This is a genomic window from Nocardioides sp. F233 (genome assembly GCF_057813895.1).
On the sequence record NZ_JBVASH010000006.1, the window covers coordinates 167824 to 224281 of the forward strand.

53 protein-coding genes (2 of these 53 running past the window's edge) are annotated in these 56458 nt (G+C 71.4%); 14 read left to right on the plus strand and 39 right to left on the minus strand.

Annotated features, from left to right (window positions below):
- Window positions 1-734, plus strand: the 3' portion of a protein-coding gene (locus ACZYRU_RS21675; protein WP_179728670.1) for an SIS domain-containing protein. It extends 103 nt beyond the left edge of the window; only the last 734 of its 837 coding nucleotides appear in the window; its start codon lies beyond the left edge, outside the window; it ends in the stop codon at window positions 732-734.
- Between the two features lie 16 nt (window positions 735-750).
- Here the strand turns inward: ACZYRU_RS21675 and ACZYRU_RS21680 are convergent, their stop codons facing one another.
- The 7 genes from ACZYRU_RS21680 to ACZYRU_RS21710 all read right to left on the minus strand — a co-directional run bounded on the left by ACZYRU_RS21680 (window position 751) and on the right by ACZYRU_RS21710 (window position 8226).
- Entirely contained in the window at window positions 751-2196 is a 1446-nt protein-coding gene (locus tag ACZYRU_RS21680) for an APC family permease (protein ID WP_488959172.1), read from the minus strand.
- Window positions 2197-2309: 113 nt separating this feature from the next.
- Window positions 2310-3665, minus strand: coding sequence for an ArgE/DapE family deacylase (locus ACZYRU_RS21685; RefSeq protein WP_488959173.1), 1356 nt, complete (start codon window positions 3663-3665; stop codon window positions 2310-2312).
- Window positions 3658-4686, minus strand: a complete 1029-nt coding sequence (locus ACZYRU_RS21690; RefSeq protein ID WP_488959174.1) for a branched-chain amino acid ABC transporter permease — start codon at window positions 4684-4686, stop codon at window positions 3658-3660. Before ACZYRU_RS21690 ends, ACZYRU_RS21685 begins: the two co-directional genes overlap by 8 nt.
- Window positions 4683-5552 (minus strand): branched-chain amino acid ABC transporter permease, encoded by an 870-nt coding sequence (locus tag ACZYRU_RS21695; RefSeq protein ID WP_488959175.1) that lies wholly within the window; start codon window positions 5550-5552, stop codon window positions 4683-4685. The genes ACZYRU_RS21690 and ACZYRU_RS21695 overlap by 4 nt, the downstream gene beginning before the upstream one ends.
- Window positions 5545-6318: an ABC transporter ATP-binding protein gene (locus tag ACZYRU_RS21700; protein WP_488959176.1), complete on the minus strand. Its 774-nt coding sequence runs from the start codon at window positions 6316-6318 to the stop codon at window positions 5545-5547. The genes ACZYRU_RS21695 and ACZYRU_RS21700 overlap by 8 nt, the downstream gene beginning before the upstream one ends.
- Entirely contained in the window at window positions 6315-7049 is a 735-nt protein-coding gene (locus tag ACZYRU_RS21705; protein WP_488959373.1) for an ABC transporter ATP-binding protein, read from the minus strand. Before ACZYRU_RS21705 ends, ACZYRU_RS21700 begins: the two co-directional genes overlap by 4 nt.
- Before the next feature lie 16 nt (window positions 7050-7065).
- A complete protein-coding gene (locus ACZYRU_RS21710; protein WP_179728663.1) occupies window positions 7066-8226 on the minus strand; it encodes an ABC transporter substrate-binding protein in 1161 nt (386 codons plus the stop codon).
- Window positions 8227-8470: 244 nt separating this feature from the next.
- Between ACZYRU_RS21710 and ACZYRU_RS21715 the strand changes: the two genes are divergently transcribed.
- A complete protein-coding gene (locus tag ACZYRU_RS21715; RefSeq protein ID WP_179728662.1) occupies window positions 8471-8962 on the plus strand; it encodes a CGNR zinc finger domain-containing protein in 492 nt (163 codons plus the stop codon).
- 12 nt (window positions 8963-8974) lie between these two features.
- Here the strand turns inward: ACZYRU_RS21715 and ACZYRU_RS21720 are convergent, their stop codons facing one another.
- The 5 genes from ACZYRU_RS21720 to ACZYRU_RS21740 all read right to left on the minus strand — a co-directional run bounded on the left by ACZYRU_RS21720 (window position 8975) and on the right by ACZYRU_RS21740 (window position 12477).
- A complete protein-coding gene (locus ACZYRU_RS21720) occupies window positions 8975-10408 on the minus strand; it encodes a hypothetical protein (protein ID WP_488959177.1) in 1434 nt (477 codons plus the stop codon).
- Window positions 10383-11114 (minus strand): ABC transporter ATP-binding protein, encoded by a 732-nt coding sequence (locus tag ACZYRU_RS21725; RefSeq protein WP_488959178.1) that lies wholly within the window; start codon window positions 11112-11114, stop codon window positions 10383-10385. Before ACZYRU_RS21725 ends, ACZYRU_RS21720 begins: the two co-directional genes overlap by 26 nt.
- 81 nt (window positions 11115-11195) lie before the next feature.
- Window positions 11196-11732, minus strand: a complete 537-nt coding sequence (locus ACZYRU_RS21730) for a hypothetical protein (protein ID WP_488959179.1) — start codon at window positions 11730-11732, stop codon at window positions 11196-11198.
- Complete coding sequence (locus ACZYRU_RS21735) at window positions 11729-12130, minus strand: GlcG/HbpS family heme-binding protein (RefSeq protein WP_488959180.1); 402 nt, start codon at window positions 12128-12130, stop codon at window positions 11729-11731. Before ACZYRU_RS21735 ends, ACZYRU_RS21730 begins: the two co-directional genes overlap by 4 nt.
- Before the next feature lie 23 nt (window positions 12131-12153).
- Window positions 12154-12477 carry a hypothetical protein gene (locus ACZYRU_RS21740; RefSeq protein WP_488959181.1) on the minus strand — a complete coding sequence of 108 codons (324 nt, stop codon included), beginning with the start codon at window positions 12475-12477 and terminating at the stop codon, window positions 12154-12156.
- Between the two features lie 184 nt (window positions 12478-12661).
- Between ACZYRU_RS21740 and ACZYRU_RS21745 the strand changes: the two genes are divergently transcribed.
- Window positions 12662-13282 carry a cysteine hydrolase family protein gene (locus ACZYRU_RS21745; RefSeq protein WP_488959182.1) on the plus strand — a complete coding sequence of 207 codons (621 nt, stop codon included), beginning with the start codon at window positions 12662-12664 and terminating at the stop codon, window positions 13280-13282.
- A gap of 73 nt (window positions 13283-13355) precedes the next feature.
- Window positions 13356-14360: a quinone oxidoreductase family protein gene (locus tag ACZYRU_RS21750; protein WP_488959183.1), complete on the plus strand. Its 1005-nt coding sequence runs from the start codon at window positions 13356-13358 to the stop codon at window positions 14358-14360.
- Between the two features lie 12 nt (window positions 14361-14372).
- On the opposite strand, the gene ACZYRU_RS21755 is transcribed toward ACZYRU_RS21750, so the two are convergent.
- The 3 genes from ACZYRU_RS21755 to ACZYRU_RS21765 all read right to left on the minus strand — a co-directional run bounded on the left by ACZYRU_RS21755 (window position 14373) and on the right by ACZYRU_RS21765 (window position 19102).
- On the minus strand, window positions 14373-15590 hold the full coding sequence (locus ACZYRU_RS21755; protein WP_488959184.1) for an LCP family protein: 1218 nt from the start codon (window positions 15588-15590) through the stop codon (window positions 14373-14375).
- An 84-nt stretch (window positions 15591-15674) separates the two neighbouring features.
- Window positions 15675-17852 (minus strand): 3-hydroxyacyl-CoA dehydrogenase NAD-binding domain-containing protein, encoded by a 2178-nt coding sequence (locus ACZYRU_RS21760; protein WP_488959185.1) that lies wholly within the window; start codon window positions 17850-17852, stop codon window positions 15675-15677.
- A 38-nt stretch (window positions 17853-17890) separates the two neighbouring features.
- Complete coding sequence (locus ACZYRU_RS21765; protein WP_488959186.1) at window positions 17891-19102, minus strand: acetyl-CoA C-acetyltransferase; 1212 nt, start codon at window positions 19100-19102, stop codon at window positions 17891-17893.
- Between the two features lie 62 nt (window positions 19103-19164).
- Here ACZYRU_RS21765 and ACZYRU_RS21770 point away from each other — a divergent pair, with 62 nt between their 5' ends.
- On the plus strand, window positions 19165-19914 hold the full coding sequence (locus ACZYRU_RS21770; protein ID WP_488959187.1) for a MerR family transcriptional regulator: 750 nt from the start codon (window positions 19165-19167) through the stop codon (window positions 19912-19914).
- Window positions 19915-20032: 118 nt separating this feature from the next.
- On the opposite strand, the gene ACZYRU_RS21775 is transcribed toward ACZYRU_RS21770, so the two are convergent.
- The 6 genes from ACZYRU_RS21775 to ACZYRU_RS21800 form a co-directional block, all read right to left on the minus strand.
- Window positions 20033-21517, minus strand: a complete 1485-nt coding sequence (locus ACZYRU_RS21775) for a DEAD/DEAH box helicase (RefSeq protein WP_488959188.1) — start codon at window positions 21515-21517, stop codon at window positions 20033-20035.
- 211 nt (window positions 21518-21728) lie between these two features.
- On the minus strand, window positions 21729-22892 hold the full coding sequence (locus ACZYRU_RS21780) for a CaiB/BaiF CoA transferase family protein (RefSeq protein WP_488959189.1): 1164 nt from the start codon (window positions 22890-22892) through the stop codon (window positions 21729-21731).
- Window positions 22893-23071: 179 nt separating this feature from the next.
- On the minus strand, window positions 23072-24322 hold the full coding sequence (locus tag ACZYRU_RS21785) for a M15 family metallopeptidase (protein ID WP_488959190.1): 1251 nt from the start codon (window positions 24320-24322) through the stop codon (window positions 23072-23074).
- A gap of 62 nt (window positions 24323-24384) precedes the next feature.
- Window positions 24385-24948, minus strand: a complete 564-nt coding sequence (locus ACZYRU_RS21790) for a TetR/AcrR family transcriptional regulator (protein WP_488959191.1) — start codon at window positions 24946-24948, stop codon at window positions 24385-24387.
- Between the two features lie 68 nt (window positions 24949-25016).
- Window positions 25017-25211 (minus strand): ferredoxin, encoded by a 195-nt coding sequence (locus ACZYRU_RS21795; protein ID WP_488959192.1) that lies wholly within the window; start codon window positions 25209-25211, stop codon window positions 25017-25019.
- Window position 25212: 1 nt separating this feature from the next.
- Window positions 25213-26718, minus strand: a complete 1506-nt coding sequence (locus tag ACZYRU_RS21800) for a fatty acid desaturase (RefSeq protein ID WP_488959193.1) — start codon at window positions 26716-26718, stop codon at window positions 25213-25215.
- 156 nt (window positions 26719-26874) lie between these two features.
- On the opposite strand from ACZYRU_RS21800, the gene ACZYRU_RS21805 reads away from it, so the two are divergent.
- Window positions 26875-28368: a serine/threonine-protein kinase gene (locus ACZYRU_RS21805; protein ID WP_488959194.1), complete on the plus strand. Its 1494-nt coding sequence runs from the start codon at window positions 26875-26877 to the stop codon at window positions 28366-28368.
- Complete coding sequence (locus tag ACZYRU_RS21810) at window positions 28362-29072, plus strand: M15 family metallopeptidase (RefSeq protein ID WP_488959195.1); 711 nt, start codon at window positions 28362-28364, stop codon at window positions 29070-29072. Before ACZYRU_RS21805 ends, ACZYRU_RS21810 begins: the two co-directional genes overlap by 7 nt.
- 6 nt (window positions 29073-29078) lie before the next feature.
- Here ACZYRU_RS21810 and ACZYRU_RS21815 read toward each other — a convergent pair whose 3' ends face one another.
- A complete protein-coding gene (locus ACZYRU_RS21815; RefSeq protein ID WP_488959196.1) occupies window positions 29079-30410 on the minus strand; it encodes a cytochrome P450 in 1332 nt (443 codons plus the stop codon).
- Entirely contained in the window at window positions 30397-30705 is a 309-nt protein-coding gene (locus ACZYRU_RS21820; protein ID WP_488959197.1) for a hypothetical protein, read from the minus strand. The genes ACZYRU_RS21815 and ACZYRU_RS21820 overlap by 14 nt, the downstream gene beginning before the upstream one ends.
- 178 nt (window positions 30706-30883) lie before the next feature.
- Here ACZYRU_RS21820 and ACZYRU_RS21825 point away from each other — a divergent pair, with 178 nt between their 5' ends.
- Together ACZYRU_RS21825 and ACZYRU_RS21830 are read left to right on the plus strand one after the other, a co-directional pair.
- Window positions 30884-32131: a sensor histidine kinase gene (locus ACZYRU_RS21825; RefSeq protein ID WP_488959198.1), complete on the plus strand. Its 1248-nt coding sequence runs from the start codon at window positions 30884-30886 to the stop codon at window positions 32129-32131.
- A complete protein-coding gene (locus ACZYRU_RS21830; RefSeq protein ID WP_488959199.1) occupies window positions 32128-32805 on the plus strand; it encodes a response regulator transcription factor in 678 nt (225 codons plus the stop codon). Before ACZYRU_RS21825 ends, ACZYRU_RS21830 begins: the two co-directional genes overlap by 4 nt.
- A 73-nt stretch (window positions 32806-32878) precedes the next feature.
- Here the strand turns inward: ACZYRU_RS21830 and ACZYRU_RS21835 are convergent, their stop codons facing one another.
- Together ACZYRU_RS21835 and ACZYRU_RS21840 are read right to left on the minus strand one after the other, a co-directional pair.
- Window positions 32879-34405 carry a flotillin family protein gene (locus ACZYRU_RS21835; RefSeq protein ID WP_488959200.1) on the minus strand — a complete coding sequence of 509 codons (1527 nt, stop codon included), beginning with the start codon at window positions 34403-34405 and terminating at the stop codon, window positions 32879-32881.
- 64 nt (window positions 34406-34469) lie between these two features.
- A complete protein-coding gene (locus tag ACZYRU_RS21840; protein ID WP_488959201.1) occupies window positions 34470-34967 on the minus strand; it encodes a hypothetical protein in 498 nt (165 codons plus the stop codon).
- Between the two features lie 129 nt (window positions 34968-35096).
- Between ACZYRU_RS21840 and ACZYRU_RS21845 the strand changes: the two genes are divergently transcribed.
- Both ACZYRU_RS21845 and ACZYRU_RS21850 read left to right on the plus strand, forming a co-directional pair.
- Window positions 35097-35684 (plus strand): TetR/AcrR family transcriptional regulator, encoded by a 588-nt coding sequence (locus ACZYRU_RS21845; protein ID WP_488959202.1) that lies wholly within the window; start codon window positions 35097-35099, stop codon window positions 35682-35684.
- Window positions 35685-35729: 45 nt separating this feature from the next.
- The gene (locus tag ACZYRU_RS21850) at window positions 35730-38009 is read left to right on the plus strand and encodes an MMPL family transporter (protein ID WP_488959203.1); all 2280 of its coding nucleotides are present in this window, start codon (window positions 35730-35732) and stop codon (window positions 38007-38009) included.
- A 162-nt stretch (window positions 38010-38171) separates the two neighbouring features.
- On the opposite strand, the gene ACZYRU_RS21855 is transcribed toward ACZYRU_RS21850, so the two are convergent.
- The 6 genes from ACZYRU_RS21855 to ACZYRU_RS21880 are packed head-to-tail and all read right to left on the minus strand — an operon-like array spanning window position 38172 to window position 43070.
- Window positions 38172-38651 carry a glutathione peroxidase gene (locus tag ACZYRU_RS21855; protein ID WP_488959204.1) on the minus strand — a complete coding sequence of 160 codons (480 nt, stop codon included), beginning with the start codon at window positions 38649-38651 and terminating at the stop codon, window positions 38172-38174.
- A complete protein-coding gene (locus ACZYRU_RS21860; protein WP_488959205.1) occupies window positions 38648-39091 on the minus strand; it encodes a hypothetical protein in 444 nt (147 codons plus the stop codon). Before ACZYRU_RS21860 ends, ACZYRU_RS21855 begins: the two co-directional genes overlap by 4 nt.
- 1 nt (window position 39092) lies before the next feature.
- Window positions 39093-39710 (minus strand): nitroreductase family protein, encoded by a 618-nt coding sequence (locus ACZYRU_RS21865; RefSeq protein WP_488959206.1) that lies wholly within the window; start codon window positions 39708-39710, stop codon window positions 39093-39095.
- Between the two features lie 11 nt (window positions 39711-39721).
- A complete protein-coding gene (locus ACZYRU_RS21870; RefSeq protein WP_488959207.1) occupies window positions 39722-40087 on the minus strand; it encodes a cupin domain-containing protein in 366 nt (121 codons plus the stop codon).
- Window positions 40084-41679, minus strand: a complete 1596-nt coding sequence (locus ACZYRU_RS21875; protein WP_488959208.1) for a N,N-dimethylformamidase beta subunit family domain-containing protein — start codon at window positions 41677-41679, stop codon at window positions 40084-40086. The genes ACZYRU_RS21870 and ACZYRU_RS21875 overlap by 4 nt, the downstream gene beginning before the upstream one ends.
- On the minus strand, window positions 41676-43070 hold the full coding sequence (locus tag ACZYRU_RS21880; RefSeq protein ID WP_488959209.1) for an APC family permease: 1395 nt from the start codon (window positions 43068-43070) through the stop codon (window positions 41676-41678). The genes ACZYRU_RS21875 and ACZYRU_RS21880 overlap by 4 nt, the downstream gene beginning before the upstream one ends.
- Before the next feature lie 97 nt (window positions 43071-43167).
- On the opposite strand from ACZYRU_RS21880, the gene ACZYRU_RS21885 reads away from it, so the two are divergent.
- Window positions 43168-43827 carry a TetR/AcrR family transcriptional regulator gene (locus ACZYRU_RS21885; protein ID WP_488959210.1) on the plus strand — a complete coding sequence of 220 codons (660 nt, stop codon included), beginning with the start codon at window positions 43168-43170 and terminating at the stop codon, window positions 43825-43827.
- Here the strand turns inward: ACZYRU_RS21885 and ACZYRU_RS21890 are convergent.
- From ACZYRU_RS21890 to ACZYRU_RS21915, 6 genes are all read right to left on the minus strand, one after another.
- Window positions 43815-44516, minus strand: coding sequence for a hypothetical protein (locus tag ACZYRU_RS21890; protein WP_488959211.1), 702 nt, complete (start codon window positions 44514-44516; stop codon window positions 43815-43817). The genes ACZYRU_RS21885 and ACZYRU_RS21890 overlap by 13 nt on opposite strands.
- A gap of 59 nt (window positions 44517-44575) precedes the next feature.
- The gene (locus ACZYRU_RS21895; protein WP_488959212.1) at window positions 44576-45418 is read right to left on the minus strand and encodes a class C sortase; all 843 of its coding nucleotides are present in this window, start codon (window positions 45416-45418) and stop codon (window positions 44576-44578) included.
- A 210-nt stretch (window positions 45419-45628) separates the two neighbouring features.
- On the minus strand, window positions 45629-47119 hold the full coding sequence (locus ACZYRU_RS21900) for a SpaH/EbpB family LPXTG-anchored major pilin (protein ID WP_488959213.1): 1491 nt from the start codon (window positions 47117-47119) through the stop codon (window positions 45629-45631).
- A 56-nt stretch (window positions 47120-47175) separates the two neighbouring features.
- Window positions 47176-49872 (minus strand): DUF7933 domain-containing protein, encoded by a 2697-nt coding sequence (locus ACZYRU_RS21905; protein WP_488959214.1) that lies wholly within the window; start codon window positions 49870-49872, stop codon window positions 47176-47178.
- Between the two features lie 287 nt (window positions 49873-50159).
- Entirely contained in the window at window positions 50160-50549 is a 390-nt protein-coding gene (locus ACZYRU_RS21910; protein ID WP_488959215.1) for a hypothetical protein, read from the minus strand.
- Window positions 50546-52225, minus strand: coding sequence for a sigma-70 family RNA polymerase sigma factor (locus tag ACZYRU_RS21915; protein WP_488959216.1), 1680 nt, complete (start codon window positions 52223-52225; stop codon window positions 50546-50548). Before ACZYRU_RS21915 ends, ACZYRU_RS21910 begins: the two co-directional genes overlap by 4 nt.
- A 442-nt stretch (window positions 52226-52667) precedes the next feature.
- Here ACZYRU_RS21915 and ACZYRU_RS21920 point away from each other — a divergent pair, with 442 nt between their 5' ends.
- Window positions 52668-53411, plus strand: coding sequence for a hypothetical protein (locus tag ACZYRU_RS21920; protein WP_488959217.1), 744 nt, complete (start codon window positions 52668-52670; stop codon window positions 53409-53411).
- Window positions 53412-53424: 13 nt separating this feature from the next.
- Here ACZYRU_RS21920 and ACZYRU_RS21925 read toward each other — a convergent pair whose 3' ends face one another.
- Together ACZYRU_RS21925 and ACZYRU_RS21930 are read right to left on the minus strand one after the other, a co-directional pair.
- The gene (locus ACZYRU_RS21925) at window positions 53425-54066 is read right to left on the minus strand and encodes a response regulator (protein ID WP_488959218.1); all 642 of its coding nucleotides are present in this window, start codon (window positions 54064-54066) and stop codon (window positions 53425-53427) included.
- A complete protein-coding gene (locus ACZYRU_RS21930) occupies window positions 54030-55175 on the minus strand; it encodes a sensor histidine kinase (RefSeq protein ID WP_488959219.1) in 1146 nt (381 codons plus the stop codon). Before ACZYRU_RS21930 ends, ACZYRU_RS21925 begins: the two co-directional genes overlap by 37 nt.
- A gap of 136 nt (window positions 55176-55311) precedes the next feature.
- Here ACZYRU_RS21930 and ACZYRU_RS21935 point away from each other — a divergent pair, with 136 nt between their 5' ends.
- Window positions 55312-56458, plus strand: the 5' portion of a protein-coding gene (locus ACZYRU_RS21935; RefSeq protein WP_488959220.1) for an MMPL family transporter. 1010 nt of this gene lie beyond the right edge of the window; 1147 of the gene's 2157 nt are visible here — the first part of the coding sequence; it begins with the start codon at window positions 55312-55314; its stop codon lies beyond the right edge, outside the window.

The window sequence follows — 56458 nt, forward strand, 5'->3', positions numbered from 1 at the left end:
CCGCCGGACTGAACACGGTGGCCTCCCTGGCCGAAGCGGCCGGCGTCAGCGCTCCCACCGTCGTCCGGTTCGTCGCGAAGCTGGGCTATGCCGGCTACCCGGCGTTCCAACGGGCGCTCATCCACGAGGTGAATGCCGAGATGGGCTCGCCCGTGCGCCAGTTCTCGACCAAGGCGATGGAGCCGACGTCGGGCGCACTGACGCGCACCCAGCACGCTTTCGCCGACATGATCGAGCTGACGTACGACGAGGTCCCCCAGTCCGAGTTCGACCGCGTGGTCGAGCTGTTGAGCAAGAGCGCCGCCGAGGTCTGGGTCGTCGGCGGTCGCTTCAGCCGGCTCCTGGCCGAGTACCTGGTCCTGCACCTCCGGCTCCTGCGGCCACGGGTCAACATGACCCTCCCCGACGCCATGGGGCACAGGACCACCCTTGCGGACCTCACGAGCTCGAGCGTGGTGGTGATCTTCGACTACCGGCGCTACGACGAGAGTCTCGCCGCCTTCGCCGAGGCCGCGGCCGAGCGCGGCGCGACCGTCTGCCTGATGACCGACAACTGGCTGTCCCCGGCCGCGCAGTCGGCGAAGGTCGTCCTCCCGTGCCGAGTCGAGTCCGCCTCGCCCTTCGACTCCCTCGTCGCGGCGATGGCCCTCACCGAGAGCGTCATCACCGGCGTGACCGAGAGACTCGGCGAGACCGGCCTCAAGCGTCTCCAGGACCTGGAGGGCGACCACTAGGGTGCGGCTCCTTGCATCAGTGGTCCTCGAGCACGAGACGTTCTCCGATTCGACGGGCAAGGCCCGGAGTGGCGGACGCGACCATGAGGCCGACGAACGCCCAGACCGCGACGATGTAGGGGAAGAGGTCGTAGGGGCGGGCCGGGATCGGCCAGACGTTCCGGTACAGCACGTAGCCGATCATCGCGATGCCCCCGAAGGGAAGGAGACCTTCGATCGCGGGGATGGTGTGCGCTCGACTGGTGACGATGAAGCGCGCGGCACCGACCAGGGACAACAGGTACGCGACCAGGAGGAACAGCGAGCCGACGGTCGCGGTCCAGAAGAAGATGTCGACCACGTCGTCGGTGGCGAACGTGCGCATCAGGACGGCCAGCACCAGGAGCACAGCGACGGTGGCCAGCACGGAACGTCGGGGTACCCCGTTGCTGTCCGTGTCACCGAGCTTGGTGCTGATGAAGCCGTCACGGCCCATCGCGAGGAGCAGCCGTGATGCGCCGACCGTGCAGGCGAGGCACGAGCCGAAGGCGCTGAGACCCGCGCCGAGCGTGACCAGGTCTCCGATGGGGCCACCGATGTAGTCGCGCGCCAGGTCGCCGACCAGTGACGACGACGAGACGAGCGCCTCGGTGCCGGCTGCGCTGGTTCCGAAGCCGAGCACCTCCGCGCTGGTGACGATCACGAAGAAGGCTCCCGCAAGGAGCACCGACCCGACCAACGCGATCGGAATCGAGCGGCGCGGGTCCTCGGTCTCCTCGCCGAGCGTCGAGGCCGCTTCGAAACCCGCGAACGAGAGGAACCCGAACGTCATCGCGGCGAAGAGCGCAGAGCCCCCGACGCCGTCGGGAAGCGTGAGGAGCTGAGAGAAGCTGGACCCGCCGACCGGCCCGCCTCCGCCGCTGACCCTGACCAGGACGACGACTGCGACGACGAGCATCAGGGCGATGGTGACGAACTCGACGACCAGAAGGACCGTGGTCGCTGCCTTCGCCGGACGAGTCGCGAGGAAGCCCACCGCGGTCACGACGACCCCGCCGACGACCTCCCACGGAAGGACCGGATCGATGAGCGAGTCGACGAGGCCTCCGAGGAACAGCGCGGCTCCGGCGGCCGTGCATGCCGCGAAGGCGATGTAGGTTCCGAGCAGGAGCCAACCTCCCACGAACCCGGTTCGCGGGCCGACCGTGGCGCCGATGAACCCGTAGACGGAGCCGGCGCTCGAGATGTACTGGGAGAGCCGCGCGAAGGAGTGCGCGACGACGAGGACCCCGACCATCGCGAACACGAAGACGAGCGGGACTGCCGATCCGACGAGGCCGGCGGGCGCTTGGGGGTTGATGTTCACGGCCATGCTTGGTCCGAGGAGCGCCACGGAGAGCCCCAGCGCGGCCCACACGGACAGGTTGCGGTGGAGCCCGGATCGCACGGTGTTGTCGTTCCCGGCGGCAGACGGCTTCGTCATGGCGATGCTCCTGTTTCGGGCGCCCCCGTTCCGTCCGCGACGAGTCGTCGCGGACGGAACGCTGGAGCGGTGGAGGGACTGGCGGACCGGGGCGTGTCGCTGCCCGGCTCCGGCTACTGCGGAGCGTCGGCGGATTCGGCGGAGTCGGCGACCCCGCAGTAGTCGAGTGCGGTGAGCGCATAGGTCTTCACCGCGGTGACGAGCTGGTGGATCGGCACGTACTCGTCCTCGGCGTGAGCGGTCTTCCCCACGCCGGGTCCGTAGATCACGCCATCGATTCCCTGGGCCGCGGTCCAGGTGATGTCGCAGACCCCGAACATTCCTGACTTCGTCGGTCCCGCTCCGACTTCCACGCCCCCGAGGATCTCGGCGTGCGCGGAGGAGACGGATGCCTCGAGGCCGTGGCCCGATGGTGTCGTGTACGCCGGCCAGTCGAGCTTCCAGTCGAACTCCGGTTCGTTCTCGCGCAGCCACACGTCGCGGCGACATGCCTGACGAACCGTTTCCTCGATCTCCGCGCGTACCTCGCCATTGCTGCGATCCGGGTGATGCAGGACGCAGTAGTCGACCGTCAGCGTGTCGGCCAGGAAGAAGGGGACGTCGATTCCCTTCGGGTTCGCGTTCAGGACCCCCGGCATGATGCAGAAGTGTCCCGGGGCGAACAGGGGATGGCGATCCCGCTCCGCCCACATGTTCTCCAGATCGCGCAGGGCCTGATAGATGACCCAGTACTTGTCGATGGTGTTGACGCCGAGCGCTGCTCCGTCGAGGGTCGGATGAATGGTCCGCCCCCGCCACCCGACGTGAGCGGTCCTGCCCTTGAGGGTCAGGGAGAACCAGAGCAGACCCGGAGCGCTGGTGCTCAGATGGGGTGGTCCGTCGGTCGCGTTGGTGGGCTCGCACACGAGGACGGCGTCCCCGCCGTAGCCGGCATCCAGCACGGCGCTGGTCCCCGCCTCGTGGTCACCGACCTCCTCGCCGACGACGGCCTGCAGGATCAGGTCACCCCGGAGCCTGACGTCTGCCTTGGCCAGGGCCAAGGCAGCGTAGGCAGCCGCGACGGTGCCCCCCTTCATGTCCGTCGCTCCACGCCCGAGAACGGCGTCGTCGGTGATCTGTCCCGAGAACGTGGGCCCCGTCCACAGGTCGGGCTGGAGAGCGGGGACGACGTCGACGTGCCCGTTGAGGACGAGAGTCCGTCCACCACCCGTACCCCGGATCCGGCCGCAGGCATTGTCGCGCCGCCGTTCGGCGGTCACCATCTCGGTCTCGGCGCCGGCCTCACGGTAGAGATCGGCGACCAACGCGCTGACGTCGGACTCGGCGCCGACCAGCCGGTCGTAGTCCTGGCCGGGGTACTTGGGGTTCACCGACGGGATCCTCACCGCGTCCGAAACCGACTGGACGAGCCTGGGCGTAAGCGCGTCGACGGCGTCGAGCACCGCCTTCTTGAGCTGGTCGTCAGACATTCTCGATACTCCTTCGCGACGTGCTGGTCTCGTTGGTGGACTGCCGCCGACCGGGTGCGACGGCGGTCTTGCTCAGGCGACGAGCAGCCTCGGTGACGCGCACCAGGGTCGCGCTGATCCCGCCGGGCGCGAACACGAGGACGGCTATCGTGGCCAGGGCGAAGATGACCGGCCGCCATGCGTCGAGGGCCGCGAGCTGGTTGTCGACCAGGGTCACGACGATCGCCCCGACGACCGGGCCCCAGGTCTGCTTGGTCCCGCCGAGGAAGATCATGCTCAGGCCGAGGGTGACGAAGGTGAAGCTGAACAGGCTCACGTCGGCGACCCGGTAGTAGCTGACGTACATCGCACCCGTGAAGCCTGCCATCGCGCCGGAGATGACGAACGCGATGAGCTGCTGCCGGATGCGGTTGACGCCGCGGCTGCAGGCCAGCTGCTCGTTGTCGCGCAGTGCGACGAGGCTCTGCCCGAACGGGCTCGACATGATCAGCTCGAGGATGATCAGCATCACTGCGACGGAGAGCCCGAGCAACCACAGGTAGCCCAGACCGTCGTTCATCGCCAGGTTGTGGCCGACCAGCGTCATCGCCGGCACTCCGGGCAGCCCGTTCGATCCTCCGGTGAGGTCGGGCAGGGCGAGAACCAGGTGGTAGCAGATCTGGACGAGCACGAAGGTGATCAGCGCGATGTAGATCCCTCGCATCCTGACCACGGGCAGATAGGCCAGGGCACCGATGGCCGCCCCGCACAGGACGGCGAACCCGACGGCCGGCACGGTGGTCCACTCCCACTTGAGGGACGCGATGGCCATCGCGTAGCCCCCGACCCCGAACATGCCGACGTGGGCGAAGTTGAAGATCCCGCCGAACCCCAGGGTGAGGTTCCAGCTCGCGGCGAGCAGTGCGTAGATGAGGGCGGTGGAGACGACCAGCCGGCTGGTCGGCGCGAGGACGACGTACGGCACGGCGAGGGCGAGAGCGACATAGCCGCCCCACCTCAGGAGGAGTCGGAGGTTGGTCATGACGCGCGCCTCCTCACGAGTCCCTCGGGACGTACCAGCATGACGACCACGAGCAGGGCGAACACGGCGACCGGGCTCCACTGCAGGCCGATCCAGTAGCTGGTCGACGCCTCGAGGAGGCCGATCACGTAGGCGCCGACCAGGGTTCCGACCAAGGACGCGGTGCCTCCGAAGACCAGCACGACGAACGCGGTCAGCAGGGGGCCGCTTCCCTTCGTCGGGGTGAGTGTCGTGGTGGTCGCGAAGACGAGGGCACCGGCCGTCGCGAGCCCGGCTGCCACGGCGAAGACCGACATGTAGATGCGACCGGGCCTGATCCCGAGGAGCATCGCCATGTCGCGGTTCTGGGCGACCGCCCGAATGCTCGCCCCCCATCCGGTCCGGTTGACGACGGCGATCAGCGTGCCGACCAGGCCGACGGCCATGAGGAGGGCCACGACCGTGGTCCACCGGACGGCGACACCGGCGACGTCGAAGGTCGCGGTCGTGAGGGCGGGCAGCTGCTTGTTCTGAGGGCCCCACACGATCTGCGCGATCCCTTCGGACGCACTCGCCAGCGCGAGCGTGGCCACCATGACCATCAGGGTCCCGTCCGGGCGGGATGCGAGCGGCCGTACGGCGACCAGCTCCACGAGCGCACCCGCCCCGGCCATGGCGATCGTTGCGAGGACCGTCGCGAGCAGGACCGGAACGCCATGCTCGGTGAGGCTCCAGATCAGGTACCCACCGATGACCAGGGTCGCGCCGTGGGCGTAGTTGAAGACCTGGAGCGTGGACCAGATGAGCGACATTCCCGCGGTGAGGAGTGCGTACATCGAGCCGAGAAGCAAAGCCGACGCCAGGATCGAGACGAGACCCTCAGACATGCGACACCTCCGTCGTCGTATCGGGGCCGCCGGACGGAGTGCTCGACGCTCCGACGTACATGGCCATCATCTGTTCGTGTGTCGGCCTGTTCTCCGTCGTCCCGCTCCCGACGATGCGCCCGAGCTCGATCACGTGCCACTCGTCTGCGAGCCCGAACAGGAAGTCGACGTCGCCGTCGGCGACGAGCAGGGAGAGTCCGGCCTGCCGGACGTCGAGCAGTCTGGTGAGGATCTCGTGGCGGACCTTCGGGGCGAGACCGAGCGTCGGCTCGTCGAGGATGAGGACGCTGGGGTTCGCCATGATGCCCATGCCGATGGCGAGCATCTGTCGCTCCCCGCCCGACATCGTTCCTACGAGCTGGTGACGTCGCTCCGCGACGCGGGGGAAGAGATCCAGCACGAGGCTGAGATTGGTCGCACGCTGCCCGCGTGCCCGGCGGAGCCGGCCGGCCAGGGTGAGGCTCTCGTTCACCGTCAGCTGGGGGAAGAGCATGTCCCCCTGCGGCACGTGCATCAGGCCGCGTTCGACGATCTCGGGAGTCGTGAGCTTCTCGATGCGCTCCCCGTCGAGCTCGACCGTGCCCGACGTGATCGGCCCGAGGCCCGTGATCGCGCGCAGGAGCGTGGTCTTCCCGTGACCGTTGGGCCCGAGGAGAGCGAGCGCCCGGCCGGCGCCGAGCTCGAGCGAGATGCCCTTGACGACCTGGAGCCTCCCGTAGCCGGCGGCGAGCCGGTCGATCGTGAGAGTGCCTGCACCGGCTCTCATGGGCTTGCCTCTCCGAGATAGGCCTCGACGACGCGGGAATCAGCCAGGACGTCCTCGGGGCGCCCGGTGACGAGAACCTCACCGGCGACCATGACGATCATCCGGTCAGCGACACGTCGCAGCAGGCTCAGGACGTGCTCGATGACGACGATGGTCAGGCCGGTCGAGCTGAGGGTCTCGATCAAGGACGCGAGTTCGTCCTGGTCGTGGGCATCGAGGCCGCCGGCCGGTTCGTCCAGCAACAGCACCTGGACGTCGCCCACCAGCGCGCCCGCGATCATCAGCTTCTTCTTCGCGAGAACGCTGATGTCGCCGGCACGGACATCGGCGAGCGCCAGCAGGCCGGTGCGTTCGAGGACCTTCATGGCCTCCCGGCGAACCCCGCGACCGCCCTGGAGGTACGCGGCCGCGAGGCGCGCGTTCTCGTAGACGGTGAGCTCGGGGAAGACCTGATCCGCCTGGAAGGTGCGACGGAGGCCGAGACGGCAGATCCGGTGGCCGGCCAAGCGTTCGATGCGCCGGCCGTCAAGCTCGATCTGCCCTCCGCTGGCGCTGAACGGGACTCCGCTCAGCAGATTGAACAACGTGCTCTTGCCGGCGCCGTTCGGGCCGGCGATCCCCAGCACCTCGGCCTCGTGGACGTCGAAGGTGACCTGGCGGACTGCCTGGTAGCTGTCGAACGAGCGGCTCACCTCGCGAACGCTCAGGAGCACCCGGTCATGCATGGTCATGGTCACGGCGAGTGCCTCACTTGAACCAGGTGGGCTGCTGGAACTCGCCGTCGGCCCACTGCGCAGGGCCGAGGAGCGTGTCACGGCCGTCCTGGATCTCGAAGAACTGCAGCGGCATGCCGTCCTCGTCGTCGGCGACGGCGAGGTGGGTCTGCTGGTCGAACCTAATCGTCCCCATCGCGGTTCCGGACATCACCGTGGTGCCGATCGCCTCGCCGACCGCCTCCTTGTCGAGCGGATCGCCACCGCTGCTCTCGACAGCCTTGGCCCAGAGCATGACCTGCTCGTAGCTCATGACTCCGTAGAGGCCAGGGTCGGTGCCATAGGCGTCCCGGAACTCCTTCAAGAAGTCCTGCGCCGGGGCGTACTTGCTGGACAGGATCGCGCCTGCCGGGAGGTTGTACATGACCCCGTCGGCCGCGTCCCCCGCAAGCTTCTTGTACTCCGGCACGCTGGGCGCGTACTGTGAGAACAGGAGGGCGTTGGTGGGGTTGTCCCGGAACTGGGTCAAGAACTTGACCGCGTTCGCCGTCAGGTAGTCGAGGTTGACGATCACCGACGGATCAGCAGCATGGATCTTGGAGATCTGCGGGGTCCAGTCGTTGACCTCTCCGAAGGGCACGACATCGGGCCCCTCGACCTGCCAGCCCCCGGCCTCGAAGTTCGTGGCAAGGCCGCCGGCGATGTCGTTGGAGTAGGGGTTGTCACTCGACACGATGTAGACGGTCCTGTTGCGCAGCGGGAAGGTGCCATCGGCGTCCCACTGCTCGAGCCGGTTCGGCAGGTCGGTCTTGTAGGCGTCGTAGCTCGGTGCGGTCGACCAGATGCCCGGGTACTTCTCGGGGTCCTTCTCGATGATCTCGGCGGTCTGCGCACTGCCGCCTCCGATCAGGTACGGCATGGTGGCTTCGGCGAGCTGGTCGATCTCGAAGTTCGTCGTGCTGGCGTAGCCCGTGATGACCGCAGCGACCTCGGGGTCAGCGGTCAGCCGCGAGACTGCGGAAGCGACGGCGTCGGCCTTGAGATCCTTGACGTCGGCGGACTCCAGGCTGATCTCATGGCCATTGACCCCACCGCCGGCGTTGAGCTCCTTCACCGCGAGCTCGGCGCCCTGCCGCATCGCCTTGCCGTCGGCAGCGGAAGCGCCGGTGAGCGGCGCCAGGAGACCCAGCTTCACCGAGCCATCGCTCGTCGATCCCCCGTTGCTCGAGGACGGGAGCGAACAGGCCGCGAGTGAGAGGGCGGCCACTGCGGCGGTGACGGTCGCGACTACGCGGGCCGACGGGGACTTGATGGACATCACATCTCCAAAGTGGTCGGTGTTGGAGACAAGTAAGATGCGTTTCAGGTTCCATGTCAAGAGATCATTCTGTAATGTTTCGTTCATGAGGTGCTTCGCCCGAGACCAGGAGTGCTGACCGATGAGGGAGGCACGCTGCTCTGTCGGGACCCTGCAGACGGCACTCGCGCTCGCCTATCCCCGGACGGACCGTCGTCGGATCCTCGCCGGCGGGCCGGCGGGCCTCACGGCGGAGGATGCGCCGGCCCTTCGGACAGCAGTGCAGGATGCGCTGGCGAGCCTCTCCGAGGTGGATCTGACCCGGAGGGCCAATGCCCTCCTCGCGGAGCACGACGCCCAGGTCGCCTTGGTCCGGCACGACATGCTCTCCTGGCACCTGCACGCGACCAGTCGGCGAAGGGGCCGCACCTCGGACGCGATCAGCCAGTTCGCGCTGTCCCTGCTGCTGATCGTCGCGGCCGGTGACCAGGACCGACTCACCAACTGCGCGGACACGACCTGCGACAGCATCGTGTTCGACGCCAGCCGCAACCGCTCACGGCGGTTCTGTTCAACGGCGTGCGGAAACCGGCATGCCGTCGCCGCCTTCCGTGAGCGGCGACGCCAGGAATGAACGCTCGAGCGGCTACGCCGCGACGACGGCGACGACCGCCGCCCGCCGGACCGGGTCCGACCAGCGGCGGGCGGCGCGCCGGATCCGGACAGCCGCGACTGCGAGCAGGACGACCGCAGAGAGGGCAAGCAGGTCGGTTCGGCCGACGCCCGCGAACCCCGCGAGCAGCAGGCCCGACAGCGTCGTGGTGACGGCGAGCCGCAACGAGTAGCCGACCATCGCCAGCGGCGGTGCGGGGGTGGCGCGGGCAGAGCGGAGGTCGACGGCGTGCGGGTGGGCCAGCGACCAGCGCAGCGCGGCCGAGAGGGACTGGGCGACGACCACGAGCAGGGCCAGGACGACGGCCAGCAGCTCGGCGGTCGTGGGCCGGCCGGCCCGGAGCGCACCGAGCAGCAGCGTCGTCGTCCCGGCGCCGGCGAGCACCTCGGTCAGCACGAGCGCCCGGGCGAGCAGCACCGTGTGCGGCGCGACCGGCAACGACTCGCGCCACAGCATCCCGCGACCGTCGAGGCACCACAGGTTCACGCCGAACAGCAGCACGCAGCCGGAGGCCACCAGCCCCGGGAGCAGCACCAGGTTCGACCACGCGAGACCGCCCGCGAGGGCCACCGCACCCGGGGCGAGGGCGAGCAGGTAGGTGCCCCGGCGCAACGGGACGCTGCGCCACACCGACGCCCGGTCGGTACGCCGCAGCAGGGCGAGGTCGGAGCGCGGCAGCGACCGCGGAGCGTGGTCGGCTGTCTCGCGGCGCGCCTCGTCGCGCGGCACCAGGCGGGCGGTCACCACGGCGAGGACCGCACCCGCGGCGACCAGCGGCACGGTGGCCGCGAGCAGGGCCAAGGCGGCCAGCGACTGCGCGGCCGGGCCGTCACCGATCGCCTCCGCGACGAACGGCGCCGGAAGGACACCGAGACCGGCGAGCGGCGCCGCGAACCAGGCGAGAACCCCGCGCCGGCGGAGGTACTCCCCGGCCCAGCCGACAGCCTGCGCCAGCGCGGTCGCCGCGACCAGCCAGGCGACGGCGACCGGGGGCCCGCCGGGTCCCGCGACCGCGGAGGCCAGCCCCAGTAGGCCCCACGCCTGGATCAGCCAGCCCGCGCTGAGCGGGGCGAGCAGCAGCGCGCCGAGGTGGTCGCTCACCGGGCTGATCGGGTGCACGGCGGCCGGGTCCCGGGCGAGCAGCTCGCGACCGCCCCCGCCGGCGATCGCACCGGTCACGGCGACCAGCACGACCGCGACCAGGGCCGGCCTCACGAACCGGTCGAGCTCGTCGGTCGCGACGAGGAGCGGCGGCAGCACCGCGGCGGCCACGGTGACCAGGCCGAGCGCGGCGAGGGCGAGCGCGGCGGCCCGCCGGCGTCGTACCGTCGCGCGGCGGAACCAGAGCAGGTGCCGGACGTCGGCCAGCGCCCGGGAGGTCTCAGGCCAGGAGCGCGCGGTAGGCACGGGCTCCCTCGTCCCCGGCCATGTGGTCGGCGCTGACGGTGGCGACCCGGACCCCGCCGCGCAGCACGGCCACCTCGCTGCAGACCTGGACCGCGAGGTCGCGCAGGTGGGTGGAGACGAGGACCGCGGCACCGCGGGCACGGGCGTCCTCGACGACCGCGAAGGTGGCCTCGACCCCGAGCGGGTCGACACCGTCGAACGGCTCGTCGAGCAGCAGCACCTCCGGCTCGTGCAGCGCGGCGAGCACGACGCTGAGCCGGCGGCCCATGCCGTGGCTGAACCCGGCGGTCACCCGGTGCGCGACGTCGCCGAGGTCGAACTGCTCCAGCAGCCCCCGCGCCCGTGGCTCCCAGCCCTCGAGCCGGCGCAGCCGGGCGCTCAGCTGGAGGTGCTCCCAGGGAGTTGCGCGCGGCACCAGGCCGCCGACGTCGGGGCAGTACCCGACGGACCGCTTCGCCAAGAGCGGCTCGGTGCGCACGTCGTGCCCGGCGACCACGGCCCGCCCCTCCGTCGGCGGTACGACGCCCGCGAGCACCCGCATCGTCGTCGACTTGCCCGCGCCGTTGCGGCCGAGCAGCGCCATCGCCTGCCCCGCCTCGACGCGCAGGTCCACGCCGGCCACCGCCTCGACCGTCCCGAACCGCACCTGCAGCCCGGACACGTCGACAGCAGCGTCCCGCGTGGACAGAGGCTCCCTCCCCGTCACGGTGCTCACTCTGGCGCCGGGCCGGGCCCGGCGCCAGAGCAGTGGGCACAGTCTGGCCGATCGGTCAGCCCGCACCCCCCGTCAGGAGGGGGTCTCCTCCCTCGCGAACACCATGGTCACGTTGCTCGCGAACCAGTCCTGGGCGGCCCACCCCATCCGCGCGGGCGTCTCGCGCGCGGCGGCCAGGGCGGTCGAGGAGAAGGCGCTCGCGTCGGCCAGGTCGTGGAGCACCAGGTGCGTCGCGGGCCGGCTGGACGCGTCGAGCCGCAGCTGGCGGATGCGCAGCCAGGCGGGCTCCTCGAGCAGCATCGGGCCGTGCTCGTCGCGGAACCAGTCGACGAACGCGTCCCGGCGGTCCTCCGGCGCCTCGAACCACAGTGCGGTCAGCAGCGAGCCCGTGACCGCCCCGTCCTGCTGGCGGCCGCCGTAGGCGAGCTGCCCCCGGGCGTGGTCGACGGCCGCCGCGGCGGCCGCGTCGTCGGCGGGGTGGGCACACGCCCAGAGGTCGTCCCCCTCCCCGGTACGGCGGTAGAGCGGCACGTCGTACCTCTGCGCCACCGTGCGGGCGGCGGAGCGGTCGTCGAACAGGCTGAGCTGGACGGCCTGGTCCGCGGTCACGGCTGCACCGCCTCGACTCCGGCACGGGCGCAGTCCTCGTCCTGCTGGGCCGTGCCGCCACCGACGCCGCACGCACCGATGACGACGCCGTCGACGAGGATCGGGAGCGCCCCCTGGCAGTAGATGATGTGCCCGCCCTCGGCCTCCGCGATGCTGGGGAAGATCGGGTGGTGGGCGAGCTCGGCGACGACGCCGCTGGGGCGGGCGAAGGCCGCCGAGGCGACCGCCTTGCCCTGCGCGCCGTAGCCGCCGGCCCAGTGCGCGCCATTCATGCGCTGGAAGGCGACGAGCCGCCCCCCGGCGTCGCAGACCGACACGCTGATCCGGATGCCGAGCTCCTCGGCCTTGGCCTGGGCGGCCACGATGGCCGCGTTCGCGTTCTCGATGGTGAGGGTCATTTCGCTTCTTCTTTCCACACTGGTCACGAAAGGGCGCGGAAGAGCGAGAGCTCCGCGTTGGTCACGTACGGGCGGATCACCGACTTCCAGTCGCCCTCCGCCGAGGCGCGGGCCCAGGCGTCGCTGGTCGGGAGGTCGGGCGAGCTCACGCGGTAGAGCGTCAGGTACTTCTGGATGCCCGGAGCGTCGCGTTCGATCACGTAGCGCTGGACGTCGAGAACGCCGTCGACCTTCGCGATCGCAGGCACGTGCTCGTCGTCGTAGATGCGGTTGAACTCCGCATCCAGGTGCTCGGGAATGTCGATCCTGACGAGCCACAGGTAGTGGTCCGCAGATGTCGCTGTCATGCGCGGAGATCCCTTCTGGAGCCTGTCGGCGCGAGGTCGCGCCGTTGGGCGCAGGCCCGCCAAGAGATAGCGGTCACGGCCGGGGACCGGTCAACTATCACCCCGATAGCGCATCGACGGCTGACCCGCTCCCGGCCGGCAGACCAAGATCGCCGCTGACCCCCGACTCCAAGGACGTGGTGACGTGCAGCTCGCCGAGAAGGTCGACCCCTCCCGGACCGCCCTGCTGATCGTGGACATGCAGAACGACTTCTGCAGTCCCGGCGGCTTCATCGACAGGTCGACCAGCTTCACCCCGGCGATGACCGCCGGCGCGACCGAGCGGATCGCGGCCCTGCGGGAGCGGGCGAGCGAGCTCGGCACGCTCGTGGTCCACGTCGTGTCGCACTTCGACGAGGAGTACCTCAACGCTCCGATGAAGGAGCGGCTGGTCCGGATCGGCGCGGAGCCGTACTGCGTGTCCGGGACCTGGGGTGCGGCGGTGGTCGACGAGCTGACGCCCCGCGTGGACGAGCCCCAGGTCGCCAAGCACACCTACGACGGGTTCCACGCGACCGGCCTGCAGGACCTCCTCGAGGAGCGTGGGATCCGGACCGTCGTCGCCACCGGCCTGGCCACCGACAACTGCGTCGCGGCCACGGCCAAGGGCGCCTACTTCCGCGGGTTCTACGTCGTGATGCCCAGCGATGCCTGCGCCGCCGGCAGCCCGGCCCAGCACGAGGCGGGCCTGCGCACCGCGGGCCACGCGTTCGCCGAGCTGTGCACGACCGACGAGCTGCTTGCGACCTGGGGGTCGCGTCCGTGACCGTCACCGGGGCGGACGATCGACGCCGAGGTGTGTTCCCCGCGCTCGGGTGCGTGACGGACTCGGTCCGGGCATGAGAGCCGTCCACGTCGGCGCGTTCGGCGGCCCGGACACCCTGGAGGCGTGCGAGCTCCCGGTGCCCGCCCCCGGCGCCGGCGAGGTCCTGGTCCGGGTGGCGGCGGCCGGCGTCAACTTCGCCGACCTGCGGATGCGCTCCGGCGCGTACCCGGTCCCTCCCCCGATCCCCTTCGTCCCGGGCTTCGAGCTCAGCGGACACGTCGAGTCGGTCGGACCGGGAGCAGCCGCGCTCGCGCTGGATCCGTGCGTGCTCGAGCCCGGCACCCGTGTCGTCGCCGTCCATGCGGTGGCCGCCTACGCGGAGTACGTCGTCGTCCCGGCCGACATGCTGGTGCCGCTGCCCGAGGGCCTGGACCTGGTCGATGCCGCGGCGATGCCGGTCGCGTACGGCGTCGCATGGATGGCCCTGCACACCCAGGGCGGGCTCCGGCCGCACGAGACGGTCCTGGTGCATGCCGCGGGCAGCGGAGTCGGCCTGGCCGCCGTCCAGCTCGCGGCGGCCGCCGGTGCACGCACCGTCGGGCTGGCCAGCACGCCCCGGAAGGTCGCGATCGCGCGGGACGCGGGCGCGAGCCTCGCCCTCGGGTACGGCGAGCTCTACCCCGGGCAGGAGATCCGGGACGCCGTCGGGTCCGTCGACCTCCTCCTCGACTCCCTGGGTGGCGAGAGCCTCCTCGCCGGGCTGGGCCTGCTCGGGTTCGGCGGGCGGGCCGTCTGCTTCGGACAGGCGAGCGGGTCGCCGGCCGCGCTCGACCTCTACCGGGACCTGATCCCCCGCCAGCTCGAGGTCCTCGGTCTCGCCCGAGGGGCGCTCGTGGACGCGCCCGATCCGGCGATGCGGCGCATCGTCTCGACTGCGGTCGCGCGGGTGCTCGATCTCTGGGGGTCGGGTCGCCTCCCGGGGCCTCTGGTCACCCGGCTCCCCCTCGCCGAGGCGGCCCGGGCACACGTCGCCCTCGCCGACCGCGGCCACTCCGGCAAGATCGTCCTGGTCCCGTAGCCGGGCCGGTCCCTACGAGCAGAGGCCGGCGGCTGCGCGATCGTCGTCGGACAGCCCGCCCGAGGAGTCGGGGGTGGCGGGGCCGCTCGGCGAGCCGGATGCGGACCCCGACGGCGACCCCGAGGACGATCCCGAGGGCGACTCCGACGCGGAGCCGGAGGGCGCTCCGGACGCGGACCCTGACGCCGAACCCGAGCCGGACGGGGACTCCCCGGCACTCAGCGCCTGGTCGAGGAACTCCTTGGTGAGCGGCTGGTCGTCGATGACCAGCTGCCACAGCCGCTCCACCGAGGGCAGCCACTCGACGCCACCGCTGATCTTGTCGGTGTCGAGGGTCCACGGTGTGGTGATGAACCTGATGTCGCCGGCGTCGATGCCCTGGGCGCTGGCCGCGACCTTGGCCATCGCGGCGACGGACTTGAAGTCGGTCTGCAGCTCGGTGGTCGCGGCGCTGATGAAGCTCGCCACCTTGTCCGGTCGGGCGAGCATCCCGCCGGTCAGCGCCTTGTCGATCATCGCGCCGATCAGGGCCTGCTGGCGCCGGGTCCGGTACGGGTCGATGCCGCCGCTGATGCCGTAGCGCACCCGGGCGTACGCGAGCGCCTCGGTGCCGTCGACCTCGCGGGTGCCGGCGTCGAGGTGGATGTTGCCGGTGGTGTCGTCGATCTCCTCGGGGACGCAGATCTCGACGCCGTCGAGCGCATCGACCATGTCCTTGAACTGGTTGAAGTCGACGACGACGAACTTGTCGACGTGGATCCCGGTGAGCTGCTCGAGCTGTTGGCGGGTGCAGCCGGGACCGCCGACGGCGTACGCCGCGTTCCACTTCTCGTAGGCCGTCGCGGCCGGGATCTCGCTGCCGTCGGCCTCGTAGCAGGCCGGTCGCATCACCGCGGTGTCGCGCGGGATCGAGATGCCGTAGGCGAACTCGCGGTCGGCCGAGAGGTGGAACAGGATCGTGGTGTCCGACAGCCCGCCACCGGCCTCGCCGTCGATCTTGCACCCGTCGCAGCTGCGGCTGTCGGTGCCCATCACCAGGATGTTGAGGGCCCTGGTCTTCTTCTTCGGGCGGTTCTTGCCGACGACGTCCGGGTGCTGGAGGTTGCCGTTCCAGTTCTCGTAGGCGAGCACCACGCCCAGCCCGGTCAGCAGCCCCAGCGCCAGCAGGCTCGCCACGATGACCCGGAGCACCGTACGCCCGGGCCGCGCCTCCCTACGCCGGCCTCCCATGTGCGGAAACGTACCGGGCCGGGCCGAACGGAGTGCTCCGTTCGGCCCGGCCCGGCGTGCCGTTCTCGGTGAGTCAGGCTGCGATCAGGCGGGGAAGCCCTGGCCCGACGCGGCCAGCTCCCGCAGCCACGGGGTGGCCTGGAAGCGGTCGCCGTACTTCGCGGCGAGCTCGTCGGCCCGCGCCAGGAAGGCGGTGAGACCGATCGTCCCGTCCGGGCCCTCGTAGCCGGTCATGAACTGGGCGGCACCACCGGTGTTGGGCGGGAAGCCGATGCCCATGATCGAGCCGATGTTCGCGGCAGCCGCCGAGGTGATCACGCCCTCCTCGAAGGTCTTCGCGGTCTCGAGCGCCTCGGCGAAGAGCATCCGGTCGCGGATGTCCTCGATCGGCGGCTGCTCCGTCGCGACCGGGAAGAGGTCGGCGAGGCCGGCCCAGATGGAGCCGCGCTTGCCGTCCTCGTAGTCGTAGAAGCCGGCGCCGCGCAGGCGACCGGCACGACCGGCCTCCAGCATCTTGGTGACCACGACCTGACCCGGGTGCAGCGGCACGTCGGGGTTGGCCTCGGCGGTCGCCTTGGCGATCTTGGCCATCAGCTCGAGGTTGAGCTCGTCGGAGAGCTGGAGCACCGGAGCCGGGTAGCCGGCGGAGGTGGTGGCCCGCTCGATGGAGTACGGCGCCACGCCCTCGGCGAGCATCGCCATGCCCTCGTTGACCATGTAGCCGATGACGCGCGAGGTGTAGAAGCCCCGGCTGTCGTTGACGACGATCGGGGTCTTCTTGATGAACTGGGTCAGGTCGAACGCCTTGGCCAGCGCGGCCTCGTCTGTCTTCTCACCGGTGATGATCTCGACCAGCGGCATCTTGTCGACCGGCGAGAAGAAGTGCAGGCCGATGAAGTCGGCCGGACGCTCGACACCCTCGGCGAGCACCGTGATCGGCAGCGTCGAGGTGTTGGAGCACAGCACCGCGTCGGCGTTGATGTGCGGCATGATCTCGGCGAAGACCTTGGCCTTGAGCGCCGGGTCCTCGAAGACCGCCTCGATCACCGTGTCGCAGCCGGCAAGGTCCTCGGGCTTGTCGGTGGCCGTGATCCGGTTGAGGATCGCGTCCGCCTTCTCCTGCGTGAGCTTGCCGCGGGAGACCGCCTTCTCGTTGAGCTGGGCGGTGTAGGCCTTGCCCTTCTCGGCGTTCTCGACCGAGACGTCCTTGAGCACGACCTCGGCGCCGTTGCGCGCGTAGACGTAGGCGATGCCGGCGCCCATCATGCCGGCGCCGAGCACTGCGACCTTCTTGGGCACGAACCGCTCGTGGCCCGCGGGACGCTGCGAGCCGGAGTTGATCGCCTGCAGGTCGAAGAAGAACGCCTGGATCATGTTCTTGGCGCCCTGGTTGACGACCAGGTTGGTGAAGTAGCGGGTCTCGATCCGCGAGGCGGTGTCGAAGTCGACCGAAGCGCCCTCGACCGCGGCCGAGAGGATCGCGCGCGGTGCCGGGTAGTCGGCACCCTTGAGCTGCTTGCGCAGCAGGGCCGGGAAGGCGGGCAGGAAGCCGGCCAGGGCCGGGGACTTCGGGTTGCCGCCGGGCATCTTGTAGCCGGGGGCGTCCCACGGGTTCTGGGCAGCCTCGGGGTTGGCCTTCAGCCACGCCTTGGCGGCCGGGAGCAGCTCCTCCTGGGTGGCGACGAGCTCGTCGACGAGGCCCTTCTTCAGCGCGGTCTGCGGGTTGAACTGGGTGCCCTGGAGCAGCACGTCCATCAGCGCGGACTGCAGGCCGAACTTGCGCACGGCACGGGTCACGCCGCCGCCGCCCGGAAGCAGGCCGAGGGTGACCTCGGGCAGGCCGATCTTGATCCGGGAGTCGTCGACGACGATCCGGTGCTGCGTGGCGAGGGTGATCTCGTAGCCACCGCCGAGCGCGGCGCCGTTGATCGCGGCCACGACCGGCTTCGGGAACAGCTCGAGGCGGCGCAGGCTGCTCTTGACCCGCTCGGCCATGGCGAACAGCGTCGGGGCGTCGGCCGGGGTGGCGGTCGCCATGTTCTTCAGGTTGCCGCCGGCGAAGAAGGTCTTCTTGGCCGAGGCGATCACCACGCCGGTGATGTCGTCCTGCTCGGCGTACAGGCGCTCGACGGCGCCCTCCATCGAGGACAGGTACAGCTCGTTCATGGTGTTGGCGCTGGCGGTCGGGTCGTCCAGCGTGAGGGTGACGATGCCGTCGGCGTCACGGTCGTAGCGCACGGCTGTCTGGGTGTCGGTGCTCAATGTCGTTCCTGTTCTGGGTCTCTGGGTGCGGTACGGCGTCAGACGCGCTCGACGATCGTGGCGATGCCCATGCCGCCGCCGACGCAGAGCGTGGCGAGGCCGCGGCGCAGGTCGCGCCGCTCGAGCTCGTCGATCAGGGTGCCGAGGATCATCGCGCCGGTGGCACCGAGCGGGTGGCCCATGGCGATCGCACCGCCGTTGACGTTGGTGATGTCGTGGCTGATGCCCATGTCGCGCATGAACCGCATCGCGACGGCGGCGAACGCCTCGTTGATCTCGAACAGGTCGATGTCGCCGACCTCGAGCCCGGCCTTGGCCAGCGCCTTGCGGGCGGCCGGGGCCGGTCCGGTCAGCATGATGATCGGGTCCGCACCGGAGACCGCGGTGGCGATGATGCGGGCGCGCGGGGTCAGGCCGAGGTCCTTGCCGACCTGCTCGTTGCCGATCAGGGTGAGCGCGGAGCCGTCGACGATGCCCGAGCTGTTGCCGGCGTGGTGGACGTGGTTGATCTTCTCGAGCCAGTGGTACTTCTCGAGCGCGACGTCGTCGAAGCCGGCGTCGGCACCGAGCTGGGCGAAGGACGGCTTGAGGCCGGCGAGGCCCTCGACGGAGGTGTCGGGGCGGACGGTCTCGTCGCGGTCGAGGACGGTCAGGCCGTTGATGTCCTTGACCGGCACGATCGCGCCGTCGAAGTAGCCGTTGGCCTGGGCCTTGGCGGCGCGGTGGTGGGACTCGGCGGCGAACGCGTCGACGTCCTCGCGGCTCCAGCCCTCGATGGTGGCGATCAGGTCGGCACCGATGCCCTGCGGCACGAAGCCCGCCTTGAACGCGGTGGCCGGGTCGGACGCCCAGGCGCCACCGTCGGAGCCCATGGGCACGCGGCTCATGGACTCGACGCCGCCCGCGATGATCAGGTCCTCGAACCCGCCGCGGACGCGGCCGGCGGCCTGGTTGACGGCCTCGAGGCCCGAGGCGCAGAAGCGGTTGAGCTGGACACCGGCGACGGTGTCCGGGAGACCGGCCGCGATGGCCACGGTCTTCGCGATGTCGCCACCCTGGTCGCCGATCGGGGAGACGACGCCGAGCACGATGTCGTCGATCCGGTTCGGGTCGAGGCCCGGGTTGCGCTCCTGCACGGCGTCGACGAGGCCGACCGCGAGGTCGACCGGCTTCACCTCGTGGAGGGAGCCGTTGGCCTTGCCCCGGCCGCGCGGCGTGCGGAGGTGGTCGTACACGAATGCTTCTGCCATGACCGTCCTTGTTTCTGTACGGGAGAGGTGTCTCTGTGGTCGATTGTGACACTATTACTGTCATGGTCAAGAGCGAGGGGCCCGCGGACGGTGTGACGCACGACGCATCCGGGGGCGACCCGCAGGAGGAGCTGCTCACCCTCGAGGAGCTCACCGCGCGGGTCGGGCTGACCGTGCGCACGGTGCGCTTCTACACGTCCCGGGGCCTGGTCCCGCCGCCGATCCGCCGCGGCCGGTCGGGCTACTACTCCGCCGCCCACCTGGCCCGGATCGAGCTGGTGCTGGAGCTGCAGAGCCACGGGTTCACGCTGTCCGCGATCGAGCGGTACGTCGCCGGCATCCCCGAGGACGCCACCCCCGAGGACATCACCCTGGCCCGCACCATGCTCGCGCCCTGGCAGTCCGACCTGCCCGTCGAGATGGATCGCGAGCAGCTGGAGAAGAAGGCCGGGCGCGCGCTCTCGACCGACGACATCGCCACACTGCAGGCGCTCGGCGTGCTGCGGATCCGCGGGACGTCGTACCTCGTCGCGAGCAACCAGCTCTCCATCGGCATGCGCCTGCTCGAGCTCGGCTTCCCGCGCGAGGTCGCCGCCGCGGCCGCCGCGGTCTACCAGGAGCACGGCGAGCAGATGGCCAAGGAGCTCTACGAGGTCATCAACGACAAGCTCGCCCCGCTGTACGGCGACGCCACGACCTCCGAGCACTTCCGCGAGATCATGGAGCGCCTCAAGCCGCTCTCGGTCGGCGGCCTGGTGTCGGCGTACGAGTCGGCGGTCGCCCGCGCGGCCCGCACCCCCCGCCGCCGCTGACCCGGCTCGAACTGGCCCCGGAATTGCGTCGACCCGGCAGAAACTGGCACTGGAATTGCGTCGACCCGGCAGAAGTTTCTGCCGGGTCGACGCGGATTCGAAGCCAGTTTGTGCCGGGTCAGCGGCGACCGGAGCTGAAGCCGGCGGCACTGTGGTTGCCGCCCGAGCCGGAGCCCGCGCCGGCGCCACGCGAGCGCGACCGGCCACGGTTGCCGCCGGAGCGCTGACCGGCGGGCTTCGCAGCACCCTGGCCCGAGCGGGCCTGGCCGCCCTGGCCGCCGGAGCGCTGGCCATTGGCCCCGCCCTGACCGCCGGGCTTCTTCGCCGCGGGCTTCTTGGCGCCGGAGCGACGACGACCGCCACCACCGTTGCCACCACCGTTGCCGCCGCCCTGCGGGCTGGCCGGGGTGAGGTCGATGCCGCCCGGGCGGGAGCGCTCGCCGGGGGCGAGGTCCTGGAGCACCGGGTGGTCGGGGCCCTGGATCCGGGTGGTGGTCGGCGTGATGCCGGCCGCCTTGGTCAGCGCCCGGACGTCGCCGCGCTGCTCGCTGGTCATCAGGGTGATCACGGTGCCCGCGGCGCCGGCGCGCGCCGTACGGCCCGAGCGGTGCAGGTAGGCCTTGTGCTCGGCCGGCGGGTCGGCGTGGACGACCAGGGAGACGTCGTCGACGTGGATGCCGCGGGCGGCGATGTCGGTGGCGACGAGGGTGGTCGCCGTACCGCTGTGGAAGGCGTCCATGTTGCGGGTGCGCGCACCCTGGCTGAGGTTGCCGTGGAGGTCGACGGCGGGCACGCCGTTCTTGTTGAGCTGGCGGGCCAGCGCCTTGGCGCCGTGCTTGGTGCGCGTGAAGACGACCGTGCGGCCGGGCGCGCTGACCAGGTCGAGCAGGACGGGCAGCCGCTGCTCGCGCTCGACGTGGAGCACGTGGTGGTCCATCTTCGTGACCGGCGACTGGGCCGAGTCGGCCTGGTGCACGGCCGGGTCGACGAGGAAGCGCTTGACCAGGACGTCGATCGCGTTGTCGAGCGTCGCGGAGAACAGCATCCGCTGGCCGCCCTTGGGCGTCTGGTCGAGCAGGCGGCGTACGGCGGGCAGGAAACCGAGGTCGGCCATGTGGTCGGCCTCGTCCAGCACGGTGACGCGGACGTCGGCGAGGCTGACGTGGCCCTGGCCGATCAGGTCCTCGAGCCGGCCGGGGCAGGCGATGAGGATGTCGACGCCGTCGCGCAGCGCGTTGACCTGCGGGCCCTGGCCGACGCCGCCGAAGACGGTGGTGGTGCGCAGGCCGACGGCCTTGGCGAGCGGGGCGACGGTGGCCGCGATCTGGCTCGCGAGCTCACGGGTGGGCGCCAGGACGAGGGCGCGCGGGCGCTTCGGCGCCGGGCGACGGCGCTCGCCCTCGGAGGCGAGGCGCGCCACGAGCGGGATGCCGAAGGCGTAGGTCTTGCCCGAGCCGGTGCGTCCGCGGCCGAGCACGTCGCGGCCCTTCAGCGAGTCGGGCAGGGTCGCGGCCTGGATCGGCGTGGGGATGGTGATCCCGTCGGCCGTCAGGACCTCGAGCAGGGCAGAGGGCACGCCGAGATCGGCGAAGGTGGTGGTCACTTGTTTCTCTCCGGGGACCGCAGCACGCGTCGGCGCGTTCCCCTCATGGGCGTCTCGCCGTGCTGCCCCGTCCGGTGACGGGGCGGTGAAGCGGTGCCTCAGGTGAGGGGCGCGTCCGCGGGCGGTGCGCCGGGATCCGGGGCAAGACTGGCCGGATCGGTGACTCCACCTTAGGGGTCACCGGTCCGGCGTGCTCAATCCCCAGCCGCGGTCACGACGTGATCTGCACCGCAGCGCCGCGCTCGATCAGCCCGTCGACGTCCTTGACGCCCCAGGCCTCGAGCGCCTCACGGGTGTGCGCACCGGCGCCGGGGGCCGGCGGGTGCGACAGCGTCGCCCTCGTGCGGGAGAACCGCGGCGCGGGCTGCGGCTGCACGAGGCCCTCGTGCTCGACGAAGATCTCGCGACCCTTGATGTGCGGGTGGTCCTTCGCCTCGCTCATCCGCAGGATCGGCGCCACGCAGGCGTCGGTGCCGTCGAAGATCGCGCACCACTCGTCGCGGGTCTTCTGCTTGAACGTCGAGGTGATCAGGTCGCGCAGCTCGTCGGTCTTGGCGACGTCCCAGCGGTCCGGCGCGGTGTCCTTGATGCCGAGCAGCTCGACGAACAGGTCGTAGAACTGCGGCTCCAGCGCGCCCACGGACATGTGCTCGCCGTCGGCGGTCTCGTAGATGTCGTAGTACGGCGCGCCGCCGTCGAGCAGGTTGGCCGCCCGCTCCTCCTTGAACCCGCCACCGGCGAGGAAGGCGGAGGTCATCGCGTTGAGGTTCGCCGTACCGTCGACGATCGCGGCGTCGACGACCTGGCCCTGGCCGGACGCCTTCGCCTCGAAGACCGCGGCGAGGATCCCGATGACGAGGTACGTCGACCCGCCACCGAAGTCGCCGACGAGGTTGGTCGGGAACTGGGGCTTGTCCTTGACCTGGCCCAGGCCGTGGAGCGTGCCGGTGATGGCGATGTAGTTCATGTCGTGGCCGGCCGCCTGCGACCAGGGGCCGTCCTGGCCCCAGCCGGTCATCCGGCCGTAGACCAGCCGCGGGTTGCGGGCGTGGCAGTCCTCGGGGCCGAAGCCGAGCCGCTCGGCGACGCCGGGGCGCATGCCCTCGACGAGGACGTCGGCCTGCTCGACCAGGTCCAGCACGGTCGCGACCGCCTCGGGGTCCTTGAGGTTGAGCGCGACGCTGGGGCGGCCGCGGTTGAGCAGGTCGTGCGAGCCGCCGGTCAGCATCTGCCCGCCCGGGCGCTCCACCCGGATCACGTCGGCGCCCAGGTCGGCCAGGATCATGCAGGCGTGCGGGCTGGGCCCGATACCGGCGATCTCGACGACCTTGAGGCCCTTGAGCGGACCGGTTCCCTGACCCAGCGCGAACGTCATGCGCGCATCATGGCACGGAAAGTGACAGTGATGCTGTCACGATTACCTACTGTCCAGTAGGCCTGCCCGCTTCACCACGGGATGTAGGCGAATGGCCACTTCCCCGGCCGAGTTCCACTACAGATGCTCCGGCTCAGCTACATACCGTGATGAATCCGCGGCCAACGACGAGCTAGGGGTCAGCCGGGGTTGACGATCCTCGCCAGCTCGAAATGCATCGGGTCGGTGTAGGCCCAGTCGCCGCCCCAGGCGAAGCCCCACTTCTTGAAGATCGCGACGATGACCCGGTCCATCTGGCCGACCGTGCCGCGCTGGTTGCCCGGCACGTTGAGGTCGAGCGCCAGGCCGAAGGAGTGGTTGGACAGCTGCGTGGAGCCGGCGATGAAGCGCGGGTAGTAGCAGCCGGCGTACTCGCCGGGGTGGATCTTGTCGGCCAGCTTGCTGGTGACGATCTCGGCGAGCGCTGCCTTGAGCTGGGGCATCAGGTACTTGTTGCAGGTGACCGAGCCGAGGATCGGCACCACCTCGGTCACGATGTGGGCCTTCACCCACGCCGGGTCGGGGGCAATCCGGCCGCCGCCGATCGGCGTGTAGCGGAAGACGCCGACTGCGTCGCTGAACGCACCGACCGGGATCGCCTGCTGGTAGGTGCCGGGGTCGATGCCGCTCTGGGCGACGATGTCGAGCGCGCTGATCGAGAACCGGTCCTTGCCGAACGCGTTCTCGATCTTCTTGCGCACCACCTGCGGGGAGGAGAGGCCGGTGTTGATCAGCACCGCGTTGCCCTCGGGCAGGCCGAGCGCGTCGCCCCACTTGGCATTGACGACAGCGTCGACGCCGTCGACCCCGCCCGGGAAGAGCGCGCCGATGTGGATCTTCTCCTCGTCGACCGCGAGGTAGCCCTTGCTGTCGGGGACCAGGTCCTTCTCGAGGGTCTTGGGGATCGCGACCTCGCCGCCGGCGATCCGGTCCCACTGCTCCTGGAAGGTCGCCGAGCCGTTCCCCGTGAAACGTCGGTAGTCGCCCGGGTCGACGGCCGCGATGTTGAACAGCTTGTTCTCGACCGAGAACTGGCCGTAGGAGAGCTGGGTGTACGCCGCGACGCCCTTCTTGCCCCGCACCGTCACGCCGGTGATGGTGGCCAGGTCGTCCTTGGAGAGCGTGTCCTGCGAGACGAGGAGCAGGTCGTCGCCGTACTGCTTGCCGTCGAAGGGTCCGGGCGGCGCCACCGCGTGCGCCGGGTCGGCCACCGGGGTGGTCGGGTCGGAGCTCGCCGTGGCGGTGGTGCTGGCCGCAGCCTCGCTCGGGTCGGCCTTGGGGTCCTTCTCCGCACCCTGCGGCGTGCCGCAGGCGGCCAGGGCGAGGAGGGCAGCACCCGCTGCGAGCCCGGCCGTCGGCCGGGCCCTCAGGGCGCGTCGCACCAACCCCATGGACCACTTCCCTCCGCCGGGACCTCCCGGCATCTCCCGAGGCGAAGGGTAGTACGTCGTGCTCAGCGCAGGACGCGTTCGGCGATCCACGCGATGTCGTCGGCCGTGCGGGTGGGGTCCGCCGAGGGCTGCATGACGTGGCTGAGGACCAGGCGCACGACCATGTCGATGCTGGCGGCGAGACGGTCCGGCGGGAGGTCGACGTCGTACGCCGCCACCCGGTCGGCGACCACGAGCTTGGCCCCCTCGAGGAGGTACTCCGAGTGCGTGGTCAGCAGCGGCAGCAGCTCGGTGTCGGCGCCGTGGGTCGCGGAGACCACGGCGTGCAGGAGCGCGTTGTCCTGGGCGTACTTGAGCACCCGGCGCGCGGAGTCGCGGATCGCGGCGACCAGGTCGTCGGGGTTCTCGTCGAAGGAGCGGGTCACCCCGGCGAGGAAGCGGTCGAGCTCGCGCAGCACCATCGCCGCGGCGAGGTCGTTCTTGGTGCCGATCTCGTTGTAGACGGTCTGCCGGCTGACGCCGACCTCGTCGGCCAGCCGGGCCATCGTCACCTTCGCCCAGCCCGCGCTGGTGGTGAGCTCGACGGCCGCCTCGAGCAGGCGGTCCCGGAGCGTCAGGGTGGCCACCCCCGTGAGGGTAGCCACCCGTTCGACCAGCGCGCGGGTCCGGTCGGCGAGGAGGGACACCTGCTCGCTCAGCCTTCGAGGGTCAGGGCGAGCACCGGGCACGCCTGCACGGCGGCGTACACGTGGGCCCGGTCGCCCTCCGGCGGGACGTCGTCGAGGACGTTGACCTTGTCCTCGTCCTCGTCCACCTCGAAGTAGTCGTTGGCCATGGCCTCGCACATGCCGAGGCCCTCACACTTGTCGAGGTCAGCAACGATCTTCATGTCAGGCCTGCACCTTCTCGGGGTCGAACGGGATGAAGTCGATCTTCTCGCGGACGCCGCAGTCGGGGCAGCACCAGTCGTCCGGGATGTCGGACCAGGCGGTGCCGGCGGCGAAGCCCTCGTGCTCGTCGCCCGCCGCGACCTCGTAGACGTAGGAGCAGCCGGGGCACTTCGCAGCGAGCACCTCGCCGACGAACTCCTGCGCGAACAGGTCCTCGGTCTTCAGGGCGTGCGCGGGCGGCGGCGGGAACTTGGCGAGGTACTTCGCCTCCTTGCCCGGCACGATGTTGGCCAGGGTGACGTCGCCGTCGAGGTGCTCGACCACCCGGTGGTCCATGACCTTGCGCCACAGCGGCGGGATCAGCGCGAGGTTGATCATGCCGGCGTAGCCGGTCGGCAGGGCCGGGGACTCCTTGAAGTCACGCAGGGCCTGGTAGCGCCGGGTGGGGTTGGCGTGGTGGTCGCTGTGGCGCTGCAGGTGGTACAGGAAGATGTTGGTGACGATGTTGTTGCTGTTCCAGCTGTGCATCGGCAGCACGCGCTCGTAGCGCTGCTTCTCGCCGACCCGCTGGCGCTTGAGGCCGTAGTGCTCGAGGTAGTTGACGACCTCGAGGAGCGAGAAGCCGAAGACGACGGTGATCGGGATGTAGATCGCGACCTCCCAGCCGTTGAGCGCGATCACGGCGGCCCAGAGCGCGACGGACATGGCCCACGCGTTGAGCACGTCGTTGCCGACGTGGAACGGGTGCGTGCCCTTGCGGCGGTAGCGCTTGGCCTCGACCTCCCACGAGCTCTTCAGCGAGCCCCAGACGGTGCGCGGCCAGAAGCGGTACAGGCTCTCGCCGAGGCGGGACGACGCCGGGTCCTCGGGCGTCGCCACGCGGACGTGGTGGCCGCGGTTGTGCTCGATGTAGAAGTGGCCGTAGAAGGTCGGCGCGAGGGTGATCTTGGCGAGCCAGCGCTCGTGCGACTCCTTCTTGTGGCCGAGCTCGTGGGCCGTGTTGATGCCGATGCCGACGACGCCGGCGATCGACAGCGCCCACAGTGCCTTCTCCCACCACGGCAGCTCGAGGTGGTCGGCCATCAGGTTGGCGCTCAGGTGCGCGTCGCCCCAGTCACCGAGACCCACGTGGTTGAGCAGCCAGGCGACCGGGTTGCCCTCGCCGATGATGTAGTAGCCGGCGAAGACGAGCGCGAACATCATCGGCACGTAGGCGAAGACGACCCAGCGGTAGTAGCGGTCGTTCTCGAGCTCCTCGATGACCTCGTCCGGCGGGTTGCTCTGGTCGGTGCCCATCAGCAGGTCCATCAGCGGGATCAGGAAGTTGACCAGGAACGGCGCGACCAAGGTGAAGCCCCACCAGCCGCCCGTCGCGATGTAGGCCAGCGCGAACAGCACGCCGAAGCCGGGGACCATCAGTCCCCACAGCCACAGGTAGCGCTTCTTGTCCTTCCACTGCTCCGTGGATCCCACGGGAACGGTCGCACCGATGGTCGGTCCGGTCATCGTCTGGCCTCCTCGCACTGCGGCAGCACTGCCGTTTGACAGAACGGTAGAACTTGTAAAGTGCTTTGACAAGAGGGTCGTATCTGTAAAGTGGCCGCCGTCACACGGCGCAGGCGCGAGAATGGGGGCCGGACCAGCGGGCAGAAGGGGGTCGTGATGACGGGCTACCCGCGCGAGGGCGAGACCTTCGGTGACTACCAGGTCGACGGCGTCCTCGGCCGGGGCGGCATGGGGGTCGTGTACGCCGCCACGCACACCCGGATCGGGCGCCGGGTCGCACTCAAGGTGATCGCGCCCGAGCTGGCCGGCAACGACGAGTACCGCACCCGCTTCCTCCACGAGACCGCCACCCTGGTCCGCCTCGACAGCCCGCACATCATCCAGGTCCTCGACCACGGCGAGGTCGACGGCTCGCTGTTCATCGCGACCCAGCTGGTCACCGGCGCCGACCTCGCCCACCGGCTCGAGGACGGGCCGCTCCCGGTCGGCACCGCGCTGACGCTCGCCGTACAGATCACCTCCGGGGTCGCCGACGCCCACCGCGCGGGCGTCCTGCACCGCGACATCAAGCCGAGCAACGTGCTCGTCACCGGCACCGCGGACGCACCGTTCGCGTACCTGTGCGACTTCGGCATCGCCCGCGACACCGAGCCCGACCAGGGCCTGACCGCGACCGGCGCGGTGATCGGCACCTTCCCCTACCTCGCCCCCGAGCGGTTCGGCGGTGCCCCGGCGACCCGGACCACCGACGTCTACGCCCTCGGCTGCCTGCTCTGGACGATGCTGACCGGCGCGACGCCGTACGTCGGCACCCAGTTCGTGCTCGCCCGCGAGCACCTCGAGGCACCCGTGCGCCAGCTGGCCGCCGACGCTCCGTGGGTCGAGGACCTCAACGGGGTGCTGCTCCAGGCGATGGCCAAGGACCCGGCCGAGCGGTTCGCCTCGGTCGACGCGATGCGGGTGGCGCTCGACCACGTGCTGGCCGAGGTGCCGATGCAGGTACGACGGCTCGCGGTCCGGCCCGCCGGGGAGACCGTGGTCCCGCCGCCTCCTCCGCCGCCCTCGTTCCCGACGCGCCTCCCGACGCCCACGCCGCCCCTGCCGGTGCGCGTCGACACGCCACCACCCGCGCCCCCGGCCCGTCAGGCCGGGTTGATCACCCTCGCCGCGGGCGTCGCGGCGCTCGTGGTCGTCGGCGTGGCCGCGGCGGTGCTCCGGCCGTGGGCGAGCGGCGACGAGCCGCGGGCCGACCCCCCGAGCACGCCCTCCTCGCACGCGACCACCGCCGACACCGGCGAGGTAGCCGGGGTGTCGACGACCCGGTCCGACCCCACCCGGTCCAACGACCCGGCGCCGGTCGCGGTGCGGGTGCACGACACCTGCGGCGACGGCAGCTGCTACCTGCAGGTCCGCACCGGCCCGTCGACCGACGACGCCGAGGCCCGCGACGACCGGGGGAACAGCGAGCGCTGGAAGAACGGCACGGTGCACGAGGTGGTCTGCTGGGTGCACGGTGGGACGGTGTCGTCGCAGAGCCTGGCGAGCAGCTCGGACCGGTGGGCGCGGACCGTCGACGACGACTGGGTCGCGATGCTGCACCTGTCGGGCTCCGGCGCCGGCTCGAACGACCCGGCAGTCCCCGAGTGCTGAGGCGCGCAGCGCTCGCCCTCGCGGTGCTCGCGCTCGCGGCGTGCACGGCCGACCCCGTCGCCACGACACCTGCGCCGACAGCTCCGCCGACCGTGACAACGAGCCCGACGCAGACGCCGGCACCGGTCGGGTACACCTCGAGCAGCCGCCGGCTCACCGACGCCGAGCAGACGGCGATGCGCGGGGTCACCTGGCACCCCGGCTGCCCGGTCCCGCTCACCGACCTGCGGGTGGTGCGGCTGGCGTTCCACGACTTCGCCGGGCGGCGTCGTACCGGACGGCTCGTGGTGCACCGCGACGTCGTCGCCGACGTACGACGGGTGTTCGGGCAGCTGTGGGACCTCGGGTTCCCGATCCGGCGGATGCGGCCGATCGAGGCGTACGGCGGCGACGACTTCGCCTCGATCGAGGCCGACAACACCTCGGCGTTCAACTGCCGGCCGAAGACCGGGTCGAGCACGACCTGGTCGCACCACGCGTACGGCCGGGCGATCGACCTCGACCCGCTGGAGAACCCCTACGTGCTGCACGGGCGAACCACCCATGACCGGTCGGTGCCCTACCTGGACCGGACCGCCGCACGCCCCGGAGTGGTGCGCGAGGGCGACCCGGTGGTGGCGGCGTTCGACGCGATCGGCTGGTACTGGGGCGGGCGGTGGCACGACCCGGTCGACCACCAGCACTTCTCGGCGATGCCGGACTGAGCCTTCCTAGGAGGGCACCCGTGCGGTCGTGCGCACCGGCAGCCGCTCGAAGCCGCGCAGCACCCGGGTGCCGCGCCGCTCGGGACGCCCGGCGACGTGCAGGTCGGGGTGGCGCTCGTACAGCGCCTGCAGCGCGACCGCGGTCTCCAGCCGGGCCAGGCTGGCGCCGAGGCAGAAGTGCACGCCGGCCGAGAAGGCGAGGTGCTGGTCGGCGTTGGCGCGGGTGACGTCGAAGGCGCCGGGGTCGGTGAACACCGCGGGGTCGCGGTCGGCGCCGCCGAGGTAGAGCAGGATCCCGTGGCCCGGCTCGAAGACCTTGCCGGCCACCTCGGTACGCCGCAGCGCGATCCGCAGGGTCAGCTGAACCGGTGACTGGTGGCGGAGCACCTCGTCGACCGCGTTGCCCCAGCCGTCGGGATTCTCCTGCAGCCACCGCAACTGGTCGGGGTGCCCGTCGAGCATGGCGACGGCACTGCCGATCAGGTTGACGGTGGTCTCGAAGCCGGCGGCCAGCACGAGCAGGCCGACCTGGTGCAGCTCGACCGGTTCGAGCCGGTCCGGGCCGTCGAGCAGGATCAGCTGACTGATCAGATCGTCGCCGGGGTTCTCCCGGAGGCGCTCGACGTGGCCGCGGAACCAGGTGTGCATCTCGCGCAGCGCCACCTCCGCGCGCCGGAACTGGCGCCAGGACAGGCCGGGGTCGAGGGTCACTGCAGCCTCGTTGCCGAGCGCGAGGAGCCGGCCGCGGTCGTGCTCCGGAACGCCCAGGAGGTCGGCGATCACGGTGACCGGCAGCTGGGAGGCGTAGCGCTCGATGAGGTCGAAGTCCTCGACCCCGGCCAGGTCGTCGAGCAGGTCGCCGGCGACGTCGCTCACCCGGTCGCCCATCCGGCCGACCTTGCGGGCGGTGAAGGCGCGGGCGACCTGCTTGCGGTAGCGGGTGTGCAGCGGCGGGTCCACCGCCAGCATGGACGGCGGGTCGACCGGGCCGAGGGTGTCGGGGTCGATCACCTTGTGGTGCAGCCACTGCAGCGGCCTGGGCAGCTCACCCTGGCCGCCCGCGGTGCCGAACGCGTCGCTGCGCAGCACCTCGTTGCACACCGCGTGGTCGACGCTCGCCGAGATCAGGTCGTTGGCGCTGATCACGCCGCGACCGCGAAGCTCCTCGTACGCCGGGAACGGGTCGACCCGCAGCGCGGGGTCCATCACCATCCGGCTGATCAGGTCGCCCTTGCGGGCACCGCGCTGGATGAGGGAGCGCTGCAGGCCGTGGGCCAGCGTCCACGCGGTGAAGGAGCGTGGGAGGTCGACGGCACGGGCCAGGTCAGGCGACCGCATGCGTCGTACCCAACTCCTCGTCGGTGCCGTTGTCCAGCACGGCCAGCACGCCGCGGGCCCGCTCGGCGAGGACCCGGCGCTGCTCCTCGAGGACCCGCTCGGGCAGGTGGGTGTCGAGCTGGGTGCTCACCGCGAGCCGCCAGCGGTACCGCAGCGCGGCCCGCAGGCCGTCGCGGTCGCCGAAGATCAGCGCGAGCTCGTCGTTCCAGGGCAGCTCGGGACGCTCGGCGGACCACAGGTCCTGCTCGATCGCGCGGAGGGCCTGCCAGCGGCGGTGCGTCTCGGTCCAGGTCATGGTCCTCACCGACCTCTCTGTCGGGTGGATGTCGTTCGGGGGGATGCATCGAAGGTAGGCGCGGCACGGGGGGCCGGACATCGGACGACGGCAGGGACCTGGCCTCCTACCAGGGGAGGAGCGCGGCGGCCTCCCGCGGCCGGATGACCCCGGTCGCCGTCCTCCCTAGGCTGTCGTCATGCTGCGCTGGTTGCGCGCCGGGATCGAGTCGAACCTCGAACGGCACCAGATCCTCTACCCCTGGTGGGTGCCGTTGGCGTCCCACCTGGGCCAGCTGGTCTCGGTCGTCGTCGCCCTCGTGCTGCGCGACGCGCTCTGGCCGCTCGACCCGCTGTTGGTCTGCGTGCCCCTGGTGATGGTCTCGCCGCTCCTCCAGTTCACGACCCACCGCTGGCTGCCGTGGTGGGCCGACAGCGCCGGCAGCGTGCTTGCCGCCGCGCTGCTGCTGTCCCGTCCGCCCGACGGCGTGCTCGACCTGGCCCCCGTGCTGCTCGGCCTCGCGACGGCCGAGATCACCGCCCGCGACGGGCTGCGCGAGGGCCTGTCCGTGGCCGCGATCGGGCAGGTCGTGCTGATCGGTGCCGCGATCCACCCGGGGCTGGTCGGCGCCCCGCTGTACACCTTCGAGCTGCTGCTGGGCTTCGTCATCGGCGCGATGCTGCTGTGGCAGATGCGTGCGCTGATCGCCGAGCGGAAGGCCCGCGAGCAGGCATGGGAGCGGGCGACCACGGCTGAGCGTGAGCGGATCGCGCGGGAGATCCACGACCTCGTGGCGCACTCGCTGAGCATCTCGCTGCTCCAGGTCACCGGTGCCCGCCGCGCGCTCCGCGACGTCGGCGAGGCCGCGACCGCGGACGAGACCGCCGAGGCGGTGGCCGAGGTGGACGCCGCGCTCGCCGACGCCGAGCAGGTCGGCCGCCGCGCCATGGCCGACATCCGCCGCGCGGTGAGCGCGATGGCCGACGGCACCTCGGAGCGCCACGCCCTGCCCGGCGCCGCCGACATCGCCGCCCTGGTGCGGGAGATGTCCGACGCCGGCCTCGCGGTGGCGTACGACGAGCAGGGCGACCCCTCGTCGCTGCCGGACGCCGCGGGGCTGGGCCTGTACCGGATCGCCCAGGAGTCGCTCGCCAATGTCGTCAAGCACGCCGGCGGGGACGCCCCCGTCCGCGTGCGGTTCGCCGTGACCGGCGCCCGCGCGCGACTGCAGATCTCGAACCCGCTGCCCACCGGCCGACCGCGCCCCGACGGGCTCGGCTCCGGACTGGCCGGGATGCAGGCCCGGGCGGCCCAGCTCGGTGCCCGGCTCGACGCCGGGCCGGCGGGCGGCGACTGGGTGGTCGACGTACGACTGGGGTCGGGACGCCCCGGCCACGGCTTCGAGCTGCCCTGCGGCCGGACCCTCGGAAAGATGGAGACAGCGTGACGGACCCCGTGGTGAAGGTCGTCCTGGTCGACGACCAGGAGCTGGTGCGCTCCGGCCTGCGCCGGATCCTGCGCCGGCGTGACGGCTTCGAGATCGTCGCCGAGTGCGCCGACGGCGGCGACGTACCCGCCACCCTGGCTGGCCTCGGCGAGGGCGGCGTCGACGTGGTCGTGATGGACCTGCGGATGCGCACGGTCGACGGGATCACCGCCACCCGCGCGGTGGTCGAGGACGACGGCCCGCCGGTGCTGGTGCTGACGACCTTCGACGACGACGAGATGCTGTCCGGCGCACTGCGCGCGGGCGCCGCGGGCTTCCTGCTCAAGGACTCCTCGGCCGACGACCTGATCCGCGGGGTCCGCACGGTCGCCGAGGGCGGCAGCTGGTTGGACCCGGCCGTGACCGGGCGGGTGCTCGACCGATTCCGCACCTTCGCGCCCGTCCCGGCCGCCCGGGCCTCGGACGGCGTGGACCCGTTGACCGCCCGCGAGCTCGAGGTGCTCCGCGCGATGGCCGTCGGCCGCAGCAACGGCGAGATCGCGGCCGAGCTGGTCATCTCCGAGCTCACCGTGAAGAGCCACGTCGGACGGATCTTCACCAAGCTCGGCCTGCGGGACCGACCGGCCGCGATCGTCTACGCCTACGACCACGGCCTGGTCCGGCCCGGCTCCTGAGTGACGTCGCAACTACCGAATTCGTCCTCGCACCCGACGCTGAGCGACGAATCCGGTAGTTGCGTCTCCCAGGTCAGGCGGAGGGGGTGCCGTCCAGCTCGCCCGGGACGACGGCGTCGGTACCGCCGGCGACCTTGCCGACCGACTTCTTGATCAGCGCGTCGAGGTCGAGACCGGTCGAGGTCTTCAACATCTGCAGGGTCTGCGTGACGTTGTCGATGACCTGCTTGGGCAACGCGCCCGCACCGTCGGTGGACAGCACGGTCAGCTGGTCGATCGCGGCGATCGGGGACGCGACCTCCTTGGCGATCTGCGGGAGCACCTCGATGAGCATCTGCAGCACCGCGGCGTCGTTGTAGTGCGCGAACGCCTCGGCGCGCTTGTCCATCGCCTCGGCCTCGGCCTGGCCGACGGCCAGGGTCGCGGCGGCCTGCGCCTCACCCTCGGCCCGGGTGGCCTCGGCCTCCGCGACACGACGGGCCTTCTCGGCCTCACCGCGCTTGGCACCCTCGATCGCCTCGGCCTCGGCGAGCGCCGCACGCCGGCCCTTCTCGGCCTCACCGCTGAGCTTGGTCTCCTCGGCCTTGGCCTGGGCGGCGGCGATGGTCGCCGCCTTGCGGGCGTCGGCAGCCGCGATCTCGGCGTTGCGCCGACCCTCGGCCTCCTGCTCGACCCGGTACCGCTCGGCGTCGGCCGGCTTGCGGACCTGGGTCTCGAGCTGGCGCTCGGTCAGTGCCGCCTGCTGGACGGCGACCTTCTCCTGCTCGGACAGGATCGCCTGGTCACGCTCGGCCTGGGCCAGCGGGCCGGACGCGGCAGCCTGCGCGGACGCGGCGTCCGTCTCGGACTTGATCTCGGCCTGCTTGAGGGCGAGCGTCCGCTGGGCGATCGCGATCTCCTGCTCGGCGGCGATCTGCGCCTGCTCGGCGGCCTGGCGGGCGTTGGCCTCGGCGATGGCCGCGGCCTGCTGGATCCGCGCGGCCTCGGGGCGTCCGAGGTCGGCGAGGTAGGTACCGTCGTCCGTGACGTCCTGGATCTGGAAGGCGTCGAGGATCAGGCCCTGGCCGGTCAGCGACGCCTCCGACTCGTCGGCCACGCGCTGGGCGAACGCCGCCCGGTCACGGATGATCTGCTCGACGGTCAGGCCGCCGACGATGGAGCGCAGCGCACCGGCGAGCACCTCCTGCGTGAACGGCTCGATGTCGGCCTGCTGCGAGAGGAAGCGCTGCGCGGCGAGCCGGATCTGGTCGGCGTTGCCGCCGACCTTGACGATCGCGACGCCGTCGAGGTTGAGCTTGATGCCCTGGCCGGAGACGGCACCGCGGATCTGCACCGAGATCCGGCGGCTCGACAGGTCCATCGTGGCCTGCTTCTGCACGAACGGGATCACGAAGACGCCGCCGCCGAGCACGACCTTCTGACCGGACAGGTCGGTGGTGAGCTCACCGGTCTCGGGGTTGATCACGGCCTTGCCCTTGCGGCCGGTGATGATGAAGGCCTGGTTGGGACCGGCCACCTTGTAGCGGCTGGTGACCAGCAACACCAGGAGGACCAGCAGGACGACGATGCCGGCGATCGGCACCAGGACGGCGGTGTTCATCGCATTCCGTTCTTTCCGAGGGTTGTGAGAAGGAGAAGCCTGGGGAGCGGAGGTCGGCGTCCGGTCAGGACGGCCAGACCTCCGTGACGCTGACCGCGGTGGGCGAGAGCACGCCGGTCACGTTGACCTCGGCTCCTGCCTCGATGGGCCGGTGGGCACTGGCGTTGAGGCGCATCGGGTGGCCTCCGACGACGACCCGCACCACGCCGTACCCGTCACCGGGGATGTCGGTGACGACCTTCGCGACCAGGCCGACGCTGTCGCCGATCGAGACCGTGCCGTCGCTGGGGCTGTCCTTGAGCAGCCGGGTCAGCCACCACGCGAACCAGCCGACGACCACACCGCAACCGCCACCGATGGCCAGGGAGACGGCGACCGGGAGGCCGGCGCCGTCGCTCGCCGCACCGCCGAACCCGAAGGCGGACACGAAGCCGCCGATCACCGCAGAGGAGATCCAGTCGGCCTCGAGCGCGTTGAAGGCGCCGTCGAGCAGGTCGCCGACGACCAGGGACAGCGCGAGCAGGACGAGCCCGGCGATGCCGAGGACGAGGAAGACGGTCAACGAGTGCTCCGGGGAAGGGGGACGGGCTCTGGATCGTATCCACGAGGACGGCCCGGAAACTCGGGTTCGGGGCCAGTGACGGCCGTCACAAAGTTGCACTGAAATCCAAATGAGTGCAAAGATGCACTCATGGCCGAACTGTGCAACCGACGCGAGGCGAAGCGGCACCAGACCGCGCTGCGCCTCCAGCAGTGCGCCGTACGGCTGACGCTCGACCGCGGCTTCGACGGCTGGACCATCGACGACCTCGCGGCCGCGGCCGACGTGTCGCGGCGGACCGTCTTCAACTACTTCGACGGCAAGGCCGAGGTCGTGCTCGGCCCCGAGCCGGACGTCGACGAGGAGCTGGTCGCGACCTTCGTCGGGGGCGGCCCCACGGGGCGGCTGTTCGACGACCTGATCGTCATGGCCCACGAGGCGACCCGCGAGCAGGCCGACTCCGACCAGCACATGGCCGCGGTCCGCGACGCCGTGATGAACGACCCGCGGTTGATCCAGCTCGTGCACCAGCGGTTCGAGTCCGCGGCCGACCTGCTGGGTGACTGCATCCGCCAGCGTGAGGGCGCGGACTTCCCGAGCGAGAAGGTGCGCGTGATCCTGCGCCTGCTCATCACCTTCTTCGACGACGCCCTCGAGCGGACCGCCGCCGACGCCAGCCTCACCTTCGCCCAGCACTTCGACAACTCCGTCGCCGACGCCCGTGCGGCGCTCGGCTGAACACCTTCCCCAGCACGCCCAACCAGGCCCACCAGGAGATCCCACATGGCCCGCCTGCTCTACCGCATCGGCTCGACCGCCTACCGGCGGTGGCCGTTCTTCATCGCCGGATGGCTGCTCGTCGCCGTCGTCCTCGGCAGCCTCGCGGCTGCCTTCTCCAAGCCGATGACCGACGCGTTCTCCATCCCGGGCATCCCCTCGGAGAAGGCCGCCGACATCCAGCAGGAGCTGTTCCCCGAGGCCGGTGACGCGTTCGAGGACGCCTCCGTCAACCTCGTCGTGGCGGCGCCGGAGGGCCACACCCTGGCCGAGCCGGCGTACCAGGCCGCGATCCAGCAGCTCATCGACGAGGTGCCGACGCTGCCGCAGACCGGCGCCGAGAACCCCGGCCTGGTCGCCCCGGCGCCCGCCGCCGAGGGCGTCCCCGCCGCGTTCTCGACCCTGTCCGAGGACGGCCGGATCGGCACCATGTCCTTCGAGTGGGACGTCGACTCGCCGTCCGACCTGAAGGTCACCACGATCGACGACCTCGAGAAGCTGCTGGCCGACACCACCGACGCGACCGGCCTGGTCGCGGAGGCCAACGGGCCGGGCATGGCCGTGATGGAGCCGCCGGGCGGCTCCTCGGAGCTGATCGGTCTCGGGATCGCCCTCGTCGTGCTGGTCCTCACCTTCGGCTCGCTGCTGGCGGCCGGCATGCCGCTGCTCAACGCGGTCTTCGGCGTCGGCCTCGGCATGACCGGCATCACCGCCATGACCGCCCTGATGGACATCGGCTCCAGCACCCCGATGCTGGCCACGATGATCGGCCTCGCGGTCGGCATCGACTACACGCTGTTCATCCTCGCCCGCTATCGCACCGAGCTGCACCACACGAAGGACCGCGCCCACGCGGCCGGCATCGCCGTCGGTACGGCGGGCAGCGCGGTCGTCTTCGCCGGTCTCACGGTGCTCATCGCACTGTCGGCACTGGCCGTCGTACGGATCCCGTTCCTGACCGCCATGGGCCTCGCCGCGGCCGCCACCGTGTTCGTCGCGGTGCTGGTGGCGCTGACCCTGCTGCCCGCGCTGCTCGGCCTGACCAAGTCGAAGTCCTTCGCCGGCCAGGTGCGCAAGTACAACCCGAAGCGCGACGAGCACGGCCGGGTCCACAACAACGGCGTGCGCTGGGCGCGGATGCTGGCGAAGGCTCCCGTCGCCTGGGCGCTCGGTGTCGTCGTCCTGCTCGGTGCGCTGGCCGCGCCGATCTCGCAGATGTACCTCGCGTTCCCGACCGACAGCACCTCGCCGACCGACACCACCCAGCGCAAGGCGTCGGACCTGATGACCGAGGCGTTCGGCCCCGGTCGCGAGGGCCCGCTGCTCGTCGTCGTCGACGGCCGCAAGATCGCGAACGACGACCAGCGCCGGGCCGCGTTCGACCGGGTCGTCGAGTGGGCCGCGAGCCAGGACGACGTCGCGAGCGCCGACCTGGTCGCCACCAACGCCGAGCGCGGCGAGGACGGCGCCCCCATCGGGACCGGAACCGGCGCGATGATCCAGATCGTGCCGTCCTCCGGGCCGGACGAGCCGGAGACCCTCGACCTGCTGCAGGCCCTGCGCGACGGGCAGGCCGGGATCGAGGACCGGACCGACACCGTCGTCGGCGTCACCGGCCTCACCGCGATCACCACCGACGTGTCGGACCGCCTCAACGGCGCGCTGCCGATCTACCTCGCCGTCGTCATCGGCCTGGCCTTCGTGCTGCTGGTGCTGGTGTTCCGCTCGATCCTGATCCCGCTCACCGCCACCCTGGGCTTCCTGCTCTCGGTGCTGGCCACGCTGGGTGCGACGGTCGCGGTGTTCCAGGAGGGCGCGTTCGGCCTGTTCGAGGGCCAGCCGATCGTGAGCTTCATGCCGATCTTCCTGATCGGCGTGGTGTTCGGCCTCGCGATGGACTACCAGGTCTTCCTGGTCACCCGGATGCGGGAGGCGCACGTCCACGGGCTGCCGACGCACGAGGCCGTCGTCGACGGCTTCCGCAACAGCGCCCGGGTGGTCACCGCCGCCGCGACGATCATGATCGCCGTGTTCTCCGGCTTCATCCTCGAGGACACCGCCGTCGTGAAGTCGATGGGCTTCGCGCTCGCCGTCTCGATCGTGTTCGACGCCTTCGTGGTGCGCATGGTGCTGATCCCCTCGGTGCTCTACCTGCTCGGCGAGAAGGCCTGGTGGCTGCCGAAGTGGCTCGACCGGATCCTTCCGAACGTCGACGTCGAGGGCGAGTCCCTCGAGCGCGACTCCGCGCCGGTGCACGTCGAGGACAAGCAGCTGGCCGGGGTCTGATCGACCCGGCCCGAAATGGCTCGGAAAAGCGGCCGACCCGGCAGAAGGTTTCTGCCGGGTCGGCCGTATTTCTCAGCCAGTTTCTGCCGGGTCGGCGTGATTCGCGAGCCAGTTTCTGCCGGGTCGGCCGTATTTCTCAGCCAGTTCCTGCCGGGTCGGCGATCAGCCGATCGCCTTCTCGATGTCGTCGGCGAGCTTGGCCGGCTCGGTGGTCGGTGCGTAGCGGTCGAGGACCGCACCGTCGCGGCCGACGAGGAACTTGGTGAAGTTCCACTTGATGGCGCCGCCGATCAGCCCGCCCTGCTCCTTCTTGAGCCACTGGTAGAGCGGGTGGGCGTCCTTCCCGTTCACGTCGACCTTCGCGAACATCGGGAACGAGACGCCGTAGTTGCGCTGGCAGAACTCGGCGATCTCGTCCTCGGTGCCGGGCTCCTGGTGGGCGAACTGGTCACAGGGGAAGCCGAGGATGGTGAAGCCGCGGTCGCCGTACTGGTCGTACAGCTCCTGCAGGCCCTGGAACTGCGGGGTCAGCCCGCACTTCGAGGCCGTGTTGACGACGAGGACCACGGTGCCGTCGTACGACGCCAGGTCGGTCTCGACACCGTCGATCGCGGTGGCCTTGAAGTCGTGGAGGGAGGTCATGCAGGCAGTGTGGCACGGGCGACGCGACGCTGGCGCCAGAGCAGCAGCCCCAGCAGGAGCACGATCACGTCGACCCCGCCGATGACGACGTAGCCCAGTGGTGAGGAGCGGGCGCCGTCGACGCGCTGGACCGACGGCTTGTCCGGGAGCACCCGGACACCGATCTCACCGGTGTCCTCGGCGGCCCGCCAGGTGGCGTGGTCGACCTCGGCCGGCCAGGTACGGCGCTGCGGGTCGACGTCCTCGGCGAGCCGGAACCGTACGACGTAGTGCGGGTCCGTCCGCGCGCGCAGCACGTTCGTCGCGGTGACCTCGGCCGTCACCTCGACACCGTCGCGGGACAGCTCCCAACGCTGCCAGGTCAGGTGGGCGAGCGGCAGGTTCACGAGCAGCGCGACCACCACCAGGGCGACCAGCACCCCGCCGCGCCGTCCCTCCACGTCAGGCGCGCTCGGCGACGGTCGGCCCGGACGGGGCCAGACCGGACCAGGCCTCACCCCAGGCGCCGTACGCCGTCTCGGCGAGCGGGCGGCGGTGCCGCTCGCGGTGGTCGCGCTCCGCGTCGCGCTCCGACACCTCGGCAGGGTTGCCGCGGACGCCGACGGCGATGCCCGCCAGCAGCCGCGCGGTGTCGGGGATCCCGAGCGCCGCAGCAGCGGCGTCGTGGTCGAATCCCCCGAACTGGTGGGCATTCAGGCCCATCGCGTGCGCCTGCAGGGTGATGTGCGCCGAGGCCTGGCCGACGTCATGGGTCGGGATCAGGACGTCGCTCAGCTCGACGCCGTCCTGGCCCAGCTCGACCACGGACAGGAGCACGAGCGAGGCCCGCGGCACCCAGCCGGAGTTGCCGCGGCTCAGGTGCGGCACGAAGGCGGCGTGCTGGGCGCTGCCGCGGGGAGCGACGACGTAGCGCCACGGCTGCCGGTTGCCCGAGCTCGGCGCCCACTGCGCCGCCTCGAGCAGTCGGCTGATCTCCGCGCTGGTGAGCCGGTGCTGGGCGTCGAAGACGCTCGGGCTCCAGCGGGACCGCAGCGGCTCGGCGATGTCGACCGGGTTCATGGAACGAGTATCTACGGCAACGCCACGAACACCTTCGTGGCGGGCTCGACGGTCTCCCAGGTCCCAGAGAAGCCCTTCGGCACGAAGAACGCCTCTCCCGCCCTGAACTCCCGGCGTGCGCCGGTGGTGTCGATGAGCGCGACGATGCCCGTGAGCATCACGCAGACCTCGTCGTACGGGTAGTCATCGAGACGCAGCGCTCCCGGTCGACCCTCCCAGGCGCCGCCGAAGGGGAGCGCCTCGTCGTCCCCGAAGGAGCGCCACTCGGTCTCCTGCCACGTCGACGAGGCGGTCCCCGGCTGCCAGACGGGTACGACGGCCGAGCCGGTCCCGACCTCGATGGTGCGGACGTCGGCGAGGGTCTTGGGCTGGCTCATCGGTCCTCCTGCTGCCCGGTGAAGCGGCGCAGCACGTTGTGGGTGATCTGCTCGGTGAAGGGGTCGTGGTGGATCAGGCCGCTGACCCACTCGGTGGTCCCGGCGTTGAAGACCTCGCCGTCGCCGCGACGGAAGGTGGCCACCATTCCGGCGCCGTACCCGGTGCTGAACCGCTCCGGGACGTCCTCGCCCCAGACCGCGCGAACCAGGTCGAGCACCTCCTCGATCGGCGCGCCGATCGGGACCTCGCCGGCCCAGCGATCGGTCTCGCCGAGAACGGCCGGCGTCATCGCGACGATCTCGAGATCGGCAGGGGCACCGTCGCTGCCGGTCGCGTACGGCAGACCGTGGCGGAAGGTGTAGTCGACGCCGTCGACCTCGAACGCGGCCACGCAGACCGGGGCGGCACCGAAGACGTCGCCGTAGAAGAGGTCGCTCCCTTCCAGCGCCCAGTGCTCGGGGCGGTAGACCGTGTAGCCACCGCTGCTGCGGGGCGTCGTCGATCCGTACCGCGCATAGGCACCGCTGAGACCGGTGAGGCCCATGGTGTGGGCCGCCGGACGGCCGATGAACGGCGCGTCCCAGGTCGTGGTGACCCGGGTCGGGTCGGTCGCCAGCAGCGGGTCGAGGTTCGGGTCCTTGTAGCAGGTCTGCCGGCCCTCGGAGTCGAGCCGGACCTGCCAGACATAGTTGCCGGCGAAGCGCGCAAGGTTGCCTCCTGCGTCGACGAACCGGTCGACCACGTCGCGCATCTCCCACGTCCAGTACTCGTCGTGACCCACGAACACCGCGCAGCGATACCCGTCCAGGGCCGTCGGGTCGTCGTGCAGGTCCTGCTGGGTGAGGTGGTCGAGCCGGTAGCCGTTCTGCTCCGCCCACACCACGAAGGGACGCTCGTAGGTCGCCCAGAAGGCATCGCTGTGGTGGCGGGAGTAGCCGTGGGTGATCGCCCACTCGTACGTCGGGTGGCGGGGACGGTAACCCGGACCCGGCGTCGTGGGATTGGCGTTGCGGGGCGCGCCGTCGGGCAGCCGGAGCATGCCGCGAGCGACGGGCCGGCGGCTGGACAGCACCGGTGCGGGGACGTCGGCGTACGGGTCGTCGCCGAGCCCGCGGTAGTGGTTGGCGCCGCCCCAGTCGTTGTACGCCGCCAGAGTGCCGGTGGTCAGCACGAGCGCGATGTCCGCGCTCGGACGCGGTGCGCGGACGACGAAGAAGCCCTCACGCTCGTGGCGGCGGCCGTCGACCTCCGTCCCGACGACGACCAGGTAGAAGCCGCTGCGCCACCGCGGATCGACCGGGATCCGCACGGAGACCGGCCAGCCGCAGCCGACCGCATAGGCGTCCGTCGGCGTCAGGTGCGCGACCCCCGGAAGACCGGACGCCGACCACACCTCGGCCGGGTCGGCGCCGTCGCGCACCACCCGGACGTCGTACGACGCCGCAGTGGTGTGCACGCTCAGCGCCACCTCGTCGCCGGGCAGGTAGCTGTAGCGGTCGGCGTAGCACCAGATCTCGGGCGTCGTCGGGTCGGCGCCCGGGCGCTCGACGGGGAAGCCGGGGATCGACCAGGCGTAACGGGCGGAGCTCATCGCGCAGCCACCGCCCCGCGAGCGAGTCCGGCCACGAAGGCGACGGCGAGGGGGAGATTGATCAGCAGGTTGTCGCGGGCACCGAGCCCGGTGAGCAGACCCATCTTGGTGCAGACCAGGTAGAGCACCCCAGCGAGCGCGATCGTCGCGAGCACGGGGGCGACCAGCCGTTGCCAGAGACTCTCGTCGCTCTGATACCGGGCGAAGAACCGGATCACCGCGACCGAGGTGAGGATCTGCAGGAACAGCACGCCGACCAGGGTCGGGGTATTCGTCCAGATCACCACCTGCGTGTAGGGGTCGAGGTCGGAGAGGCCGAACCCGACCAGCGCAGCCACGACGATCACGGACTGCACGACGACGGCGCGGGAAGGGCTGCTGTTGGCTCCGGTCGTGCCGAGTGACGCGGGCAGGAGGCGGTCCCGCCCGAGGGCGAAGAGGTAGCGGGCACCGGCGTTGTGCAGGGCGAGGACGCCCGCGACGAAGCTGGTGACGATGAGGACCCGCATCACGTCGGTCATGAAGCCGCCGAGGAAGGTCTGGTTCACGCCGAACACCAGCTGCGAGGGGTCTCCCGCGAGGGCGGCGCCGAGCGCATCGGGACCGATCGCCATCAGCAGGACCCAGGACACGAAGGTGTAGGTGACGGCGAGCAGGGCCACCGCGATGTACGTCGCCCGTGGCACCGTCCGGCGCGGGTCGCGCGCCTCCTCGGCGTAGACCGCGGTCTGCTCGAAGCCGATGTAGACGACGAACGTGATCACGAACAGCGAGCCCAGCACGCTCGCGTCCCACCCGGAGGGGTCGAAGCCCTCGAGCGTGAGCCCCTCCGGCGCGCCCGTCACCAGCACCGCGACGGAGAGCGCGACCAGCAGGCCGATCTCGCCCACGAGGAGCAGGGCGAGCACGCGGGCGCCGACGTCGACCCGGCAGTAGGCGACGGCCGAGACGATCATGCCGAGCGCGACCGCGCAGACGCCCCACGACAGGTGGATGCCGGCCAGGCCGTCCAGGGTGGTCGACGCGAACAGGCCCGCCGCGGCGCAGAAGCCGATCTCACCGAGGGTGTAGGCGACGTACGCGACAAGGGCAGAGCCGGCGCCGATCGTCCCGCCGAGACCCCTGCTGACATAGGCGTAGAAGGCACCCGCGTTGCGCACGTGGCGCGACATCGCACAGAAGCCCACGGCGAACAGGGCATAGACGAGGCCCGCCGCGAGGTAGCCCACGGGCGCGGACTGTCCACCGACGAGGAACGCGAGCGGTGCGAAGCCCGCCATCACGGTCAGGGGGGCCGCGGCCGACACCACGAAGAAGACGAGGTGCCGCGCACTGACGGCGTCGCTGCGGAGCCCGGCGCCCGTCTCCGCAGGTGCTGTGGTCGATTCCATGGATCTCCCTCGGTGCCATTTGCCTATCGATCGATAGGCGACGGCGTCACTGTAGGACGGTCCCCGCGGTTTGTCTATCACTCGATAGACTGGGTCCATGGCGCGATCGAAGGTCACCCCGGAGCAGATCCTGTGCGAGGCGGCGCGGCTGTTCGCGACCAAGGGGTTCCACGGGACCTCGACCCGGGAGATCGCCGACGCCGTCGGCGTGCGTCAGCCGTCGCTCTTCCACCACTTCGCGTCGAAGCACGACATCGCCCGGGCGCTCTACGCGTACGACCACGAACGCTCCCCCGGGCTGCGCGGCGAGCGAGAGGTCCCGGACGGAACGCCCGCGTGCGTCGAGCTCTACCACGGTGTCCGGCGGGAGATCCTCGTGGAGATGACCAGCGCGTACGACCTGCGCGGCCTCTACCTCAGCGCGCTCATCGACGAACCGGAGTTCGCCGAGTGGCACACGATCTACCACACCGCGCTGGACAGCCTGCGAGCACTGATCGAGCGCGGCGTCGCCGAGGGAGACTTCGTACCGACCCGCGCCGATGTCGTCATCGAGATCCTCGACGCCACCATCAACCAGGCAGTGCGCTGGTCGGGCGCCCAGCGCGACGTCTCGCTTCCCGACGACGTCGCCGAGCTCGCCCTGCGCCTGGTCATCACCCGCCCGAGCCGGATCCCCTCGATCCGCCGTCAGGCCGACCGTCTGCTCGAGGACGCCGGCACGCCGTGGGCCGTGGAACTGGCTCAGCTCGGCTGAGCCTCCTGGGACCAGATCACCGTGCCCCGCACCCGGATCGCGTTGACCGCGGACTGCATCGGCAGCTCGAAGCGCACCTCGTTCGCGCCGACCTCGACGCGCGCCGGCCCCGCGGACAGGTCGACGTACCAGGTCGTGTCGTCGGTGACCTCGCCCGGCGCGAGGAAGAGCTCGAAGGCCTCCCACCAGTCGATCTCGCCGGCCTCGCCACGGCGCATCTGCTCGACGAGGTCGTAGCTGCCCGGCCCGGCGTGACCGGGTACGGCGAGGGCGAGCTCGCTCAGCGTCGTGCCGCCGAGGGCGACCGGCGTGGGCGCCTCGACGCGGACCGCCAGCCAGGCGTCGCGTTCCTCGACCGACACCGGCAGCTCGGCGTCGAGGGTGCCCTGCTCGCTGCCGCTCACGGTCAAGGTGACCCGGCCGGTGGCCTGGGTGGCGAGCCGCTCACGCCGTTCCTTCGCCTCGCGGGCGGCGACGTTCTCGGGGCGGGCGTCGGTGACCCTGCGCGACCACTTCTCGGGCAGCACCGCCTCGAAGGCAGAGGTCCCGAGCTCCTCCTGCGTGCGCCGACCGATCTCCTCGAGCTCGGCGCGCGCCCGCTCCCGCTCCTGGTTGTCGGTGGTCAGCAGCTCGGTCTTCTTCGCCTCGGCCCACTCGCGGCCGAGCTTGGCGACGTCCTTCCAGCCCATTCGCGGCACCCTAGGGGACGGAGGTGCGGTGTGGCTGGCGAATGCCGCGTCGAGCCGGATCAGCGCGCGAGCCGGGCGGCCCTGCGCCGAGGGCGGCGACGTCGGGCGAGCGGGCTGGTGCCGACCACGGTCGCGGCCGAGGCGATCGCTGCCCACACCAGCCACCACGGGAACGAAGCGGCCCGGCTGCCGCGGATCACGCTCGACCCCGCCGTCACCTCGGGGGTCGGGACCCGATGGCCACGGACCAGGAGCCGGTGCGTGTTGACGCCCGTCGGCGTGCAGGTGACGAGGGTGACCAGGTCCTGCCCGGGCACCGCCGCGAGGTCGTCGGTCTCCGAGGGCAGCACCACCCGGATCTGGTCGACCTCGTAGGTCAGCACCTGGTCGAGCACGGTGATCGTGAACCGATCGCCCTTCTCCGCCTGGTCGAGGTGGGTGAAGAGGGTCGCGTGGACCAGGCCCGAGTGGCCGGTCAGGACGCTGTGGGTGCCGGCGCCGCCGACCGGCACGGCGGATCCGTAGAGGTGGCCGAGCCCACGGTCGAGGGTGTCGGGATCGGTGCCGTGGAAGATCGGGAGCTCGGCATCGATCGCCGGGAAGCCCAGGACGCCCATCATCCCCTCGGGACCGAGGTCGAGCGTCCGGAAGTACCGCGTGGCGTCGGTGCCCAGCGCGGTCTGCTCACCCTCCGACCCACCGGCATAGGGGTCGCGCAGCATGCCGGCGGGGAGCGTGGCGTTGTAGCGGTCGGCCCGGCGAAGCTGCGCACGCGCCTGGGTCGGGCTCAGTGACTCGATGGCGTGCACGTACGCGTCGACCTGGTGGGCCTGCGCGCGAGCCGCGACCCACGACGCGATGCCGGGATAGAGGATCGTGGCCACGCCGAGCAGGGCGAGCACCGCGACGAGGACACGAGGAACCGGCCACGACCCCAGGATCGGACCGAGGCGGCGCCGCCCCCTGCGCCGCGGGCGACCCGGAGGTGACGAGGGGCTCTCGTCCGGTCGTGGCGCGGCGGCGGTGATCGTCATGGGTGTCCTCCGAACGGGGCCGGGGCGGGAGGCGTCGGCGAGCGACGCCCCCCACCCCGGGGATGGATGCCGAGCCGGTCAGTCCTCGGCGCGACGGCGGCCGGCGACGACGACGAACGCCCCGGCGCCGACGAGGAGCACGAGGCCCAGGATGTAGATCAGGGTCCGCCCGCTGCCGCCGGTGAAGGGCAGCTCGAAGCCACCGTTCGCGGGCACGTTCTCGACGGTCAGGTCGACGCCCACCGCGGTGGTGGCCGCGGTGACCTCGAAGCCGATCGGGTCGGCGAGGAGCTCGAACCCGGACGGCGCCTTCACCTCGACGAGCCAGTACTTCTGGTAGCCGGCGTCACCGGGCGCGACCGTCGCGCCGTTCGCGAAGTCGGAGTAGCGCAGACCGGCGATGGTCAAGGTGCCGTCGGCACCGGCGGTCCAGGTGGACTGGCCGCTGATCACGATCGCGTTGGTGCCGGCCTCGGCGTCGGCCTGCGACGGGTAGACGCTGAACACCGCGCCGGCCAGGGCCGTGCCACCCTCGTCGGTCTTGAGGACGGTGATCGAGCCCCACTTGGTGAGGACGGGCGGGGTGACGGTCGGGCCGCCGGGCTCGCCCGGCTTCACGCCGTAGCTTGCCTGGTTCGGGTAGAGCAGCGCGGTGTTGGCGATCTCCCCGACCGTGTTGACCTTCGTGGTCACGACGACGCGGACCTTGGCGGTCGGGTGCGCGGCCAGGACCGCGCGGCCGGCGGCGGTGAACTCGACGGTCACCCGGTGCGCGGCGGCGTCGTAGGCGACGGTGTAGTCGGTGCCCTGGGTGATGGCGGTGCCGTCGCTCAGGGTGACCTGGGCGCCGACGTAGTCGAGCTTGGCGTCCAGGTTGTCGACGACCTTGTAGGCGTCGATGACCTGCACGTTCGGGATGTCGGCGTCGATGGTCCACTCGACCTCGTCACCCAGCTTGATCGCGGCCGCGTCGTCGACGGTCTTGCTCACGCTGGTGGTGGCGTTCTTGGGGTAGACGTGGACGTCGTAGAGCCACTTGTCGCCGTTCGCCGGGTCGGTCAGCGGGATCGACACCAGGAACGGGGCGGACGGCGTCGCGCCCGCGGGCCAGGCGGTCTCCTGGACGAGGTAGAGGCCGAGCGGCAGGTTCGACAGCGACGCAAGACCCGCGGAGTCGGTGGTGACCGGCGATCCGTTCGCGGCGGCGAGGCCGTAGCCGGCGCCGGTGACCGATGCCTCGGCCGCGGCGGGGTCGAAGACCTGGCTCAGGTCGTTGGAGTCGGCCCAGCCCTGGTTGGTGGTGAGGTCGATCCCGGTGACCTTCTTGATGCTGAAGGTCGCGCCGGGAACCGGGGTCAGGCCGGTGGTGTCGACCTGGGTGCCGTTGTGGGGCAGGCCGGTCGGGCTGTCGGGCGTGGCGAACTTGTGGATCGTGAGCGATCCGGTCCGGGCCGGGTCGGGCAGGGAGTCGGCGGCCGAGGCCGGCGACGCCACGCCGAGCAGCGCGAGCGCGGCCACGGCGATGACGGTCAGGAGAGCGGTGAAGCGCCCCACGGACTTCTGGATCATGGTGATGTCGTCTTTCTCTTCACTGAACTGCGTGATGGTGAGGTACGGCGGTCGGGCTACTGCTGGGGCACGGTCACCTCCAGGCGCCTGGCCTCTCGCACCCGGAGCGCGAGGAACAGCAGTACGGCGAGACCCAGGAGGAGCAGCCCACCCAGGACCAGGGATCCGGTACCGGACCCTCCGGCCGCGGGCAGCTGTGCCGCCTGGAAGTTGCGGACGGTGAGCTGCGGCTCACCGGTCGAGGTCGTGCCGAGGGAGACCACGTCGGCGACCGCACCCGAGCCGAGGGTCACGGTGCCGTTGCCGGCCACGGTGAACTGCAGCGGCTGCGCGAGCAGCGAGTTGCCGGTGGGCGCCTTGGTCTCGAGCAGCCAGTAGGTGCCGGCGGACAGCCCCGGGATCCGGAAGGTGCCGTCCTGGCCTACGACCGGCGTCACCGTCGGCGAGGCCAGGACCGGTCCGAGGCTGCCCGCGGCGTCGCCGTGGAGCTCCCAGGTCGAGCCCGCGACCGGAGACCACGAACCGCCGGCCGCCGGGGCCACCTTGCGCAGGTAGACGTCGTGGATGGCCACGGAGTTGGTCAGCTCGCAGGAGATCCGCGCGCCGGGGACCGGTGTCAGCACGAAGGACGCCGTGACCGGGGCATTGGTCGGCAGCCCGGTCTGGACGCCGGCCGCGTCGGTGCAGGTGATCGTCTTGGCGTACGCCGTCAGGTTCGTCGTACCGGCGGCGACCTCGGTGAGGTGGTACGCCGTGCCCGCCGTCGCCGTGTAGGTGCCGGTGGTGCCGGTGCCCGCGGTGACGGTCGCGCCCGAGCCGGTGGTCGTGGAGCCGGCGGTCGCGTTGACGACCGGTCCGGTGGCCGAACCGGTGCGGATGCTCACCGTGAACTCGTCGGTGTCGGCGGCACGCGGCGAGCCGAGCTTCTTGACCAGCGTGATCGTCGGCGCCTTGGCCCGGTTGGTGATCGTGCAGGTGATCTGCGCGCCGATCGCCGGGACGATGCTGTTGCTGCCGGTGTAGACCGCATTGGTCGGCAGGCCGGTCGTCGCGCCGGTCGCGTCGACGCAGGTGAGCGTCGTGTCGTAGGTGGAGAGGTCGGTGCTGCCGACCCCCGACTCCGTCATGAAGTACGACGTCCCCGACCGCCCGATGTAGGCGCCCGTCGTACCCGTGCCCGCGGTGACGGTCGCGCCGCTGCCCGTGGTGGTGGAGCTCGTCGTGCTGTTCACGACCGGGCCGGTGCCGGAGCCGGTGCGGATCCCCACCGTGAACTGGTCGGCGGTCTTCGTCCGGGCGGTGCCGAGCGCCTTGACCAGCGTGATCCGGGGCCACCGGAACTCGACCGTGCCGGGCGAGCCGGGGATCAGGCCGGTGAGGTTCATGTTGGTCGTCGGGCTGTTGGTGTAGCTGCCCTCGCTCGACGAGGTGACGCTCGCAGTGATCGTGCACGAGGTCTGCCCGGCGGCCAGGTCGCCACCGGTGACGGTGATCAGGCCGGTGCCGGACACGCCCGACCGGACCAGCGGGGCCCCGGCGACCTGGGCGCAGCTGCCGCCGAACGTCGAGCTGGCCAGGGTCAGACCGGTCGGCAGGGTGTCGGTGAAGCTCCAGTCCGTCTTGGCAAGCAGCTCGGAGGTGTTGGTGATCGTGATGGTCAGCGTCGAGACCTGGGTGGGCTCGAGCAGCGCCGGGCTGAAGGACTTGTCCACGGTCGGGGTGACGTCGCGGACCTCGACGTTGTCGAACCCGCCGTCGTTGCCGTTGGTGATGCCGACCTTGTCGTACATCGCCACGCCGAGGCTGGAACCGGCGTACATGAACGCGCTGGTGGCGCGCAGCCGGCTGACGTAGCCGCTCATGGTGGTGCTGGCGCCGATCGCTCGCGGGCGATTGACGGTGAACGGCGACCGGCTGCTGTCCCGGCAGGGGTTCAGGGCGGTGCCCACGTCGGACCGCGTCGCGCCACTGAGCAGCTGGAACTGGTACTGCGGGTCGCTGGGCTGCGTCGTCGTACCGGTGCCGGCACAGTTTCCGGCGACCGCGTCGACCGCGAAGGTGTAGTAGTGGTTGGGCGTGACCGTGATCTGCTGCTGGGTCTCGAACATCCGCGACACCGTCGGGCCGACCGGCAGCGTGTCGCAGGTGGACGTGTTGCCGCTGGCGTCCTGGTCGCACTCGGTGTAGGTCGAGACCATGTGGTTCGAGTCGCCGCCGCCGACCACCTGGCCCATCGCGCGGGCCAGCGTGCGGATGCCGTTGTAGGACTGGACGCCGCTGAGCGGGCTGCACTTGTCCTGCATCGTCTGACCGCCCGCCGTGCGGCTGGTGGTCGCCCAGGCAGGCCCGCCGCCGTCGTCGCGCGTGCTGTCGCCGTTGGCGTACGCCAGGACGATGCCGCTGCACCGCTGGCCCTCGCGCCAGTTGGTGTCGGCGAGGTACGTCGTACCGGCGGCACCCGTGTACTGCGGAGCTCCCAGGGTGTTGGCCGTCAGGGACTTCGCACCGGTGGCGGTCGTGCCCATGCCGTTCTCGAAGTCCTCGCGGTAGACCACGACTGGAGCAGCGGGCACTCCCGCCACCGTGGGCCGGACCCCCGAGCCGTCCACGTCCGGCACGCCCGACCGGCCGCCTGCTGCGTCGTCGGCGCCGGCTCCCGCGAGCATCAGGACCAGCGCGACCATGCAGCTCAGCACGAGTCGGGTGGCGTGGATCAGTGGAGCGCGCAGGGCACGCGCAGGTGCGTCGTACATGAGATCCTCTGGTCGGGGGCCGGATGAGCCCTGCGGGCGTGCCGGAGCGCGCCGGAACGCGACCCGCCGCACCCCCCAGGGGCGACGGGCTGCGTCCGGAGAGGTGATCTCCTCCCGAGGCGGGCGCCCGACGTCGGTCAGGCGCGCCTCGCGCACTCCCTCGGGGACCGCTCACGGGTGATCGGTCCGCACGGGGCGGATGGCCTGGCTGGCCGTCCCACAAGTTCAGACACAGCGGCTGGCAGCCCCTTACGCGGCTCCCGGGATTTCCTTCCCCGGACGGGGAGTCAGCCAGGGAAGAGCGGCGCCAACGTGCAGGTCGGGCCGGGCAGGTCGACGTCGGCGCGCAACGCAACCTCCAGCTCGTCGAGGCAGACCATCGCCTCGTAGGCGTTGGGGAACGGGCCGGTGTAGGTGGTGACGCCGGTGTGAGGGTCGGTGCAGACCAGGATGTGGGGCTCCTCGAGCAAGGCGACCTCGAGCTCGGCGAGACGGTCCAGCAGTGGCCCCGCGAAGGTTGCAGCCAGGTCGGCGGCATCGCTGTGCCCTGCGGCGCCGGCAGCCCTGCGACCGGCCCGTGCCTCCGGTTCGACCTCCCGGCCCGCCCCGGCGATGATGGAGACGACCGCCTTGGGGTTACGCCACTCGCGCAGTGCCTCGCGCCATGTCGTCCTCACGGGGCGATCGTGAGTGACACCGTGTTGTTGGCGGCGACCGGGTCGAGGACACCGGGCGCCTGGCTGACCGAAGCGGTCAGCAGCGAATGGCCCGCGGTGAGGACGGACAGCCTCAGCTCGGCGAGCCCGGTCTCCGGCCCGATCCAGGTGCAGACCAGGGTCGTCGAGGGGACCAGGCCGGCCCCGTCCGGTACGCCGTCGCTCGTGCCAGAGCAGTCCCAGCCACTGCTGAGCCGCACCGGCCGACCGAGCACACGGCTGATCGTGACGGTCACCCTGGCGTCCGGGCGCAGGTTCTTCAGGGGAAGGCGGACCAGGGAGAGCCGGACGTCGCCATCCGTGACCGGCGAGACCGTGGGCGTCCCGAAGCCGATGTCGGGCGGAAGAGCGGGCGGGTACGTCGGGTCAGGCGGGTCGGTCGGGTCGGTCGGGTCAGGCGGGCCGGTCGGGTCGGCGGGGGCCGGCTCGGTCGCCGTGGCGGGCGGTGGCGTCACCGGGACGAGGGTGTCCGCCGAGAGGGCGCTGCCCCCGTGGGGCGGTGCAGGGGTGCGGACGGGCGTCGGCGCCGCGGTCGACGGTGCCCTGACCCGTGGGGTGGTCGCAGGGCGGGTCGACGGGCGTGGCTCCCGCTCGGCACGATCGGTGGCCGCCGGCCACCGAGGACCGGCATCACGCGCGCGCTCCGACGCCACGGGCTCGGGCACGGTGATGGCCGAGCTCGCGGCAGGCGGCTGGTCCCGGACCGTGCCGTCGACGAGCAGGGGCAGCGTCACCGCGGCGCCCACGACGGCGGCCACCACCGTGGCGAGCAGGCCGGCCTTGCCGGCTGCGACGACCCCCACCTTGCCGGTCACGACCGGCGTACCACCGTGACCGAACAGGCTTGCCCAGCTGCCCGAGGAGCCCAGCAGGCCCGCCCCCATCACGGCCGGGAGGAGCACGGCGCCGAGCCGGTTGTTGACGTCGTCGAGATCGGCGAGCGCGGCCGTGCAGCTCAGGCAACCGTCGAGGTGTGCCTCGAGTCCGGGACGCTTGCGCCGGTCGAGCGCACCGCGGGCGTAGGCAGGCATGAGGGGAGCCCACAACAGGCACCCCTCGTCCGCCGTGCGCCCGAGGTGGGCGGCGAGGTAGGCCTGGCGCAGCCCCTCACGGGCCCGGAAGCTCAGGGCGGCGACCGCATTCGGCTTGATCCCGAGGTGCACGGCCACCTCGCCGTGGGGCAGGCCCTCGACGGCGGTGTACCAGAGCACGGCCTGCCACCGCTCCGGAAGGCTGCGGTACGCCGCGGCGACGGCTCCGTTGTCGAAGCGCCCGTCGGGATCGTCGGCGAAGGTCAGCTCGTCGACCGGCGGCAGGTGCTCGTAGCTGTCCACCAGGTCGTAGCGGCGCTCGGTGCGGATCGTGTTGTTCCAGATGCTCCTGATGGAGGTGAGCAGGTAGGAGCGGAACGACACGGTCGGCCCGAGATCACGCTGCAGCGCGTCGAGCACCTTCGTGAAGGCCTCGGCGACCAGGTCGTCGGCATGACCGGGTCCCGCGAGCCGGCGGGCGAAGGAGACGGCGGCACTGCGGTGGCGTTCGAAGAGCTCCCCGTACGCGTCGGGGTCACCGGCGCGGACGCGGCTCAACAGGACGGGGTCTCCGTCCAGCACGGGGTCGACCAGGTCGGCGGTCATGACTGCTCAACGTCCGCCGGGACCCCAGAGCATCCCGAATGGTCCCAAAGGACTACGAGGTCTGGGCGGTCGGTCCCACATCGGCTCGACGACTCGTCCCGGCCCCCGCCGGCCGTCCTCTCACACTGCCTGATCACGACATGCACCCCCCGGTGTGTTCGTCCGGGCCGCCGCGACAGCGCGCGACAGCTCGGGTCGGCCCCGCCGACAGCTACCTGACACCCGACCCGTGCGTTGCTTACGCGAGTCCGTGGGACTTCTTCCACCCGGTCCGGCGAGGTCGTCACCACGAGTGCCGTAAGGCCGGCGGCCCTTCGGTGTCCGGCCTGTGGTGGACGTCCGGAGGGAGGACGTCCGCCACCTTGCCGACCGGAGGACCCGTGTTCCACTCGACCCGACCGACGACCTCGCGCCGTTCGCGCCCCCTCCCGGGAGCGACTCCGTGAGCCGGCTCCGAAGCAGGCGCGCCGCGCCTGCGGACCGGACCCGGCCGTCCGCCGTCGTACCGCGGCGCGGTTGGATGCTCGCCGATGCCCTGGCGCACCGGACCGGGACCGACGAGGCGGCGAGCGACTTCGGGAGGTCCGCGGCCCAGGACGGCGAGGGCCTCGACGTGTGCCTCGCCGAGCTCGACGACACCCATCTCGCCGTCGAGGGGGACGTTGCTCCCCCGCCGGTCGTGCGCCGGGTCGCGCTGGCGTGGGCCGACGCGGTCCAGGAGCGCTACAACGGGCTCACCTGCGCGGACCCGACGACCGGACTGAGCAGCATCCAGCACGTCCAGTCCGAGGTGGCCGCGCTCTACCGTGCCGCGGGGAACGGCTGGCTCGTCGACACCGACATCGCCCGCACCCATGCGTTGGCCGTGGTCGAGCTGTCGGGTGTCCGCGACGACGTGGACGACGGCTTCGGCAGGCTCGAGGCCGCGCTGCGACGGGCGACGGCAGCCGAGCTGGTCCGCGACGGGCTGCCCGCGACGACGCAGGTCGCCGAGCTGAGCCAACGCCGGCTGGTGGCGCTGGTACGACGCACCGCCGACCTCGACGCGCGGCTCGCCGGCGTCGTCGACGCGCTCGGCAAACGGATCCAGCTCTCGCCCAGCGGCGGCCGCTGCCGCGGCTGGACCGAGGCCCTCCCGTTCGGTCCTGATGCGGCCCGGGCACTGCTCGACGAGCTCGCCCGATGATCAGGCCCCGCCCCTAGAACCGCAGCCACTCCAGCACCGCCCGCACCCGGCGGTGGTCGTCGACGTCGGCCGGCAGGTCGAGCTTCGCGAAGATGCTGTTGATGTGCTTGGCCACGGCCTTCTCGGTGACGACAAGTGCCTGGGCGATCCCGGCGTTGGCGCGGCCCTCGGCCATCAGCGCGAGCACCTCGCGCTCCCGCTCGGTCAGCCGGTCCACGGGTGTGTCGCGCCGGCGGTCGAGGACGGCGGCGACCACCGAGGGGTCCAGGACGGTGCCGCCACCGGCGACCCGGCGCAGTGCGTCGACGAACTCGGCGACGTCGGAGACGCGGTCCTTGAGCAGGTAGCCCACGGCACCCTCGCCGCTCGCCAGGAGCTCGCGGGCGTAGAGCTGCTCGACGTACTGCGACAGCACGAGCACGGGGAAGCCCGGGCGCCGCGCCCGGACGGCGATGGCGGCGCGCAGGCCCTCGTCGGTGAACGTCGGCGGCATCCGTACGTCGACCACGGCCGCCTCTGCGCTCGGGTCGTCGAGCGCCCGCTCGAGCTCGGTGAGGTTGTCGACCGCGGCCACCACCTCGAAGCCCTTGGCCTCGAGGAGCTGGGTGAGGCCGGCCCTCAGGAGCGCGTGGTCTTCGGCGAGGACGATGCGCACGGGACCTCCCAGCTCACGACGGTCGGTCCCCCGGACGGGCTCGACACCGACAGGATGCCGTCGAAGGCCGCGAGCCGCGCGGCCACCCCCGGCAGGCCGGACCCGCCGCGCAGGTCCGCGCCGCCGCGGCCGTCGTCGCCGACCTCGGCCCGCAGCACCCTCCCGTCGTGGTGCAACGTCACCCAGGACTGGTTGGCGTGCGCATGCTTCGCCGTGTTGGCCAGGCACTCGGCGACCGCGAAGTAGACGGCCGACTCGACGGGCGCCGGCAACCGGTCGGGTACGTCGAGCGCCAGCTCCACCGGCACCGCCATGTCCAGAGCCAGCGCGGAGACCGCGCCGGTCAGGCCGCGGTCGGCGAGCACCGGCGGGTGGATGCCGCGGACCACGTCGCGCAGCTCGCCGAGCGCGGTGGACGACGTACCGCGGGCCTCGTTGATCAGCTTCCGCGCGGCATCGGGGTCGGTCTCGAAGAGGTCGTCGGCCAGGCCGAGGCTGAGGGACACCGCGGCCAGCCGGGCCTGCGGGCCGTCGTGCAGGTCGCGCTCGATGCGGCGCAGCTCGGCGGCGGAGTGGTCGACGACGACAGCGCGGGACGCGGTGAGGTCGTGGACCCGGCGCTCGAGCGCCTCGGTGCGTCCGGGCGAGAGGATCGCGCGGTCGACCCAGGAGCGGGCCCGCATGAGCGGCACGGCGGCGTACCACCACAGGGGCAGGGTCACGACCGCGACCATCAGCAGGAACACCAGGAACGAGAGGACGAATCCTCCTGTCATCGCCCACAGCATCCAGAGCAGGTCGCGCCAGGTCGCCGGGTCCAGCGCCCGCGCGCGCAGGCCGAGGAGGGGTCCCGGCGGCACCGGCAGGTACGGCGCGGGCACCGGCTCCTCCAGCACCTCGGCCGCCATCCGCCGGTGGGCGTTGGCGATCAGCCGGCCCAGCGGCAGCACGGCGAGCAGCAGCAGGATGCCGATCCACACGACGGTGAGGACGCTGCTGACCACGACGAGGACGAACACCACGATCACCGGCACGAGCAGGAGGACCTGTGCACCTGCGACACCGGTGACCTTGAGGGGGCCGACGCGGCGGGTGGGGACGGGCTGCACCGCTCCATCCTCACCGACGAGCGCGGATCGTGCAGTGGTGCAGGCACCACCACCGGTCGGGACGCTCCACCCCTGACCCGGGGCTCCGGCGTCGGGAGGGTGGAACCACCCTCTCCTTCTCTCCCCAGGAGTCCTCATGTCCCTCTCCCTGAGTGCGTTGCCCACCCGGGCTGCCCGCTGGAGCGCCACCCACCCGTGGCGCGCGATCGGCGCCTGGCTGGCGTTCGTCGTGGTCGCGGTCGGCCTCGCCGCGACCGTCTCGACCAACGACGTGAAGGACGCCGACTACCGGGTGGGCGAGTCCGGCCGGGCCGAGGCGTCGATCGAGCGGGCCGGTCTCGACACGCCGCCGTCCGAGAGCGTGCTGGTCCGGGCCAGGTCGGGCGCGCTGGACGTGACCGACGGCCGGGCCGCGGCGGCCGAGCTCGCCGACCGGATGCGGAAGGCGCCCGGTGTGGCGGGCGTCGGTGACGTCGTACCGAGTGCGGACGGGACGGCCCTCCTCGTCCCGATCGAGCTGTCCTCCGACGAGGTCGACGCCGCGCCGCTGCTCGCCGTGACCGCCGCCGTGCAGGACGCGCACCCGGACCTGGTGGTCGCGCAGGCCGGCGACGTCACCATCGACGAGGCGATCAACGACCGGGTCGGCGAGGACCTGCACTCCGCGGAGTTCATCAGCCTGCCGATCACGCTGGTGCTGATGCTGCTGGCGTTCGGGGCGCTGATCGCGGCCGGGCTGCCGGTGCTGCTCGCCGCCACCAGCGTCGCGGCGACGATCGGCATCAGCGCGCCGATCTCGTGGCTGGTCCCGGCCGAGTCGACGGTGCTCAGCATGATCGTGCTGATCGGCATGGCCGTCGGCGTCGACTACTCGCTCTTCTACCTCAAGCGGGAGCGCCAGGAACGCGCCGCCGGCCGTACGACGCTCGACGCGGTCGCCATCGCCGCCGAGACCTCCGGCCACGCGATCCTCGTGTCCGGCGGTGCCGTGATCGCCGCACTGGCGGGGCTGTTCGTGCTCTCCGACGTCACCTTCAACTCGCTGGCCACCGGCGCGATCCTCGTGGTCGCGGTCGCCGTCCTCGGCTCGATCACCGTGCTGCCGGCGCTGCTGGTCAAGCTCGGCCGTTGGGTCGACCGGCCGCGGCTGCCGCTGCTGTGGCGCCTGACCCGACGTGTCCCCACAGGCACGATCAGCGGCCGCATCCTGGGTCCGGTGGTCCGGCACCCCGTCGCCGCTCTGGTCGTCTCGTCGGTCGGGATCGTCGCGCTCGCCGTACCCG

Bases quoted from the DNA above. Each gene is read 5' to 3' on its own strand.
- ACZYRU_RS21680 (WP_488959172.1), bottom strand. From the start codon at position 2,196: ATGACGAAGCCGTCTGCCGCCGGGAACGACAACACCGTGCGATCCGGG.
- ACZYRU_RS21685 (WP_488959173.1), bottom strand. From the start codon at position 3,665: ATGTCTGACGACCAGCTCAAGAAGGCGGTGCTCGACGCCGTCGACGCG.
- ACZYRU_RS21690 (WP_488959174.1), bottom strand. From the start codon at position 4,686: ATGACCAACCTCCGACTCCTCCTGAGGTGGGGCGGCTATGTCGCTCTC.
- ACZYRU_RS21695 (WP_488959175.1), bottom strand. From the start codon at position 5,552: ATGTCTGAGGGTCTCGTCTCGATCCTGGCGTCGGCTTTGCTTCTCGGC.
- ACZYRU_RS21700 (WP_488959176.1), bottom strand. From the start codon at position 6,318: ATGAGAGCCGGTGCAGGCACTCTCACGATCGACCGGCTCGCCGCCGGC.
- ACZYRU_RS21705 (WP_488959373.1), bottom strand. From the start codon at position 7,049: ATGACCATGCATGACCGGGTGCTCCTGAGCGTTCGCGAGGTGAGCCGC.
- ACZYRU_RS21715 (WP_179728662.1), top strand. From the start codon at position 8,471: ATGAGGGAGGCACGCTGCTCTGTCGGGACCCTGCAGACGGCACTCGCG.
- ACZYRU_RS21735 (WP_488959180.1), bottom strand. From the start codon at position 12,130: ATGACCCTCACCATCGAGAACGCGAACGCGGCCATCGTGGCCGCCCAG.
- ACZYRU_RS21740 (WP_488959181.1), bottom strand. From the start codon at position 12,477: ATGACAGCGACATCTGCGGACCACTACCTGTGGCTCGTCAGGATCGAC.
- ACZYRU_RS21750 (WP_488959183.1), top strand. From the start codon at position 13,356: ATGAGAGCCGTCCACGTCGGCGCGTTCGGCGGCCCGGACACCCTGGAG.
- ACZYRU_RS21755 (WP_488959184.1), bottom strand. From the start codon at position 15,590: ATGGGAGGCCGGCGTAGGGAGGCGCGGCCCGGGCGTACGGTGCTCCGG.
- ACZYRU_RS21765 (WP_488959186.1), bottom strand. From the start codon at position 19,102: ATGGCAGAAGCATTCGTGTACGACCACCTCCGCACGCCGCGCGGCCGG.
- ACZYRU_RS21770 (WP_488959187.1), top strand. From the start codon at position 19,165: ATGGTCAAGAGCGAGGGGCCCGCGGACGGTGTGACGCACGACGCATCC.
- ACZYRU_RS21780 (WP_488959189.1), bottom strand. From the start codon at position 22,892: ATGACGTTCGCGCTGGGTCAGGGAACCGGTCCGCTCAAGGGCCTCAAG.
- ACZYRU_RS21785 (WP_488959190.1), bottom strand. From the start codon at position 24,322: ATGGGGTTGGTGCGACGCGCCCTGAGGGCCCGGCCGACGGCCGGGCTC.
- ACZYRU_RS21795 (WP_488959192.1), bottom strand. From the start codon at position 25,211: ATGAAGATCGTTGCTGACCTCGACAAGTGTGAGGGCCTCGGCATGTGC.
- ACZYRU_RS21800 (WP_488959193.1), bottom strand. From the start codon at position 26,718: ATGACCGGACCGACCATCGGTGCGACCGTTCCCGTGGGATCCACGGAG.
- ACZYRU_RS21805 (WP_488959194.1), top strand. From the start codon at position 26,875: ATGACGGGCTACCCGCGCGAGGGCGAGACCTTCGGTGACTACCAGGTC.
- ACZYRU_RS21815 (WP_488959196.1), bottom strand. From the start codon at position 30,410: ATGCGGTCGCCTGACCTGGCCCGTGCCGTCGACCTCCCACGCTCCTTC.
- ACZYRU_RS21820 (WP_488959197.1), bottom strand. From the start codon at position 30,705: ATGACCTGGACCGAGACGCACCGCCGCTGGCAGGCCCTCCGCGCGATC.
- ACZYRU_RS21825 (WP_488959198.1), top strand. From the start codon at position 30,884: ATGCTGCGCTGGTTGCGCGCCGGGATCGAGTCGAACCTCGAACGGCAC.
- ACZYRU_RS21835 (WP_488959200.1), bottom strand. From the start codon at position 34,405: ATGAACACCGCCGTCCTGGTGCCGATCGCCGGCATCGTCGTCCTGCTG.
- ACZYRU_RS21845 (WP_488959202.1), top strand. From the start codon at position 35,097: ATGGCCGAACTGTGCAACCGACGCGAGGCGAAGCGGCACCAGACCGCG.
- ACZYRU_RS21850 (WP_488959203.1), top strand. From the start codon at position 35,730: ATGGCCCGCCTGCTCTACCGCATCGGCTCGACCGCCTACCGGCGGTGG.
- ACZYRU_RS21855 (WP_488959204.1), bottom strand. From the start codon at position 38,651: ATGACCTCCCTCCACGACTTCAAGGCCACCGCGATCGACGGTGTCGAG.
- ACZYRU_RS21865 (WP_488959206.1), bottom strand. From the start codon at position 39,710: ATGAACCCGGTCGACATCGCCGAGCCGCTGCGGTCCCGCTGGAGCCCG.
- ACZYRU_RS21870 (WP_488959207.1), bottom strand. From the start codon at position 40,087: ATGAGCCAGCCCAAGACCCTCGCCGACGTCCGCACCATCGAGGTCGGG.
- ACZYRU_RS21875 (WP_488959208.1), bottom strand. From the start codon at position 41,679: ATGAGCTCCGCCCGTTACGCCTGGTCGATCCCCGGCTTCCCCGTCGAG.
- ACZYRU_RS21880 (WP_488959209.1), bottom strand. From the start codon at position 43,070: ATGGAATCGACCACAGCACCTGCGGAGACGGGCGCCGGGCTCCGCAGC.
- ACZYRU_RS21885 (WP_488959210.1), top strand. From the start codon at position 43,168: ATGGCGCGATCGAAGGTCACCCCGGAGCAGATCCTGTGCGAGGCGGCG.
- ACZYRU_RS21890 (WP_488959211.1), bottom strand. From the start codon at position 44,516: ATGGGCTGGAAGGACGTCGCCAAGCTCGGCCGCGAGTGGGCCGAGGCG.
- ACZYRU_RS21900 (WP_488959213.1), bottom strand. From the start codon at position 47,119: ATGATCCAGAAGTCCGTGGGGCGCTTCACCGCTCTCCTGACCGTCATC.
- ACZYRU_RS21905 (WP_488959214.1), bottom strand. From the start codon at position 49,872: ATGTACGACGCACCTGCGCGTGCCCTGCGCGCTCCACTGATCCACGCC.
- ACZYRU_RS21915 (WP_488959216.1), bottom strand. From the start codon at position 52,225: ATGACCGCCGACCTGGTCGACCCCGTGCTGGACGGAGACCCCGTCCTG.